58 protein-coding genes and 2 pseudogenes are annotated in these 55,400 nt (G+C 67.6%); 40 read left to right on the forward strand and 20 right to left on the reverse strand.

Features of this window, described 5'->3' with window-relative positions; genetic code table 11:
• Positions 1-472 precede the first annotated feature (472 nt).
• From WS95_RS34300 to WS95_RS27815, 4 genes are read right to left on the reverse strand one after another with little or no spacing between them, the layout of a single operon-like run.
• A complete protein-coding gene (locus WS95_RS34300) occupies positions 473-1,084 on the reverse strand; it encodes a C39 family peptidase (protein WP_080747850.1) in 612 nt (203 codons plus the stop codon).
• Between the two features lie 3 nt (positions 1,085-1,087).
• Positions 1,088-1,930, reverse strand: coding sequence for a hypothetical protein (locus tag WS95_RS27805; protein ID WP_155294509.1), 843 nt, complete (start codon positions 1,928-1,930; stop codon positions 1,088-1,090).
• The gene (locus WS95_RS27810; protein ID WP_034209215.1) at positions 1,848-2,648 is read right to left on the reverse strand and encodes an aspartate/glutamate racemase family protein; all 801 of its coding nucleotides are present in this window, start codon (positions 2,646-2,648) and stop codon (positions 1,848-1,850) included. Before WS95_RS27810 ends, WS95_RS27805 begins: the two co-directional genes overlap by 83 nt.
• Positions 2,649-2,661: 13 nt before the next feature.
• Entirely contained in the window at positions 2,662-3,735 is a 1,074-nt protein-coding gene (locus tag WS95_RS27815; protein ID WP_034209214.1) for a D-alanine--D-alanine ligase family protein, read from the reverse strand.
• A gap of 1,079 nt (positions 3,736-4,814) precedes the next feature.
• Here WS95_RS27815 and WS95_RS27820 point away from each other — a divergent pair.
• From WS95_RS27820 to WS95_RS27875, 12 genes and pseudogenes are all read left to right on the forward strand, one after another.
• Positions 4,815-5,951 carry a muconate/chloromuconate family cycloisomerase gene (locus WS95_RS27820; protein WP_059827244.1) on the forward strand — a complete coding sequence of 379 codons (1,137 nt, stop codon included), beginning with the start codon at positions 4,815-4,817 and terminating at the stop codon, positions 5,949-5,951.
• A 51-nt stretch (positions 5,952-6,002) separates the two neighbouring features.
• Positions 6,003-6,944 (forward strand): catechol 1,2-dioxygenase, encoded by a 942-nt coding sequence (gene catA / locus WS95_RS27825; RefSeq protein ID WP_034209212.1) that lies wholly within the window; start codon positions 6,003-6,005, stop codon positions 6,942-6,944.
• Positions 6,945-7,060: 116 nt separating this feature from the next.
• Positions 7,061-8,419, forward strand: coding sequence for a Rieske 2Fe-2S domain-containing protein (locus WS95_RS27830; protein WP_059827500.1), 1,359 nt, complete (start codon positions 7,061-7,063; stop codon positions 8,417-8,419).
• On the forward strand, positions 8,416-8,904 hold the full coding sequence (benB, locus tag WS95_RS27835; protein ID WP_059827245.1) for a benzoate 1,2-dioxygenase small subunit: 489 nt from the start codon (positions 8,416-8,418) through the stop codon (positions 8,902-8,904). Before WS95_RS27830 ends, benB begins: the two co-directional genes overlap by 4 nt.
• 39 nt (positions 8,905-8,943) lie before the next feature.
• The gene (gene benC / locus WS95_RS27840) at positions 8,944-9,966 is read left to right on the forward strand and encodes a benzoate 1,2-dioxygenase electron transfer component BenC (protein WP_059827248.1); all 1,023 of its coding nucleotides are present in this window, start codon (positions 8,944-8,946) and stop codon (positions 9,964-9,966) included.
• Entirely contained in the window at positions 9,963-10,739 is a 777-nt protein-coding gene (gene benD / locus WS95_RS27845; protein ID WP_059827249.1) for a benzoate diol dehydrogenase BenD, read from the forward strand. Before benC ends, benD begins: the two co-directional genes overlap by 4 nt.
• Positions 10,740-10,847: 108 nt before the next feature.
• Positions 10,848-11,246 (forward strand): RidA family protein, encoded by a 399-nt coding sequence (locus WS95_RS27850; protein WP_059779947.1) that lies wholly within the window; start codon positions 10,848-10,850, stop codon positions 11,244-11,246.
• Positions 11,247-11,310: 64 nt separating this feature from the next.
• A complete protein-coding gene (locus tag WS95_RS27855; RefSeq protein ID WP_059827251.1) occupies positions 11,311-12,447 on the forward strand; it encodes a porin in 1,137 nt (378 codons plus the stop codon).
• A gap of 130 nt (positions 12,448-12,577) precedes the next feature.
• Positions 12,578-14,425 carry a tannase/feruloyl esterase family alpha/beta hydrolase gene (locus tag WS95_RS27860; RefSeq protein ID WP_059827502.1) on the forward strand — a complete coding sequence of 616 codons (1,848 nt, stop codon included), beginning with the start codon at positions 12,578-12,580 and terminating at the stop codon, positions 14,423-14,425.
• A gap of 106 nt (positions 14,426-14,531) precedes the next feature.
• A pseudogene (locus WS95_RS27865) lies at positions 14,532-14,738 on the forward strand (TolC family protein); the annotation flags it as partial.
• Between the two features lie 151 nt (positions 14,739-14,889).
• Positions 14,890-15,186: a type II toxin-antitoxin system RelE/ParE family toxin gene (locus WS95_RS27870; protein ID WP_059779944.1), complete on the forward strand. Its 297-nt coding sequence runs from the start codon at positions 14,890-14,892 to the stop codon at positions 15,184-15,186.
• Between the two features lie 2 nt (positions 15,187-15,188).
• Positions 15,189-15,560, forward strand: coding sequence for an addiction module antidote protein (locus WS95_RS27875; RefSeq protein WP_059827256.1), 372 nt, complete (start codon positions 15,189-15,191; stop codon positions 15,558-15,560).
• A 96-nt stretch (positions 15,561-15,656) separates the two neighbouring features.
• Here the strand turns inward: WS95_RS27875 and WS95_RS27880 are convergent, their stop codons facing one another.
• The 4 genes from WS95_RS27880 to coxB are packed head-to-tail and all read right to left on the reverse strand — an operon-like array spanning position 15,657 to position 21,376.
• Entirely contained in the window at positions 15,657-17,276 is a 1,620-nt protein-coding gene (locus WS95_RS27880) for a c-type cytochrome (RefSeq protein ID WP_059827258.1), read from the reverse strand.
• A complete protein-coding gene (locus WS95_RS27885) occupies positions 17,267-17,668 on the reverse strand; it encodes a hypothetical protein (protein WP_034209204.1) in 402 nt (133 codons plus the stop codon). The genes WS95_RS27880 and WS95_RS27885 overlap by 10 nt, the downstream gene beginning before the upstream one ends.
• Positions 17,665-20,304, reverse strand: a complete 2,640-nt coding sequence (ctaD, locus tag WS95_RS27890) for a cytochrome c oxidase subunit I (protein ID WP_034209203.1) — start codon at positions 20,302-20,304, stop codon at positions 17,665-17,667. Before ctaD ends, WS95_RS27885 begins: the two co-directional genes overlap by 4 nt.
• 13 nt (positions 20,305-20,317) lie before the next feature.
• Positions 20,318-21,376 (reverse strand): cytochrome c oxidase subunit II, encoded by a 1,059-nt coding sequence (gene coxB / locus WS95_RS27895; protein ID WP_059779939.1) that lies wholly within the window; start codon positions 21,374-21,376, stop codon positions 20,318-20,320.
• A 303-nt stretch (positions 21,377-21,679) separates the two neighbouring features.
• Here coxB and WS95_RS27900 point away from each other — a divergent pair, with 303 nt between their 5' ends.
• Both WS95_RS27900 and WS95_RS27905 read left to right on the forward strand, forming a co-directional pair.
• A complete protein-coding gene (locus WS95_RS27900) occupies positions 21,680-22,663 on the forward strand; it encodes an SDR family oxidoreductase (RefSeq protein ID WP_059827506.1) in 984 nt (327 codons plus the stop codon).
• Positions 22,664-22,668: 5 nt separating this feature from the next.
• Complete coding sequence (locus tag WS95_RS27905; RefSeq protein WP_059827504.1) at positions 22,669-24,447, forward strand: glycoside hydrolase family 15 protein; 1,779 nt, start codon at positions 22,669-22,671, stop codon at positions 24,445-24,447.
• Positions 24,448-24,472: 25 nt separating this feature from the next.
• Here WS95_RS27905 and WS95_RS27910 read toward each other — a convergent pair whose 3' ends face one another.
• Positions 24,473-26,317: a thiamine pyrophosphate-requiring protein gene (locus tag WS95_RS27910; protein WP_059827260.1), complete on the reverse strand. Its 1,845-nt coding sequence runs from the start codon at positions 26,315-26,317 to the stop codon at positions 24,473-24,475.
• A 131-nt stretch (positions 26,318-26,448) separates the two neighbouring features.
• Between WS95_RS27910 and WS95_RS27915 the strand changes: the two genes are divergently transcribed.
• The 9 genes from WS95_RS27915 (at position 26,449) to WS95_RS27955 (ending at position 33,991) form a co-directional block, all read left to right on the forward strand.
• Entirely contained in the window at positions 26,449-27,549 is a 1,101-nt protein-coding gene (locus WS95_RS27915) for an enolase C-terminal domain-like protein (RefSeq protein ID WP_059779936.1), read from the forward strand.
• A gap of 18 nt (positions 27,550-27,567) precedes the next feature.
• A complete protein-coding gene (locus tag WS95_RS27920) occupies positions 27,568-28,419 on the forward strand; it encodes a hypothetical protein (protein ID WP_059779935.1) in 852 nt (283 codons plus the stop codon).
• Positions 28,416-29,081, forward strand: a complete 666-nt coding sequence (locus WS95_RS27925) for a gluconate 2-dehydrogenase subunit 3 family protein (protein WP_059779934.1) — start codon at positions 28,416-28,418, stop codon at positions 29,079-29,081. Before WS95_RS27920 ends, WS95_RS27925 begins: the two co-directional genes overlap by 4 nt.
• Positions 29,068-30,738 (forward strand): GMC family oxidoreductase, encoded by a 1,671-nt coding sequence (locus WS95_RS27930; protein ID WP_059779933.1) that lies wholly within the window; start codon positions 29,068-29,070, stop codon positions 30,736-30,738. Before WS95_RS27925 ends, WS95_RS27930 begins: the two co-directional genes overlap by 14 nt.
• Before the next feature lie 98 nt (positions 30,739-30,836).
• Entirely contained in the window at positions 30,837-31,220 is a 384-nt protein-coding gene (copM, locus tag WS95_RS27935; protein ID WP_059779932.1) for a CopM family metallochaperone, read from the forward strand.
• 111 nt (positions 31,221-31,331) lie between these two features.
• On the forward strand, positions 31,332-32,072 hold the full coding sequence (locus WS95_RS27940; RefSeq protein ID WP_059780002.1) for an FRG domain-containing protein: 741 nt from the start codon (positions 31,332-31,334) through the stop codon (positions 32,070-32,072).
• 160 nt (positions 32,073-32,232) lie between these two features.
• Entirely contained in the window at positions 32,233-32,736 is a 504-nt protein-coding gene (locus WS95_RS27945) for a low affinity iron permease family protein (RefSeq protein ID WP_059779931.1), read from the forward strand.
• A 181-nt stretch (positions 32,737-32,917) separates the two neighbouring features.
• Positions 32,918-33,397 carry a BON domain-containing protein gene (locus WS95_RS27950; protein WP_059779930.1) on the forward strand — a complete coding sequence of 160 codons (480 nt, stop codon included), beginning with the start codon at positions 32,918-32,920 and terminating at the stop codon, positions 33,395-33,397.
• A gap of 111 nt (positions 33,398-33,508) precedes the next feature.
• Positions 33,509-33,991, forward strand: a complete 483-nt coding sequence (locus WS95_RS27955) for a hypothetical protein (protein ID WP_059779929.1) — start codon at positions 33,509-33,511, stop codon at positions 33,989-33,991.
• Positions 33,992-34,001: 10 nt separating this feature from the next.
• Here WS95_RS27955 and WS95_RS27960 read toward each other — a convergent pair whose 3' ends face one another.
• On the reverse strand, positions 34,002-34,439 hold the full coding sequence (locus tag WS95_RS27960; RefSeq protein WP_059779928.1) for an NUDIX hydrolase: 438 nt from the start codon (positions 34,437-34,439) through the stop codon (positions 34,002-34,004).
• Positions 34,440-34,639: 200 nt separating this feature from the next.
• Complete coding sequence (locus WS95_RS27965; RefSeq protein ID WP_059779927.1) at positions 34,640-34,840, reverse strand: hypothetical protein; 201 nt, start codon at positions 34,838-34,840, stop codon at positions 34,640-34,642.
• Between the two features lie 159 nt (positions 34,841-34,999).
• Here WS95_RS27965 and WS95_RS27970 point away from each other — a divergent pair, with 159 nt between their 5' ends.
• The 3 genes from WS95_RS27970 (at position 35,000) to WS95_RS27980 (ending at position 39,705) form a co-directional block, all read left to right on the forward strand.
• Entirely contained in the window at positions 35,000-36,382 is a 1,383-nt protein-coding gene (locus WS95_RS27970; protein ID WP_059827262.1) for an HlyD family secretion protein, read from the forward strand.
• Between the two features lie 85 nt (positions 36,383-36,467).
• Entirely contained in the window at positions 36,468-38,060 is a 1,593-nt protein-coding gene (locus tag WS95_RS27975; RefSeq protein WP_034209189.1) for a DHA2 family efflux MFS transporter permease subunit, read from the forward strand.
• A 1-nt stretch (position 38,061) separates the two neighbouring features.
• The gene (locus tag WS95_RS27980) at positions 38,062-39,705 is read left to right on the forward strand and encodes an efflux transporter outer membrane subunit (protein ID WP_059827265.1); all 1,644 of its coding nucleotides are present in this window, start codon (positions 38,062-38,064) and stop codon (positions 39,703-39,705) included.
• Positions 39,706-39,772: 67 nt separating this feature from the next.
• Here WS95_RS27980 and WS95_RS27985 read toward each other — a convergent pair whose 3' ends face one another.
• A complete protein-coding gene (locus WS95_RS27985) occupies positions 39,773-40,483 on the reverse strand; it encodes a response regulator (protein WP_034209187.1) in 711 nt (236 codons plus the stop codon).
• A gap of 587 nt (positions 40,484-41,070) precedes the next feature.
• Here WS95_RS27985 and WS95_RS27990 point away from each other — a divergent pair.
• Positions 41,071-41,403: a hypothetical protein gene (locus WS95_RS27990; RefSeq protein ID WP_034209186.1), complete on the forward strand. Its 333-nt coding sequence runs from the start codon at positions 41,071-41,073 to the stop codon at positions 41,401-41,403.
• A 23-nt stretch (positions 41,404-41,426) separates the two neighbouring features.
• Positions 41,427-41,648: a hypothetical protein gene (locus tag WS95_RS27995; RefSeq protein ID WP_034209185.1), complete on the forward strand. Its 222-nt coding sequence runs from the start codon at positions 41,427-41,429 to the stop codon at positions 41,646-41,648.
• A 22-nt stretch (positions 41,649-41,670) separates the two neighbouring features.
• Here the strand turns inward: WS95_RS27995 and WS95_RS28000 are convergent, their stop codons facing one another.
• The 3 genes from WS95_RS28000 to WS95_RS28010 form a co-directional block, all read right to left on the reverse strand.
• Positions 41,671-42,237 (reverse strand): GNAT family N-acetyltransferase, encoded by a 567-nt coding sequence (locus WS95_RS28000; protein ID WP_059827267.1) that lies wholly within the window; start codon positions 42,235-42,237, stop codon positions 41,671-41,673.
• 335 nt (positions 42,238-42,572) lie between these two features.
• Positions 42,573-42,794 (reverse strand): hypothetical protein, encoded by a 222-nt coding sequence (locus WS95_RS28005; RefSeq protein ID WP_034209183.1) that lies wholly within the window; start codon positions 42,792-42,794, stop codon positions 42,573-42,575.
• A 64-nt stretch (positions 42,795-42,858) separates the two neighbouring features.
• Positions 42,859-43,167 carry an HPr family phosphocarrier protein gene (locus WS95_RS28010; protein ID WP_236872844.1) on the reverse strand — a complete coding sequence of 103 codons (309 nt, stop codon included), beginning with the start codon at positions 43,165-43,167 and terminating at the stop codon, positions 42,859-42,861.
• A 313-nt stretch (positions 43,168-43,480) separates the two neighbouring features.
• Here WS95_RS28010 and WS95_RS28015 point away from each other — a divergent pair, with 313 nt between their 5' ends.
• Together WS95_RS28015 and WS95_RS28020 are read left to right on the forward strand one after the other, a co-directional pair.
• Positions 43,481-43,834 carry a zinc ribbon domain-containing protein YjdM gene (locus WS95_RS28015; RefSeq protein ID WP_373557108.1) on the forward strand — a complete coding sequence of 118 codons (354 nt, stop codon included), beginning with the start codon at positions 43,481-43,483 and terminating at the stop codon, positions 43,832-43,834.
• Positions 43,835-43,901: 67 nt separating this feature from the next.
• Positions 43,902-44,738 (forward strand): hypothetical protein, encoded by an 837-nt coding sequence (locus WS95_RS28020; RefSeq protein ID WP_059827269.1) that lies wholly within the window; start codon positions 43,902-43,904, stop codon positions 44,736-44,738.
• A gap of 57 nt (positions 44,739-44,795) precedes the next feature.
• Here WS95_RS28020 and WS95_RS28025 read toward each other — a convergent pair whose 3' ends face one another.
• Both WS95_RS28025 and WS95_RS28030 read right to left on the reverse strand, forming a co-directional pair.
• Entirely contained in the window at positions 44,796-44,981 is a 186-nt protein-coding gene (locus WS95_RS28025) for a ribbon-helix-helix protein, CopG family (protein ID WP_006489181.1), read from the reverse strand.
• A gap of 89 nt (positions 44,982-45,070) precedes the next feature.
• Positions 45,071-45,829 (reverse strand): YoaK family protein, encoded by a 759-nt coding sequence (locus WS95_RS28030; RefSeq protein ID WP_059499325.1) that lies wholly within the window; start codon positions 45,827-45,829, stop codon positions 45,071-45,073.
• Between the two features lie 245 nt (positions 45,830-46,074).
• Here WS95_RS28030 and WS95_RS36060 point away from each other — a divergent pair, with 245 nt between their 5' ends.
• The 3 genes from WS95_RS36060 to WS95_RS35190 all read left to right on the forward strand — a co-directional run bounded on the left by WS95_RS36060 (position 46,075) and on the right by WS95_RS35190 (position 47,927).
• On the forward strand, positions 46,075-46,425 hold the full coding sequence (locus tag WS95_RS36060) for a hypothetical protein (RefSeq protein WP_034209179.1): 351 nt from the start codon (positions 46,075-46,077) through the stop codon (positions 46,423-46,425).
• Complete coding sequence (locus tag WS95_RS28040) at positions 46,422-46,634, forward strand: twin transmembrane helix small protein (RefSeq protein WP_006489184.1); 213 nt, start codon at positions 46,422-46,424, stop codon at positions 46,632-46,634. Before WS95_RS36060 ends, WS95_RS28040 begins: the two co-directional genes overlap by 4 nt.
• A gap of 903 nt (positions 46,635-47,537) precedes the next feature.
• Entirely contained in the window at positions 47,538-47,927 is a 390-nt protein-coding gene (locus tag WS95_RS35190) for a hypothetical protein (protein WP_156444597.1), read from the forward strand.
• 76 nt (positions 47,928-48,003) lie between these two features.
• Here WS95_RS35190 and WS95_RS28045 read toward each other — a convergent pair whose 3' ends face one another.
• The 3 genes and pseudogenes from WS95_RS28045 to WS95_RS35505 form a co-directional block, all read right to left on the reverse strand.
• Positions 48,004-49,308, reverse strand: a complete 1,305-nt coding sequence (locus WS95_RS28045) for a HipA domain-containing protein (protein ID WP_059827271.1) — start codon at positions 49,306-49,308, stop codon at positions 48,004-48,006.
• Positions 49,298-49,582: a helix-turn-helix domain-containing protein gene (locus WS95_RS28050; RefSeq protein WP_059827274.1), complete on the reverse strand. Its 285-nt coding sequence runs from the start codon at positions 49,580-49,582 to the stop codon at positions 49,298-49,300. Before WS95_RS28050 ends, WS95_RS28045 begins: the two co-directional genes overlap by 11 nt.
• A gap of 294 nt (positions 49,583-49,876) precedes the next feature.
• A pseudogene (locus WS95_RS35505) lies at positions 49,877-50,005 on the reverse strand (nitric oxide dioxygenase); the annotation flags it as partial.
• Between the two features lie 194 nt (positions 50,006-50,199).
• Here WS95_RS35505 and WS95_RS28055 point away from each other — a divergent pair.
• The 7 genes from WS95_RS28055 (at position 50,200) to WS95_RS28085 (ending at position 55,377) form a co-directional block, all read left to right on the forward strand.
• Complete coding sequence (locus WS95_RS28055; RefSeq protein WP_034209176.1) at positions 50,200-50,910, forward strand: MgtC/SapB family protein; 711 nt, start codon at positions 50,200-50,202, stop codon at positions 50,908-50,910.
• A 71-nt stretch (positions 50,911-50,981) separates the two neighbouring features.
• A complete protein-coding gene (locus WS95_RS28060) occupies positions 50,982-51,407 on the forward strand; it encodes a CBS domain-containing protein (RefSeq protein WP_034209175.1) in 426 nt (141 codons plus the stop codon).
• A gap of 26 nt (positions 51,408-51,433) precedes the next feature.
• Positions 51,434-51,703, forward strand: a complete 270-nt coding sequence (locus WS95_RS28065; RefSeq protein ID WP_179950239.1) for a DUF2934 domain-containing protein — start codon at positions 51,434-51,436, stop codon at positions 51,701-51,703.
• 122 nt (positions 51,704-51,825) lie between these two features.
• A complete protein-coding gene (locus tag WS95_RS28070) occupies positions 51,826-52,107 on the forward strand; it encodes a hypothetical protein (protein ID WP_059827276.1) in 282 nt (93 codons plus the stop codon).
• 58 nt (positions 52,108-52,165) lie between these two features.
• Positions 52,166-53,170: an SDR family oxidoreductase gene (locus tag WS95_RS28075; protein WP_034209172.1), complete on the forward strand. Its 1,005-nt coding sequence runs from the start codon at positions 52,166-52,168 to the stop codon at positions 53,168-53,170.
• Positions 53,171-53,370: 200 nt separating this feature from the next.
• A complete protein-coding gene (locus WS95_RS28080; protein WP_034209171.1) occupies positions 53,371-54,297 on the forward strand; it encodes a TauD/TfdA dioxygenase family protein in 927 nt (308 codons plus the stop codon).
• 48 nt (positions 54,298-54,345) lie between these two features.
• Complete coding sequence (locus tag WS95_RS28085) at positions 54,346-55,377, forward strand: ABC transporter substrate-binding protein (RefSeq protein WP_059794265.1); 1,032 nt, start codon at positions 54,346-54,348, stop codon at positions 55,375-55,377.
• Positions 55,378-55,400: the final 23 nt, after the last annotated feature.

The following is a 55,400-nucleotide window of genomic DNA, read 5'->3' on the forward strand; positions in this document are numbered from 1 at the left end:
GCTCCTGGCCTTCGCGCAGCGCATCCTGAATGCGCGCGGAGCGCATGTCGATGCCGTCCTTGAAGTACTGGCGGGCGGCTTCCTTTTAAGGGAGGAAGGCGGGGGGGGCGTTGCCGGCGTGTGCGGAGAACGCTTTGAGGGGGGGGGCGGGAGGGGGGGGAGGGGGGGGGGGGGGGGGGGGGGGAGAGGGGGGGGGGGGGGGGGTTTGCGGGGGGGGGGCGGGGGAAAGGGGGGGGGGGGGGGGCGGGGTCGGGGGGGGGGGGGTGGCCGGCCTGCGCGGGGGGGGAGGCGGGGGCGGAGAGGCGGGGCTATCCGGGTTTCTTCCCACGCGCGGAGGGCGCGTGGATTGGGGGGTGTTTGCGATTCTGTGTGCGGAAACTGAACAGTCGTTGCGCGATTTTTGCCGCATGCTGTCTGATGACACGACAGGTATGGCTGGTGCGGCGGGACGTGTGCTGTGTCTTTTTTGCGCTTATGGTGCAATCAGAATCCCTCTGTTTGCGAAATAGCGATCGAATGTACTACGCTCCATCGACACGTATTCCTGCGTGTTATGTTCAAAGCCTGACGGATTGTGAAACACCCACTCATCGGTCGCGGGATTGACTCCAAGCACCAGGACAAGATGCCCGCCACGCGTAGGAGGCTCAAACCCTGCATGCCGGATTCCCGGATGAACAGACGCCATGAACATATATCCGTCGCGCAAGCTGCATTCGATCATAGATGATTCCGTATGCTCGACGACACGACCATCGATCTGAAAGCGCTCGCGAATCCAGTTGACGAATGGTCGGTAGAGCAGGCGCTTTCCTTTGTCGCCAATCTCGGGTTGATAGACACCGAAGGTTACGGCCTCACGCACGAGTTCCAACAGCGGAATCACTCGCGCGGTGCGATGTGCCAGCAACATCTTCAAGCATGTGATGCCGCAAATGTGCGGGCTCCATTGAGCATACTCGGCTGGGCTGCTGGCGCCTGAGTTGCGCCAGAGCGGATCGTCCTCGGCGCGCAGTTCGCGCGACACGAATTGAGAGACCAAGGCCCTTGATTCCCATTGCGAAAAATACGGCACGTCAATCATTTTTCATCCCATGAACAGAAGTGCAACGCCTACGGCCGCCACTGCGCCGAACACGAGTTGCTCGCGAAGTTTGCCTTCGTCGTAGAGAATGGCTGAGACGCCCAATAGCAACGGGACACGCAGCGCAATCGCTAGGTAACCTAACGCGACGGGCAAGATCGTTTGTAATGAAAAATTGAAGAATAACTCGGGGAGCGCCCATATTGCCCCCACAAACAGGAGCGGGCGGACGCGAATGCCGAAAAGCGTGCGCCGGACGCACCATGCCGCAAGTACGTTTCCGAGACCGGTCCAGAACAAATAGGGAAGCCAGCCGGCTCGCGGGATGCCAATCTTGTCGCAGACAGCGAAACCAACGACTATCACGATCATCCACACAAACCGCCGCTTGTCTGCCACTTGCATCGAAGCGAGATGACCGAACATGGCAAAACCGACCCCAGCCGCAAACAATATCGAGATCGCTGCGATACCGCTTGGCGTGAGGTGGGTTCCAAATGCCCACGATTCGACGGCCGCGATGAAGCCGATAGCGATTGGGAACGTATAAGTCGTCGCGGACAAGCTCCGCCCGATGAGACGCTGCTGCATGCTCATCAGCACAGCGAGCAACGCGCCCTTGACTAGACCTGCGCCAACGCCGCCAAGATGTGAGTGCAGAACCGGCGCGCGGCCGGCTATAGCCAGAACCGACCACAATGCGACGCAGCTCACGACTGTGCCGAGGCCTACACACAGCGAGGTGGCATCGGGGTCAATGTCGTCAACGACCCGCTTGAACAGTAGCGTCCGAACGGTGACGAGCAGCAGAATTACCAGAAAAAATTCGGCCTGTACCAAGCTCAAGGTTGCTGTCCTCAATCGTGGATCGATGGCTCGATACGCCGAGTGCCGAATCGAGATGCACGTCGATGGAGTCGATGATCGCAATTCCGCCGTGGAAGGCGAAGTTCGGAAGGATGAGCGGGATTTCGGTGCATCCCAGAATTACGGCCTCGACGCCGGACAGCGCGAAGTTCTTCACGACCCCCATGAAGATATCGCGCGATACTTGGGAAAAAATACCGTGGCACAGTTCGCGATAGATGATGTTGTGAATAACGGCGCGGTCGCTTGCTTCAGGCGTCACCACTTTGACACCGGCCGATTCGAGTCGCTCTCGATAAAACTCGCGCTCCATTACGTACCGGGTTCCCAACAATCCGACACGCCTATAGCCGCAATTCAGAATGTGCGACCGCGTTGAGTCGATGATGTTGACGATGTCCAGATCGAAGCTGCGTTGAAGCCGGTCGCAGGTATTGCTCGTCGTATTCGAGCAAATCAGCAACTTTCGTGCTCCTGCATGCTGAATAACCTCCGCCGCCCGGGCGAGAATGCCGTACTCCCCGTCGACATCGTTTGCCTGCTGCCGTGCGAGGATCTCTTCGAAATTCAGACTTACCATGACGAGATCTGCAGAGACATGCGAGCCTCCCGATTGCTGTGCTCGCATGTTCAGCCGCCGATAGTATTCCATCGTCGATACCCAGCTTACACCGCCTATCAAGCCAATCCGTTCCATTCATGCCTCCACGTCAGTCGATTTGATAATCGACGAAGCTTTTCCGCGGCTTCTCAGAAAGAAGATTGCTGCGGAACTGCAAGATTGCTTCGGCGAGGGTGATATTGGATGCCCCGAGCATCTTTGGGAACAGGCTGTTACGCATCAGGCCTGGGATCGGATTGGCCTCGAGGAAGAAAACAGAATCATCTGAGGATGCAATGAAATCGAATCGACACATGTTTCTAAAACCGACGGATCGAAATATGTCGACTGATATCTTCTTCATAGCCCGAATGACTGTCGATTCATTCGTTACGACGATCTCGTTCGCTTTTCCGGTACGATGCTTTTGTTCGTGACCAAAAAATGCGCCATCCGTTTCGATGCGGACTGCAGGCAATGCGATGATGGAGTCATTCTTCTGGATGCATCCGATTGAATACTCAGTGCCTGAAATATATTTTTGGACGAGGGCATGTGTGTCATGTTGGAAAATTTGCTCTAGATTCTCGTTGATCGACGTTATATTGTCGAAGTCGACGATATAGCGATGCGTGAATAGGGATGCGCCAAGGGAATTTGGCTTGACGACGACGGCCATTCCGGAAAATCGATCCATGATGCGAGTGCCGGCTTCAAGGAGGTCGTGGTCCTGTAGCAAGAGCGTGTCAGGGATTTGTACCTCCGGATGCGTGCTGGCCACAAATTGATTCATGTGGTATTTGCTCATCGCCAGACTGGCTGCAAGAACGGGCCCGAAACTTCCAGGCACAGATGTTATTGCTGCCGCACCTTGAACATGGCCGTCTTCGCCGAAGTTTCCGTGCAGCAGGTTCAGGACAAATGTGCCAGCGTTCGCCATTCGTCCTAGAGCAGCCCAGTATGGCATGGGCTTGCAAGACCCCATGTAGTCGTCCAGAGAGAGATCAGGCTGGAACGGCGTGATGGTGACGCGGCCTTCGACATCTACGTAGTAGATGTCTTCTATCTCTATCAAATCACCTTGATGGATTTCCCTGGCAACGTGACGGAACGATTCTACCGATGCTCGATGTTCCGAAGACTTCCCGCCAAATACGATCGAAATACGTACACGACTCGACATTAGAGCCTCCGACGGTTTCAGTGGTATTGAAGGAATTCGACGGATCTCAGATCAAAAATCCGTCACGAAAGCAAGTTCACGGATTCTAACGGCAGCGGAGACGAAAAATTATTTTATTTTGGTCTAAAATTAACTTTAGAACATGATTATTATTTTTCTCGATGGATAGCCTGGCAGAATTGTCAGGGTCTAAAAAATGGATTGATGATGAAACATTTTTATATTGGACTATCTCCGAAGCGTTGATAAGGTCCAGGTTCAAGCGCATCACGTGCAGCCTGCTTTTGTCACGGGATCCCTACGGGGAACGCCTATAGCAGGAAGACATCGAGATTGCCCTGAACTGTCGCAATCGCCTCGTTCGTGCTACAGACGAAGAAAGGAGAGATAGTCCCTTTCGGGAAGTCTCTTGTGAGTCCGCTGCGGCCGAAGGAGAAGGTGACCTCTCGCTCGAAGATCGGCGCGCGGAGCACTGAGTGTTCTTTTGCAGGGAGTATCAGCGCATAGAGCGACCGCCTACAGGATCAATACCGCTCGTTTGCGAGGCGTTCGATTCGATGGCCGATTGGGGTTGGCCATTCAATTCGGCTGCTATCGGTCTACACGCTGACGTTCGGTAAGGGATTCCCAAGGACCGCTCCTTGCCGATAGTTGCCGTCAGCCTCTGATGAACGACGAGTATCGTCAACAACGTAGGTTTCTACCTACCCCCTTACTTCCCGTCGTTCGCAGAAACCGACGCCGAAGCCGAAAGCTGCAAGGCCAGCCCACCGTTTTCCCATCAGGAAAACCCTGATCGACCCAGGCCGGCCGCCGATTCCAGCCGATTTGCCCGCTGCAGAAAGCAACCGCGCCGCGCCCCCCGCCAAGCGATATCCCGCCCCCCAGCGACCCCGCTCCAGCAAGCCTTCCAGCCCGTATACCTAGCCAAATCAGGTATGGTGCAACGCAATATCCGCATCCTGACCGCGATTTCCATACCCACCAGGTATCAAAAATCCCGCCTAAAAGTATTGGACGCTCCATTTCCCCGCCGCGTATAAATCCGTCCCATGAACTCCCCCCACGCAGCGTGCCCCATGTCCTCCGCCACTATCGAACGCATCGAAACCCGTCTCGTCGATCTGCCGACGATCCGCCCGCACAAGCTGTCGGTGGCCACGATGCACGGCCAGACGCTGATGCTCGTGAAGGTGTTCTGCAGCGACGGCGCGATCGGTATCGGCGAAGGCACGACGATCGCCGGGATGGCCTACGGCCCGGAAAGCCCGGAAGCGATGAAGCTCGCGATCGACGCGTACCTCGCGCCGGCGATCGTCGGCAAGAACGCGACGCGCGTCCAGACGCTGATGGCGTTCGTCGGCAAGCTCGCGAAGGTCAACCACTTCGCGAAGAACGCGCTCGAAACCGCGCTGCTCGACGCGCACGGCAAGCGGCTCGGCGTGCCGGTCAGCGAACTGCTCGGCGGGCGTCGCCGCGATCGCCTGCCGGTCGCCTGGACGCTCGCGTCGGGCGACACGTCCACCGACATCGCCGAAGCAGAACGGATGCTCGACCTGCGCCGCCACAACGTATTCAAGCTGAAGATCGGCGCGAAAGCGCCGGAAACGGATATCCGCCACGTGGCCGAGATCAAGAAGGCGCTCGGCGAGCGCGCGTCGGTGCGCGTCGACGTGAACATGGCGTGGAGCGAGACGCAGGCCGCCCGCGCGATTCCGGCGCTGGCCGATGCGGGTTGCGAGCTGGTCGAGCAGCCGGTGGCGTCTGCGGCGGCGCTGGCGCGCCTGATGCGCCGCTTCCCCGTCGCGCTGATGGCCGATGAAATCCTGCAAGGCCCCGACAGCGCATTCGACATCGCGAAGCATCACGGCGCGGACGTATTTGCAATCAAGATCGAACAGAGCGGCGGCCTCTTCGCCGCACAGCGCGTGGCCGCGATCGCGGACGCGGCCGGCATCGAGCTGTACGGCGGCACGATGCTCGAAGGGGCGTTCGGCACGGTGGCGTCCGCGCACCTGTTCGCGAGTGTCGCGAACCTCCAGTGGGGCACCGAACTGTTCGGGCCGCTGCTGATCACCGAAGAAATCCTGACGCAGCCGCTGGATTACAGCGACTTCGAACTGACCGTGCCGGACGGCCCCGGTCTCGGCATCGCGCTCGACGAGGACAAGGTCAGGCGCTTCACCCGCGACGGGCTGACGAAAGTCGTGCGGTAACCGAGTCAGGCAAAGACCGTCATTCCCCCAAATACACGTGGAGACAGCATCATGAGCGTCAAAGTTTTCGATACCCGGGAAGTGCAGGACCTGCTGAAGGCCGCGTCGAACGCGGGCGCGAACGGCACGAAGGGCGACGCGCGCACGCAGCAGATCGTGCTGCGCCTGCTCGGCGACCTGTTCAAGGCGATCGACGATCTCGACATCTCGCCCGACGAAGTGTGGGCCGGCGTGAACTACCTGAACAAGCTTGGTCAGGATGGCGAAGCAGCGCTGCTCGCGGCCGGCCTCGGTCTCGAGAAATATCTCGACATCCGGATGGACGCCGAGGACGAAGCGATCGGGCTGCACGGCGGCACGCCGCGCACGATCGAAGGGCCGCTGTACGTGGCCGGCGCACCGGTGCGCGAAGGCGTCGCGAAGATCGACCTCGATGCCGACGACGGCGCGGGCCCGCTCGTGATTCACGGCACGGTCACGGGCCTGGATGGCAAGCCGATGGCCGGCGCGCTGGTCGAGTGCTGGCACGCGAACTCGCATGGCTTCTACTCGCACTTCGACCCGACCGGCGCGCAGAGCGATTTCAACCTGCGCGGCGCGGTGAGGACGGGTGCGGACGGCAAATACGAATTCCGCACGCTGATGCCGGTCGGCTACGGCTGCCCGCCGCAGGGCGCGACGCAGCAACTGCTCGACCGCCTCGGCCGCCACGGCAACCGCCCGGCGCACGTGCACTTCTTCGTGACGAGCGACGACCACCGCAAGCTGACGACGCAGTTCAACATCGACGGCGATCCGCTGATCTGGGACGACTTCGCGTATGCGACGCGCGAGGAGCTGATTCCGCCCGTGGTCGCCAGGACCGGCGGCACGGCGCTCGGCATGAAGGCCGATGCGTACCAGGACATCGAGTTCAACTTCGTGCTGACGCCGCTGGTGCAGGGCCGGGACAACCAGATCGTCGAACGCCCGCGCGCTTCCGCAGCGGCATAACTGCCGGCGGCACGGCGGCGCGCGTGCGCCGCCGCTGTCGGCCGGTCCCCCGAGATTCAACCGATACCGATGCGAGCGTGCTTGCAGGACGCGGCACGCGCATGGAAGGAGCCATCATGTCCGCCACGATCGACCACACCGACACACTGGATCACCTGCTCGAAACCGCCGTGCAGGATGACAAGGAGGCCGGCATCTTCCGCTGCCGCCGCGACATCTTCACGAACGCGGAACTGTACGAACTCGAGATGAAGCACATCTTCGAGGGCAACTGGGTATATCTGGCGCACGAAAGCCAGATTCCGGACAACAACGATTACTACACGACGTGGATCGGCCGCCAGCCGATCGTCATCACGCGCGACAAGACCGGCGAGCTGCATGCGGTCATCAATGCGTGTGCGCACAAGGGCGCGATGCTGTGCCGCCGCAAGCACGGCAACAAGGGCAGCTTCACGTGCCCGTTCCACGGCTGGACCTTCTCGAACACCGGCAAGCTGCTGAAGGTGAAGGACGAGAAGACGACCGAGTATCCGGTGCAGTTCAACACGCACGGCTCGCACGACCTGAAGCAGGTCGCGCGCTTCGCGAACTATCGCGGCTTCCTGTTCGGCAGCCTCAATGCGGACGTCCTGCCGCTCGAGGATTACCTCGGCGAGGCGCGTGTGATCATCGACCAGATCGTCGACCAGGCGCCGAACGGGCTCGAAGTGCTGCGCGGCAACTCGTCCTACATCTACGAAGGCAACTGGAAGATGCAGATGGAGAACGGCTGCGACGGCTATCACGTCAGCACCGTGCATTGGAACTATGCGGCGACGATGGGCCGCCGCAAGGAGGACGGCACCAAGGCGGTCGATGCGAACAGCTGGAGCAAATCGGTCGCGGGCGTGTACGGCTTCGACCACGGCCACATCCTGCTGTGGACCCAGACGATGAACCCGGAAGTGCGGCCCGTGTACCGGCATCGCGACGAAATCCGTGCGCGCGTCGGCGACGTGCAGGCCGATTTCATCGTGAACCAGACGCGCAACCTGTGCGTGTACCCGAACGTGTTCCTGATGGACCAGTTCAGCACGCAGATTCGCGTGGTGCGGCCGCTCGGCGTCGACAGGACCGAGGTCACGATCTTCTGCTTCGCGCCGAAGGGCGAGAGTGAAGCGGATCGCACGACGCGGATTCGCCAGTACGAGGATTTCTTCAACGTGACCGGCATGGGCACGGCCGACGATCTCGAGGAGTTCCGCGCGTGCCAGGCCGGCTATGCGGGCATCACGGCGATGTGGAACGACCTGTCGCGCGGCGCGCCGCTGTGGATCGACGGGCCGGACGAGAACGCGAGAAGGATGGGGCTGAACCCGCGTATTTCCGGCGAGCGCAGCGAGGACGAAGGGCTGTTCGTGTGCCAGCACGAACACTGGGTGAACGTGATGCGCGATGCGCTGAAGAAGGAACGCGGGGAGGTGGCGGCATGAGCTTCGATTACCGGACGATTTGCGCGGCGCTGTATCGCGAAGCGCGCCTGCTCGACGATCGCGCGTGGGACGAATGGCTGACCTGCTACGCCGAGGACGTCACGTACTGGATGCCCGCGTGGGACGACGACGATCGTCCGACCGACGATCCGACCAGCCAGATTTCGCTGATGTACTACGCGGATCGCGGCGGCCTCGAGGATCGCGTGTTCCGGATCAAGACCGAGCGCAGCGGCGCGTCGACGCCCGAGCCGCGCACCAGCCACAACGTGACGAACGTCGAGGTGCTGGCCGAACGCGACGACGAGGTGGACGTGCGCTACAACTTTCACACGCTGAACCACCGTTACCGCGTGACCGATCACTTCTTCGGCACGATGTTCGTCACGTTGCGCAAGGTGGACGACGCGCTGCTGATCTCCAACAAGAAGATCGTGCTGAAGAACGACTACATCCGGCAGGTGCTCGACGTGTACCACGTCTGACACCGATCGTTTCGACAGGAAGGAAAGGGAGGCGACGTCATGTCCACCTACAAGATTGCACTGAATTTCGAGGACGGGGTCACCCGCTTCATCGACTGCAAGGCCGGCGAGAAGGTGCTCGACGCGGCCTTTCGCGCGAAGATCAACCTGCCGATGGATTGTTCCGACGGCGTGTGCGGCACCTGCAAGTGCCGCGCCGAAAGCGGCCGCTACGACCTCGGCGACGATTACATCGACGACGCGCTCACCGAGGACGAAAAGGACGGCGGCCTCGTGCTGACGTGCCAGATGGTGCCGCAAAGCGATTGCGTGATCGCGGTGCCGACGTCGTCGGTCGCCTGCAAGACCGGGCAGAGCAGCTTTGCGGCGACGGTCGCGAAGATCGAGCAGCACAACGATGCGGCCGTCGTGCTCGAACTCGATGTCGGCGCGAGCGCGCCGGTGTTTCTCCCGGGCCAGTACGTGAACATCGGCGTGCCGGGCAGCGGCCAGCACCGCTCGTATTCGTTCTCGTCCGCGCCGGGCGACGCGAAGGTCGGTTTCCTGATCAAGAAGATTCCCGGCGGTGTGATGAGCACATGGCTCGAATCGGCGCGGCCGGGCGACACGCTCGAGCTGCACGGGCCGCTCGGCAGCTTCTATCTGCGCGACGTCGCGCGGCCGCTGCTGTTCCTCGCCGGCGGAACGGGCCTCGCGCCGTTCCTGTCGATGCTCGACGTGCTCGCGCGAAGCGGCTCGCAGCAGAAGGTGCATCTGATCTACGGCGTCACGCGCGATCTCGATCTCGTGTTGGTCGACGCGCTCGAGGCGGTGGCGGCGAAGCTGCCGAACTTCAGCTTCGCGACGGTCGTCGCGGACGCCGCGTCGAACCATCCGCGCAAGGGCTGGGTCACGCAGCACATCCCGGCCGACGCGCTGAACGACGGCGACGTCGACGTTTATCTGTGCGGGCCGCCGCTCATGGTCGATGCGGTGCGCCAGTATTTCGACGACGCAGGCGTGAAGCCGAACAGCTTCCACTACGAGAAGTTCACCCCCAACGTCACGGCAAAGGCGGCATGACCATGCAACGATTCTCCGGCAAGGTCGTCGTCGTTACCGGCGCGGCGCAGGGCATCGGTCGCGGCGTCGCACTGCGCGCGGCGGCCGAGGGCGGCAAGGTGCTGTTCGTCGATCGCGCGGATTTCGTGGCCGAGGTGGCCGCGCAGGCGTCGGGCGGCGATGCGGCCGGCTTCGTCGCGGATCTCGAGACGTACGACGGCGCGCATGCGGCGATGGCGTACGCGGTGCAGGCTTTCGGCGGCATCGACATCCTGATCAACGGCGTCGGCGGCGCGATCCGCATGCGGCCGTTCGCCGAGTTCGAGCCCGCGCAGATCGACGCGGAAATCCGCCGCTCGCTGATGCCGACGCTTTATGCGTGCCATGCGGTGCTGCCGCATCTGATCGCGCGCGGCGGCGGCACGATCGTCAACATCTCGTCGAACGCGACGCGCGGCATTCGCCGCGTGCCGTACTCGGCCGCGAAGGGCGGCGTGAACGCATTGACGTCGGCGCTCGCGATGGAATACGCGGAACACGGCATCCGCGTCGTCGCCACCGCGCCGGGCGGCACCAGTGCGCCGCCGCGCCGCGTGCCGCGCAATGCGGCCGGCGACACCGAGCAGGAACAGGCGTGGATGGCCGAGGCCGTGCGGCAGGTGACCGAATCGACGTACTTCAAGCGCTACGGCACGCTCGACGAACAGATCGCGCCGATCCTGTTCCTCGCGTCGGACGAGGCGAGCTACATCACGGGTACGGTGCTGCCGGTCGCGGGCGGTGACACCGGTTGAAGCGCGCGCCTGCCGAGCTGCTTGCCTCACGGGGCAGGTGCCGCGGCCTGGCGCACGACGACCATGACATAACAGGCCGGCGCGGCAAGCCCGGCCATGGAGACACTCATGAGCAAACGCGAAGCGATCATCCCGGCCGGCATGGAGGCCGTATACGAAAAAATCGGCTATGCGCCGGCGATCAAGGTCGGCGATACCGTTTACGTATCCGGCCAGATCGGCCGCGACGCGGCGATGCAGTTGGTCGAGGGCCGCGAAGCCCAGATCGTGCAGGCCTTCGAGAACCTCAAGCGCGTACTGGACGCCTGCGGCGCGTCGTTCGACGACGTGGTCGATCTCACGACGTTTCATACCGACATGCGCGACCTGCCGTTGTTCATGCAGGTACGCGACCGCTATTTCCATGCGCATCCGCGGCCGGCATGGACCGCGACCGGCGCGCACATGCTCGGCGGCTCGCCCGGCTATATCGTCGAGATCAAGGCGGTGGCGGTGCTGCGGCCCTAGTCGCGGCGGCGCATCGCCCGTCCGGCCATAAACAGAATCGACCATCAAAAGGTTTGGAGACAGCATGAGACTTCGGCATCTCGTCGGCGGAGCTTTGTTCGGAATCGCAACGACCGGTTTCGCGCAAGGCAGCGTGACGTTGTACGGCATCCTCGATACGGGCGTCGAATACGTGTCGCACGCGAATGCGCAGGGCAAGGGCATCGTGCGGATGCCGTCGATTACCGGCGAGCTGCCGTCGCGCTGGGGGCTGCGTGGTGCGGAGGATCTCGGCGGCGGCTACAAGGCCGTGTTCGCGCTCGAAAGCGGCTTCAACGTCGGCAACGGCACGATGGGGCAGGGCGGCCGTCTGTTCGGCCGGCAAAGCTGGGTGGGGATCGAAAGCCCGTACGGCACGCTGTCGTTCGGCCGTCAGTACACGATGACGTACTACGCGGTGCTCGACGCGGATCTGCTCGGCCCGAACATCTACGGGCTCCCGTCGCTCGACGCGTACATTCCGAACGGGCGCGCGGACAACGCGGTCGCATGGCGCGGCAAGTTCGGCGGCTTCACGGCCGGAGCGATGTATTCGTTCGGTCGCGATTCGGCCGGCACCGGCAACTCGCCGGGGCAAGGCACCTGCGCGGGCCAGACGCCCGGCGACACGACCGCGTGCCGCCTGTGGTCCGCGATGCTGAAATACGACTCGACCGCGTTCGGGATCGCGGCATCGTACGAGGAGCAGCGCGGCGGCAGCGCGACCGCGGCCGCGAATTTCTTCGACGGCGTGAAGCCGGTCCCGCTCGCGTCGAACGGCGACCGCGACGACCGCGCGCAGGTCAACGGCTACGTGAACGCATTCGGCATGAAGCTCGGCGGCGGCTGGATCGGCCGTTGGGCCGACGCCGGCGCGTCGGGCGGTCCGAACCTGCACTCGAACATCTACTACCTCACCGCGAGCTACTACGTGACGCCGGCGTTCGTCGCCGATGGCGGCGTCTATCACGTGAACGTGTCCGGCCAGGATGCGCGCGCGACGCTCGGCGCGCTGCGCGGCACCTATTTCCTGTCGAAACGAACCGCCGTGTACCTGCAGGGTGCGTACCTCGCCAACAGCGCGCACGCGGCATTCACGGTCAGCGCCGGCGGGGGCGGCACGACGCCCGCGCCGGGGCAAAACCAGGTCGGCGTGATGGCCGGAATCCGGCACATGTTCTGACCGGACGTGTCGGGCGACGCATGAGCGGCCCGGCATGCGATGCAATGCGATGCCCGCGGTTTTCGTGCGGGTATCGGCTTTCCCTGTACGCAAATCGATCGAGAGAGAACGGAGGGATGCAATGGTGTCGATGCTCAACGGTAGAACCCGTCGCGGTGGATGGTGTTTCGGCATGGCTGTCGCGGCGTCCGCAGTCGGCATGCTGATGGTGTCCGGTTGCAACGACGACGAGGTCCGGGATGCCGGAGGCGGCACGGCCGACGCCGCGTTGACCTGCGATCAGACGATGAAGGCGCGATTCGCGCCGGATGCGAACACGACGGTGATCGCGGTGAAGTCGTTCAAGGCGGGCGATCCGCTGGCGCTCGATGCGTCCGCCGTCACCTCCGCGACGCCCGTCGCCGGCAACGATCTGTGTCTCGTCAAGCTGAACGTCGGCCCCGGCAACGCGGGCCCGTCGGGCGCGCCGTCGACGTCGGCCGGCATCGGGATGGAAATCTGGCTGCCCGCGCCGTCGAACTGGAATCGCAGGATTCACAACCTCGGCGGCGGCGGGTGGCAGGGCGGTGCGTACGGCGACCCGACGAAGATCGCCAGCGCGGGCGGCACGCCGAGCGCCGCGACGATCGCGGCGTCCGAGGGCGCGGTGGTCGGCACGACGGATACCGGGCACACGATCCAGAACGGCTCGTTCGCGATGAATCCCGACGGCACGATCAACACGACGCTGTGGACGGACTTCGCGCAGCGCAGCCTGCACGAGCTGGCGCTGAAGACCAAGGCGCTGGCCGCCGCCTATTACGCGGCGCCGCAGAAGTATGCGTACTGGGACGGCTGCTCGACCGGCGGCCGGCAGGGCTACAACGAAGCGCAGAACAACCCGTCCGACTACGACGGCTACCTGACCGGCGCCCCCGCGTTCAACTGGTCGAAGTTCATCACCGGCGAACTGTATCCGCAGGTCGTCGCGCAAACCGATCTCGGCGGCGCGACGTTGACCGATGCACAACAGGCGTTGCTGTCGGGCGCGGCCGTCAGCGCATGCGATGCGGTCGCCGGCCAGCACCTCGGCTACCTGATGGATCCCGCGCAATGCCGCTACGATCCGACGCAGGATGCGAGCGTGCTGTGCGCGGGCGTGACGGTCGGCACCGTCACCGGAACGAATACGACTGCCGCGTGCGTGACGGCCGCGCAGGCGAGCGCGATGAACAAGACCTGGTACGGGATGACGCGCGACGGCTCGGTGCCGAGCCCGGCGCTCGACACCGGCACGGCGACGTCGCTCGCCGGCAACCAGATGTGGTTCGGGCTGATGCGCGGCACGGGCACCGGCGCGCTGGCCGGCGCGACCCCGTTCAGCATCTCGACCGACCTCGTCGCGCTGGAGCTGCAGGATCCGACGATCGCCGGCGCCGGCTTCGCGAACGCGACCGGCAACGGCGCGAACCAGTGGAAGCGCCTCGGCTATGCGGGTCTTGCGCATGCGTACGATCAGGGTATCGCGCTGCAGCCGTCGTTCGGCAACATCAATACGGACAACCCGGACCTGTCGGGGCTCGTGCGGGCCGGTGCGAAGGTCCTGCACTATCACGGTCTTGCCGATCCGCTGATCACGCCGTCGGGCAGCATCAACTACTACGAACGCGTCGCGAGCCGGATGGGCGGCATACCGGCGGTGCAGCAGTTCGACCGGCTGTTCCTCGTGCCAGGCATGGGGCACTGCAGCGGCTACGGGGGAGTGAACGGCACGGCCGGCCCCGCGCAGACGGCGAATACGGTGCCGCTGCCGCATGCGGACCGTCAGGATCTGTACGCGCGGCTGGTCGACTGGGTCGAGCACGGGCAGGCGCCGGCCCGCATCGACCTCACATCGGCGGACGGCAGTGCGAGCCAGCCCGTGTGCATGTATCCGACGAAGGCCACGTACAACGGCTCGGGGTCGATCAGGGACGCGGCGAACTACTCGTGCAAGTGACGGACGGGGGTGCCGCGGTGTGTCGCGGTTGCAGGTGCGTGTCGATGCGGGCGGGCGGCGCAGGCCGCCCGCGCCGCGTCAAGCGAGCCGGAATTTCTTGCGCAGGCTCGAATCGGCGCGGACCGCATCGTTTGCGGCTTACCAGAAAGGGGGCAGCCCGATCGAAGTGTTGCAGGCCGACGAAAGCCAGCTGCGCGCATCGGACGAACGCGTGCAGGCGCGAACCGAAGCGGCGCGCGCGGCGGTCGCCGCGTTCAAGGCGCTCGGCAGCGGATGGGAGTCGCCGCAAGCGCAGGCCGTTGCGAGCCGGTAGCGGTGGCATCGAAACCTGGTCGGTCGGGCCGGACAAGCGTCGAATGATCGCGGGTCGTGACGCCTTGTGCTGGGCGCGTTCACACTGCCAACGGATAGGGGGAGCAACGCAGAAAGTAGCGGCGATGTCCCCTATGGGTTACAATCGCTTCATGTTCAAAGTCCTGACCACTCCCCAATTTGACAAATGGCTCGATGGTCTTCGCGACCCGGTCGGCAGCGCCGCGATCAGCCTTCGCATCGAGCGGGCGAAGCTCGGCAATCTTGGCCAGTGGCGTGCGATCGGCGACGGCGTCAACGAAATGAAGATCGATGTAGGGCCGGGGTACCGGGCCTACTTCGTGCGACGCGGAAAGATAATCGTCGTGGTGTTGTGTGGCGGGGACAAGTCGACGCAGAAGAAGGACATCAAGACGGCGAAGCAAATCGCCGCCGAACTGGAGGATTGAAGATGAAAATCAGCGAACTGGCCGAATTCGACGGCGCAAAGTACCTGAAGGACGAGGAAGCGATTCGTCACTACCTGGCGCAGGCGTTCGAAGATGGGGATCCTCGACTGATCCAGGTCGCGCTCGGAAACGTCGCGAAGGCGCGTGGCATGACGGCGCTGGCGCGCGAGTCCGGTGTGAAGCGTGAAGCGCTCTACCGTGCGCTGTCGGAAGGTGGGAACGCGGAGTTTGCAACGATCATGAAGGTGGTCGCCGCGTTGGGATTGCATCTGACCGTTGCGCCGACCACGCAGACCGCCGAAGCGGCAGCCGCGCCTGAACCGACCTCGCGCACGCGCTCGCGTTCGCCTGCACGGGCGGCGGCCCACGGGTGATGTCGTCAGGGCCGGGCGGGAATTTTCGCGCAGGGCCTGCCCGTATCGATCCGGCCGGCATCGCGCGAGAAGCCCTGCGCGCAGCGCAGCTCGACGCTACCGCTTGATTGCCCCCCGCAACCGCCTCACATCCCGCTCCGACACCGGCGCAGCCCGATTCCCCCACGCACCGCGCACGTAGCTGACCACCGCGGCGATCTCGCTGCTCGTCAGCGCGCCGCGCATCGCCGGCATCCGCTGCACCGGCCCTGGCTTCCCGGGCGTGGGCCGCGCACCTTCGACCACGATCCGGATCGTGCTGGTCGGATCGGCTGCGAGCACGATCGAACTGCCCGCGAGCGCCGGCCCGCGATCGGGGACGCCTTGACCTTCGGCCCCGTGGCAACGCGCACAGAACCCCGCATACACGCCGGCCCCCGGCGCCTGCTGGCCGCTTTCCGGACGAGGGCCGGCCACGGTCAGCCGCGGCACGCCGACCGCGAGCGGATTCGTCGCCGCAGTCGGTTGCGCCGGCAACGACTTCAGGTACACCGCGATCGCATGGCGGTCGGCATCGGTCAGCAACGCGGTGCTTTCGCCGACGACCGGCGCCATCGCGCCGAACACCGCGCCGCGCGCCGCATGGCCGCTGCGCAGGAACGCGGCGATGTCGTCGGCCGACCAGCGGCCGAGGCCGTCCGGGTCCGCGCCGGTCAGGTTCGGCGCGAACCAGTGATCGTTGATGCCGCCGGTGAGGAACGCGGGGCTGCGCTCGTCGTAGCCGCGTTCGTTGTAGGCCGGCCCGCGCGGCGTATGGCACGCGCCGCAATGGCCGAGCCCCTGCACGAGATAGGCGCCGCGATTCCACTCCGCCGATCGAGACGGCTGCGGCGCGAACCGGTCGCGGTTCGCGAATGCGAGGCTCCACAGTCCGAGCGCCCAGCGCTGGTTGAACGGAAACGGCAAGTGTGTGAGTTTCGCCGCGTTCGGGGAGGGCGCGACGCCGCGCATGAAATACGCATACAACGCGCGCACGTCGTCGTCGCTCAGGTGCGCGAGCGACGGGTAGGGCATCGCCGGATACAGCCGGCTGCCGTCCGCGCGCACGCCGCGTCGCAACGCATCGTCGAACTGGCGCAGCGTGTAGTGGCCGATTCCGTGCGTCGGGTCCGGCGTGATGTTCGGCGCGTAGATCGGCCCGAACGGCGAATTCACCGGCTGGCCGCCCGCGTACGGCGTATGGTCGGCCGCGTCGTGGCATGCGGCGCAATCGCCGGCGAGCGCGAGGTAGCGGCCCCGCGCGAGCGTCGCGGCATCGGCGCTCGCGGCAGCCGCGGCGATCGCCGGGCGGCGGGCGGTCGAAGCGGATGCCGCATGCGGCGGCTGGGCGGCCGCGCCAGATGCGCCAGATGCGCCAGATGCGCCAGATGCGCCAGATGCGCCGGAATCCGCCGCCCCCGCCTCCCGCGACCGGGAAAGGCGTGGATCGTTTCGCACACGAGCGGACATCGACGCGCCGGCATCGGCCGCCGCCGTGCGAATCCGCACGAACCGCCAGCCCGACGCGGGTTCAGGCGCTTGCGCCGCCGACGCGGTGTCGGCCGCATCGGCGGGTGCGGCGGTGTTGTCGTCATGCTGCATGTCGCATCCGCCGAGCGCGACGCATACCGCGAACGCGACCCCTGCGCGGCGGCCCGGAGCCCGGAACGGGAACGAAGCGAACGAGATCAGCGCCATGGGCTGCAAGGCCCCACGAAAGCGGTGACGATCCCCGTAAACACCAGACCGATCACGAAGCCGAGCGCGGCGAGCATCCCGCAGCGCGCGAGAAAGCGCGTACTGTCGTCGCGCGTCGCGGCGGGCGCTTCGGCATCGTGCCGGCGCCGCCACGCGCGCGCGAGCCACGTCGCGCAGGCCGCGGCCAGCGCGAACGCGCCCGCCGCGATCAGCGCGAGCCACACGCCGACGTGCGCCCAGCGCGGCGCGGCCTGCGCGACGCCGAGCGGATAGCACGCGGTGGACGCGAGCGTCTCCGACACGAGCATCTGCGCGAACCACAGCGCGGGCGCGCCGACGAGGCCGGCCGCGATCGCGAGCAGCGGTGTCCACGCGCGGCGTGTGTCGTTCATCCGGTACTCCTCAGCCAGAACGGCGATACGTACAGCGCGGTGAAGATGAACAGCCACACGATGTCGACGAAGTGCCAGTAGAGCCCGCCGACCGTCAGCGCGACGCGTCGCTCGCGGCTGAAGAAACCGGCGGCCGTCCACCCGGCGAGCAGCGCGAGGATCGCGAGGCCGGCCACGACGTGCGCGAGGTGGAACCCGGTGATCGTGAAGTAGAGGCTGCCGTACAGATGCGCGGTCGGGCCGTACGGATGGTCGCGCCATTCGTGCCACTGGACCAGCGCGAACGCGGCGCCGAGCACCAGCGCGACGACGAGCATCGCCACCGCGCGCGCCTGCCTGTCGGCGCGCACCGCGCGTTCCGCGAGCCACACGAACACGCTGCTCGACAGCAGCACGACCGTGTTGGCGGCTGCGAGCCCGATCTTCGGCATCCCTTCCGGCGGCCACGGTGCGGACCATTGCGACTGCAGGTAGAAATAGCAGAACAGCAGGTAGCCGAACAGCCCGGCCTCGGTCACGATCAGCGTGAGCACGCCCCACCAGCCGCCCGCGCGCTCGCCGCAACTGCCGACCGGCAGCGGCTCGATGTACGCGGCCGGCGCGCCGGCCGGCGCCGTCGCCGACGGCGGCTCGTCCGGATGCGGCCCGGCGGCCGCGGCGGGCGCCTGCGTGTCGGCGCGGGCCGGCAGGCGCGCGCGCTGCCCGAGCGTGCGGCGCGGCCACAGCCACGCGGCGGTGGCGATCGCGCACCCGGCGACGGCCGCGCAGACGAGGGTCGGCGAGCGCGCGAGCATCGCCGCGAACACGGCGGTCGCCAGCAGCGCGAGCACGAACGGCACGCAACTGTCTTCGGGCATCTTCAGGATCGCGCTGGGTGCCGCGGCGAGCGGCGTGACCGCGAGCGCCTCGCGCCCGTCCGCGAGCCGGTAGCCGACCCGCAGGCTGGTGCGCGCCGGATCGTCGCGCGTTTCCCACAGCGGATGCCGCGACGCGACGAGCGGCAGCACCGCGAAGTTGTACACGGGCGTCGGCGACGCGACCGACCATTCGAGGCCGGCGCCGCCCCACGGGTTGTCGCCGGCGCGCGCGCCGCGCCGCGCGCTCACCAGCGCATTGACGACGAACATCACGATGCCGATCCCGAACACGAACGAGCCGATCGTCGTCAGCAGGTTCGACGTATCCCAGCCCATTCCGGACGGATAGGTATAGATGCGGCGCGGCATCCCGAGCAGCCCCGACACGTGCATCGGGAAGAAGCCGAGATTGAAGCCGACCAGCACGACCCAGAAGGTCCAGCGGCCGAACCGCTCGTTCATCATCCGCCCGGTGAACTTCGGGAACCAGTACGCGACGCCGCCGAGCACCGGAAACACGTTGATGCCGAGCAGCACGTAATGCAGGTGCGCGACGACGAAGTACGTATCGGTGAGCTGCCAGTCGAGCGGCACGGCCGCGGTCATCACGCCCGACACGCCGCCGATCACGAACATCAGCACGAAGCCCGCGAAATACAGGAACGGCGTGCGGAACACGGGGCGGCCGGTCCAGATCGTCGCGATCCACGCGAACACCGCGACCGCGCTCGGAATCGAGATCAGCATGCTCGCGGCGCCGAAGAACGCGAGCGCGAGCGGCGCGATGCCCGTCGCGAACATGTGGTGGACCCACACCTCGAAGCCGATCAGCATCGTCGCGACGGTCGACACCGCGACGGCCTCGTACGCGACGAGCGGCCGCCGGCAGAAGGTCGGCAGCGCGTCGGACACGATTCCCATCGCCGGCAGCACGACCACGTAGACCCACGGATGCGCGAACATCCAGAACAGGTGCTGCCACAACAGCGGCCGGCCGCCGTGCGCGACGTCGAAGAAGTGCGTGCCCGCATTGCGGTCGAGCCACAGCAGCAGGAACGCGAGGCTCACCGACGGCACCGCGACCAGGTTCGCGACCGACGCGGTCAGCGTGCCCCACACGATGATCGGCAGCCGGTCGATCGACATGCCGTGCGCGCGCATCCGCAGCAGCGTGACGACGAAGTTCGCGGCGCCGCCCGTCGTCGAGATGCCGAGCAGGATCATCCCGAGCGCGTAGATGTCGATGTTCGCGCCGGCGCTGTAGTCGAGCGACGTGAGCGGCACGTAGTTGAACCAGCCGCCGTCCGGCACCGCGCCGAGCGGAAAGCTCGCGTACAGGAACAGCCCGGCGAACAGGAACGCCCAGTACGAGAACGCGTTGAGCCGCGGAAACGCCATGTCGCGCGAGCCGAGCATCAGCGGCCACAGGTAGTTCGCGAAACCGGACAGTACCGGCAGCGCGTACAGGAAGATCATCGTGACGCCGTGCATCGTGAACAGCGAATCGTATTGCGCGGGCGTGAGCAGCGTCGCGTTCGGCCGCGCGAGCTGGATGCGCATCACGAGCGCCTCGACGCCGCCGAGCAGCAGGAACGCGAACGCGGTGACGATGTAGCGCAGCCCGATGCGTTTGTGATCGACGGTGCCGAGCCAGCCGCGCCAGCCGGGTTCCGATTCCCACTGCTCGGCCAGCGCGCGCTCGTGCGCGGAACCGGGCGGCGCTTCGCCGAGATCGGGTACGCGGCTGAGCGGGGTGGGCGTGTCGCGGGCGATGGCCATCGGCATCCTCGGTTCAGTGCAGCGTCGCGAGATACGCGGCGAGATCGTCGGCGTCGCGCGGCGCGAGCGCGATCGACGGCATCAGCGATTGCGGCTTGAGCTGCTGCGCATGCGCGATCCAGCGGCGCAGGTCGTCGGGCGTGTTGTCGAGCGTGCCGGCCGCGAGCAGCCGGCGCGTGCCGACGTGCGTGAGATCGGGGCCCGCGTCGCCCGTTGCGTCGGTGCCGCGCACCGCGTGGCAGCCCGCGCAGCGCGCGGCGAACACGCGTTGGCCGCGGCGCTCGGCGCCGGCCGCGGGCGCCTGCGCCGGTTGGCGTTGCGCGGCGAGCCACGCACGAAACGCGGCCGGCGGCTCGGCCACGACTTCGAACGCCATGTGCGCATGCTGCGCGCCGCAGTATTGCGAGCACTGCCCGCGATAGACGCCCGGCCGGTCGGCCTGCAGCCACTGGCGATTGGTCTGGCCGGGAATCGTCTGGGTCTTGCCGGCGAGTTGCGGCACCCAGAACGCATGGATCACGTCGGCGCTCTTCAGTTCGATCGCGACCGGCTCGCCCACCGGAATATGGATTTCGTTCGCGGTGACGAAGGCCGGGCCGTCGGCATCGTCGGGATAACGAACGGCCCACCACCAGTCGTGCGCGGTTACCGCGATCGTCAGCGCGGGCGGGCGCGGCGGCGTCGCGATCGCGCCGAGCACGCGCAGCATGTAGACGAGCGCGCCGAACAGCAGCAGGATCGAGATCGCCGAGCCCACGGTCACGATCGTCAGCCCGCTGCCGTGGCCGCCGCCCGCCCGCGCGCGACGGCGAAACAGCGCGATCAGCAGCAGCACGGCGATCGCGACGCAGACGAACAGGCACAGCGCGAGCAGCGCCCAGCCGAGCACGAAGACCGGCTGCGCGGCGGGGCCGGCCGCGTGCACGACGTAGGCGAGCGGCAGCGGCGCGGTCGGATTATTGCCGGGCGCCGCAGGCTCGGCGGCCGCGCGCGCGACGAGCGGCGCGACCGCCCACGCGAACGGTGCGATGCATGCGATACGACGCGTTTTTCTGGACAACGGAACGAGCAACGCGACTCCTTGCCGATGGCGGCGGCATGACCAAAGCCGTTCGCGGCGGAGCAAGTTCCGTGCGTACGCGGCTCGCACGCAGGCGGCTGCGGCAACGCGCAATGGCGCACGCAACGCGCCGGTGCGTTACAGCCGGTTTGTAAATCGGGCGGCCGTTCACGGCGCGCGCCGGCGCGGTACGGTCCGCATGGGTCCGCATCGCCGGCGGCATGTCGTTTGCTGCGCCGATCGCGTTCCGGCACGCTGCGGCGCAAAAGCTGCGTCGGCATGCCGGCCCTCATCGGAAAACGGGAGGAACCGACCGTGAAGACCGTCGCGATCACCGGCGCGAGCGCCGGCGTCGGCCGCGCGACCGCCCACGCGTTCGCGCGGCGCGGCGCGAACGTCGCGCTGCTCGCTCGCGACCCGGACGCACTGCACGACACCGCGTGCGAGGTGCGGGCGTACGGCGTCCGGGCGCTGCCGATCGCCGTCGACGTCAGCGATGCGGCCGCGCTCGACGCGGCCGCCGAGCGGATCGAACGCGAGCTCGGGCCGCTCGACGTGTGGGTCAACAACGCGATGGTCACCGTGTTCGCGCCGTTCGACGCAATTCCGCCGGAAGACTATGCGCGCGTGACGGCCGTGACTTACCTCGGCTGCGTATACGGCACGCGGGCCGCGCTTGCGCGAATGGGGCCGCGCAACCGCGGCACGATCGTGCAGGTCGGCTCCGCGCTCGCGTACCGGTCGATTCCGCTGCAAGCGCCGTACTGCGGCGCGAAACACGCGATCCGCGGCTTTACCGACGCGCTGCGCTGCGAGCTGCTGCATGCGCACAGCCGTGTGCGCGTGACGATGGTGCAATTACCCGCGATCGACACGCCGCAGTTCGACTGGGCCGAATCCGCGCTGCCGCACGCACCGCGTCCGGTCGCGCCGGTCTATGCGCCGGAGGTGGCGGCCGATGCGATCGTGCATGCCGCGCGGCATCCGTGCCGCGAACGCTGGGTCGGCTGGTCGTCGCTCGCGGCGATCGTTGCGAACGGTATCGCGCCCGGCTGGTTCGACCGCTATCTCGCACGCACGGCGGTGCGCGGCCAGCAGCGCGCCGCGCCTGCCGGCCCGCGCCCGTCGAACCTGTGGACGAGCGTGCCCGGCGGCCATGCGACGCGCGGCGCGTTCACCGACGAAGCGTGCCGCACCGGCGTCGAGGCCGGGCTCGGCGCGTCGCGTGCGCTCGCGTTCGGCGCAGCGGTCGCCGTGCTCGCGACCGCGGTTGCCGTCGCGCGTAAGCGGAACCGGTGAGCGCGATGCGGATCGAGGATTACGCGCTCGTCGGCGACGGCCGCAGCGCGGCGCTCGTCGCCCGCGACGGCAGCATCGACTGGCTGTGCTTGCCGGACTTCGATTCGCCGCCGTGCTTCGCCGCGCTCGTCGGCACGCCGGACAACGGCCGGTTCCGGATCGCGCCGGGCGAGCCGGATGCGCGCGTGACGCGGCGCTATCTGCCGGGCACCGCGATACTCGAGACGACGTTCGACACGCCGTCCGGCTGCATCGCGATCACCGACTGGATGAGCTGGAACGCACGCGATCCGTGCCTGATCCGCAGCGTGTGCGGCGTGCGCGGGACGGTCGACGTCGACGTCGATCTCGGCGTGCGCTTCGACTACGGCGGCGCGCTGCCGTGGTGCCGGCGTTTCGGCCGGCGCTGGAGGATGATGACGGGCGGCGACGCGATGTGGCTCGACACGGATGCGCGGCTCGACGTGCAGAGCGACCGGCTCGTCGGCACGCGCCGGATCTCGGCGGGCGAGCGGACGGATTTCTGCATCAGTTACGCGCGTTCGTTCGACCCGGCGCCGGCCGTGCCCGACGCGTATGCGTCGCTGCGCGACACGCAGGCATTCTGGCGCGTCTGGTCGAATTGCAACGCGGCCGACGGCCCGTATCGCGACGCGGTCGAACGTGCGCTGATCACGATCAAACTGCTGTCGAGCCTGCGCACCGGCGGCATCGTCGCGGCGCCGACCAGTTCGTTGCCCGAGCGCTTCGGCGGCGCGCGCAACTGGGACTACCGGTTCTGCTGGCTGCGCGACGCGAGCTTCACGCTGCGCGCGCTGGTGCGCTGCGGTTATCGCGACGAAGCCGCGCGCTGGCGCGACTGGCTCGTGCGGGCGATCGCCGATCATCCGTCGCAACTGCAGGTGCTGTATGCGGCCGATGGCGGGCGGCGCGCGTCCGAATGGGAGGCCGCGCATCTGGCCGGCTACGAAGGCGCGCGGCCGGTGCGTTTCGGCAACGCGGCGGCCGACCAGTTGCAGCTCGACGTGTACGGCGAGGTGCTCGGCGCGCTGTATCAGGCGCGCCGGCACGGGCTGCCGCCCGACGACGACGCGTGGACGCTCGAGCGGCGCCTGCTCGAACATCTCGCGACGATCTGGCGCGAGCCGGACGAAGGCATCTGGGAGGTGCGCAGCGGGCGGCACCCGTTCACGTCGTCGAAGGTGATGGTGTGGGCCGCGGTCGAAAGCGCATACCGCTCCGCGCGCGCGTTCGGCCACCACGCGCCGCTCGACGTGTGGCGACGCTGGGCCGACGCGGTGCGCGCGGAGGTGCTCGAGCGCGGCTACCACGCGCAGCTCGGCCGCTTCGTCGACCGTTTCGACGGCGACGGCATCGACGTCAGCCTGCTGCTGATTCCGCTCACCGGGATGCTCGACGCGACCGACCCGCGCGTGGTCGCGACGGTCGCCGCGATCGAGCGCGAACTGGTCGACGACGGCTTGCCGTTCCGCTATCGCCCGCCGCGTTTCGCGGACGGCTGCGAGGGCGACGAAGGCGCGTTTCTCGCGGCCGGCTTCTGGCTCGTGCAGGTGTACCGGCTGCAGCGGCGCGACGACGACGCGCACGCGCTGTTCGAGCGGCTGCTCGGCTTGCGCAACGACGTCGGGCTGCTGTCCGAGGAGTACGACGTGAACGCGCGGCGCCTATGCGGAAATTTTCCGTTCACGCTCGCGCAGGTCGGGCTCGTGAATGCGGCGCTCGCGCTGCACGGCGACGGGCGGGACGACGTCGACATCGACTAGCCGCGTCGTCCCGCGCTTGCCTGCCTTACGATTCGCCTTTCCCTCCGTGGCTGCCCTTGCCGGCCTTGCCGCCGTGTTCGCCGTTGCCGGGCAGCACGGCCGACAGCACCTGCCGCGCGGTCTCGACGATCACGTTGGCTTCGCGCGCGTCGCCTTTCACCAGCATTTCGGCGAAATGCTTCGCCTGCTGCAGCGTCACGTGCGGCGGCAGCGGCGGCACCTCGGGGTCGCTCTTCACTTCGAGCACGACCGGCCGGTCGGACGCGAGCGCCTCGTCCCACGCGGCGCCGAGCTGCTCGGGATCGTCGACGTAGATGCCCTTGAGGCCGAGCAGCGTCGCGAAGCGGTAGTACGGCACGTTCGGGATCTGCTGCGACGCGTCGAACTTCGGGTCGCCCTCCATCACGCGCTGCTCCCACGTGACCTGGTTCAGGTCCTCGTTGTTCAGCACCATGCAGATCCAGCGCGGGTCGGGCCACTGGCGCCAGTATTTGGCGACCGTGATCAGCTCGGCCATGTTGTTCATCTGCATCGCGCCGTCGCCGACCATCGCGATCACCGGGCGCACCGGATGCGCGAATTTCGCGGCGATCGCGTAGGGCACCGCGGCGCCCATCGACGCGAGCCCGCCGGACAGCGAGCCCATCATCCCGCGCCGCATCGTCAGGTCGCGTGCATACCAGTTTGCGCAGGAGCCCGAATCGCTCGTCAGGATCACGTCGTCGGGCAGGCGCGGCGACAGCTCGGTAAACGCGCGCTGCGGATTGACGCCACGCCCCGCGCTGGCTTTCGCGGCCGCGCGGGCCGCGAGCGTCTCGTGCCAGTCGTGGTTCCATTTCGCGATCCGGTCGCGCCATGCGGTATCGCGCCGCTCGTTCAACAGCGGCAGCAGCGCGCGCAGCGTCTCGGCGCTGTCGCCGACCAGATTGACTTCCATCGGGTAGCGCAGGCTCAGCATGTCGGCCTTCAGGTCGATCTGCACGCCGCGCGCCTGGCCCTCCTTCGGCAGGAATTCCGAATACGGAAAACCGGAGCCGACGATCAGCAGCGTGTCGCATTCGGTCATCAGCTCGTAGCTCGGCTTGGTGCCGAGCAGCCCGATCGAGCCGGTCACCCACGGCAGGTCGTCCGGCAGCGCGGCCTTGCCGAGCAGCGCTTTCGCGGCGCCCGCGCCAAGCCGGTCGGCCACCGCGATGACCTCGTCGGTCGCGTGCAGCGCGCCGGCGCCGACCAGCAGCGCGACTTTCGACCCCGCGTTGAGCACGTCGGCCGCACGCCGCAGGTCGTCCGCATACGGCACGACTTTCGGCGCCGTATAGCCGACCCCCGAATGCACGGTGCCGTGCGCGCGTTTCGGCGGCGCATAGTCGAGCTCCTGCAGGTCGTTCGGCAGCACGAGCGCGGTGACCGTGCGCGCGCCGAGCGCGGTGCGCACCGCGCGATCGACCAGATGGCGCACCTGGCCGGGCACCGTCGCAAGCTGAACGAATGCGCCCGCAACGTCCTTGTAAAGCGCCGGCAGATCCACTTCCTGCTGATAGTGGCCGCCGAGCGACGCGCGCGCCTGCTGGCCGACGATCGCGAGCACCGGCATGTGGTCGAGCCGCGCGTCGTACAGGCCGGTCACGAGGTGGGCGGCGCCGGGCCCCGACGTCGCGACGCATACGCCGAGCTCGCCTGTAAATTTTGCATGCGCGGACGCCATGAAGGCCGCCATCTCCTCGTGGCGCGCCTGGATGAATTCGATCTTGCCGTCGGCGCGGTTCAGCGCGCCGAAAAAGCCGTTGATGCCGTCGCCCGGGTAGCCGTAGATGCGGCGCACGCCCCACTCGTAGAGCCGCTCGACGATGAAATCCGCCACTGTCGCCATGCCGTTTCTCCTTGGTTCGGGATGAGTCGATGCGAGGCAGCCGCGCAAGGCACGTGCCGCGTCGCGTGCGTCGGGCACAGCGGTTGCACGGGTTCTCCGCAAGCAAAAAGCAAGCAGACCGGAGCGCAAAGATGGCCCTTTCCACCGCGCCGGCGATCGACGCCGTGCGCGCTCGCGCGTACCGCGTGCCGACCGACCGGCCCGAAGCCGACGGCACCTATGCATGGACCGCGACGACGGTCGTCGTCGTCGAGATCGACGCGGGGCCCGTGACGGGGCTCGGCTATACGTACACCGATGCGAGCGCCGTGCCGCTCGTCACGTCGCTGCTGGCCGGCGTGCTGCGCAACCGGCCGGCGGTGGACATCCCGGCCGCCGTCGACGCGCTGTGGCGCGCGGTGCGCAACGTCGGCCGCAGCGGGATCGCGGCGACCGCGATATCGGCGCTCGACGCCGCGCTGTGGGACGCGAAGGCGAAGCTCGCCGACGTGCCGCTCGCGCTGCTGCTGGGCCGCCTGCGCGAACGCGTGCCGGTGTACGGCAGCGGCGGGTTCACGACTTACGATGCGCCGACGCTCGCCGCGCAGCTCGACGGATGGCGCGCCGAGCGCGTGCACGCATGCAAGATCAAGATCGGCGTGCAGGATGCGCGCGATCCGGCGCGCGTGCATGCGGCGCGCGATGCGCTCGGGCCTGACGTCGACCTGTTCGTCGATGCGAACGGCGCGTACGCGCCGCGCACGGCGCTCGCGTTCGCGCAGGCGGCCGCCGATTGCGACGTTCGGTGGTTCGAGGAGCCCGTCAGCAGCGACGACGTCGCCGGGCTGCGATTCGTGCGCGAGCACGTCGGCGCGCGCATCGACGTCGCGGCCGGCGAGTACGCGTATACGCCCGACGATTTTCGGCGCTTGCTGGAAGGGCGGGCGGTCGACGTGCTGCAGGCCGACGCGACGCGCTGCGGCGGCGTCAGCGGTTTTCTCGCGGCCGCCGCGCTCGCCGATGCGCACCACGTCGACCTGTCCGCGCATTGCGCGCCCGCGCTGCACCGGCACATCGGTTGCGCGGCGCCGCGCCTGCGCCACGTCGAATGGTTTCACGATCATGTCCGCCTCGAGCGGATGCTGTTCGACGGCGCGCCGACGCTCGTCGACGGCGCACTGGAAATCGACGCGACGCGCGCCGGGCTCGGCCTCGAATTGCGCACCGCCGACCTGCTGGATTTCGCGCTTTAACCCCGACGAGGAGGAACGATGCGACACCGCCGACATCGCGCCGCCGAGCGCGACAGATTGCTGGCCGACGCCGCGCGGCTGCTGAATCGCAGCGCGTTGCTGCTGGCCGGCTCGGTGCTCGCCGACAGCGGCGTCGAACACTATCGCGGCACCTTTCACAATCGCGCGATGCTCGCGCCGCTCGCGATGTCGACGCTGTCGGTGATCGCGAGCGTGCACGGCCACGCGGACGATACGCCCATGCGTCACCGGCTGCGCGACGCGGTGCACGTCGCATCGGCCGCGGTCGGCGTCGCCGGTTCCGCGTTCCACCTGTACAACGTGACGAAGCGGCCGGGCGGTTTCAGTTGGCACAACCTGTTCTATGGCGCACCGCTCGGCGCGCCGTTCGCGCTGCTGCTGTCGGGCGCGCTGGGCGCGGCGGGCGAGCGGTTGCGCGAGAGCCCTGCCGATGCGCCGCGGCTCGCGGGGCTGCCGGCCGGGCGCGCGCTTGCCGGGCTGGTCGCGGCGGGGCTCGTCGGCACGCTCGGCGAAGTCGGGTTGCTGCATTTTCGCGGCGCGTTCCAGCATCGCGCGATGTTCGCGCCGCTCGTCGTGCCGCCGCTCGCCGCGCTGGCGACTGCCCGGCTCGCGCTGTCGCGCCCGCGCGCCGACCGGTGGCTCTGCCGCGGGTGGCTGCGCGCGACGGCCGTGCTCGGGTTCGTCGGCGTCGCGTTTCATGCGCGCGGCGTCGCGCGGCAGATGGGCGGCTGGCGCAACTGGTCGCAGAACCTGCTGTCGGGGCCGCCGCTGCCGGCGCCGCCGAGCTTCACCGCGCTCGCGATCGCGGGGCTGGCCGCGACCGCGCTCGCCGAACAGGAGGCGCCATGAACGATGCGAACCGCAAGCCGGTCGCGCTGCCGCGCTATCCGGGCTATGACGTGCTCGCCAAGCGCGACACGCCGTCGTGGAACGATGCGACGCGACGCGCGATCGATGCGCGCCTGCGCGTCGCGGCGAATGCGCCGCGTCATCTGGATGCCGAACGATTCGCGACGCTCGGTGCGTTGTGCGCGCGCATCGTGCCGCAGCAGCCGGGCGGGGCCGGCGCGATTCCGACCGCCGCGTTGGTCGATGCGCGGCTCGCGGCCGACGACGGCGACGGCTATCGCGATGCGCGTCTTCCGCCGCTGCGCGCCGCGTGGCAGACGGGTCTCGCCGCGCTCGACGCAATGGCGCGGCACGCGCACGGCTGCCCGTTCGCGGCGCTCGCCGCGCGCGACGCCGACGCGTTGCTGCACGCGGTGCAGAAAGGCGACGTCGATCGACAGGTGGAACCGGCTTGGGCCGGCATGGACCCGCGCACGTTCTTCGCGAAGCGCGTGCTGATGGATATCTGCGGCGCGTATTACGGCCATCCGTTCGCGTGGAACGAGATCGGCTTCGGCGGCCCCGCGAGCCCGCGCGGCTACGTGCGGATGGACTTCAACCGGCGCGACCCGTGGGAAGCGGAAATGCGCGTGGAGGAGGGCGATCGCGATGGCCGCCGATGAACCGCTGTCCATCCCGTCGCCGCGCGGCCGCGACGGCCGTGCGCCCGATCCGTTGCGGGTCGGCGGCTGGTCGCCGATGCGGATGTTCCGCGACGACGACGCGGTCGACTTCGTGATCGTCGGCACCGGCGCCGGCGGCGGCACGCTCGCGTGCAAGCTCGCCGAATACGGCTTCTCGGTCGTCGCGCTCGACGCGGGCGCATGGTGGCGGCCGCTCGAGGAATTCGCGTCCGACGAGACGCATCAGCACAAGCTGTTCTGGACCGACGAGCGGATCTGCGACGGCGCCGATCCGCTCACGCTCGGTACCAACAACAGCGGTCGCGCGGTCGGCGGCAGCACCGTGCATTTCGCGATGGTGTCGCTGCGGTTCCGGCCCGAGTGGTTTCGTTCGCGCACCGCACTCGGCTACGGCGTCGACTGGCCGCTCGACTGGCGCGAGATGTGGCGCTACTACCGCGAGGTCGAACAGGCGTTGAAGATCAGCGGGCCGGTGAACTACCCGTGGGGGCCGCCGCGCCCGCGCTATCCGTATCGTCCGCACGAACTGAACGCGGCCGCGCTCGTGCTGGCGCGCGGCGCCGAGGCACTGGGCATCGACTGGACGCCGACGCCGCTCGCGACGCTGTCCGCGCCGCGCGGCCGCGCGCATCCGTGCGTGTATCGCGGCTTCTGCATCGCCGGCTGCGCGACCAACGCGAAACAGAGTGCGCTCGTCACGTGGATTCCGCGGGCGGTCGCGGCCGGCGCCGAAGTGCGCGATCTCGCGATGGCGCTGCGGATCGAGGCCGACGGCGATCGCGTGACCGGCGTGCACTACGCGCGCGACGGCCGCACGCGGTTCCAGCGCGCGCGCAACGTCGTCGTCGCCGGTTATGCGATCGAGACGCCGCGCCTGCTGCTGCTGTCCGCGAACGGACGGCATCCGCAGGGGCTCGCCAACCGCTCGGGGCTCGTCGGCCGCTACCTGATGGCGCAGCTCAACCAGGCGTCGTGGGGGACGATGGACGACGAAGTGCGCTGGTACAAGGGGCCGCCGTCGCTGTCGATCACCGAGCACTGGAACTACGCGGACGAAGGCAAGGATTTCTTCGGCGGCTATTGCTGGATGAGCCAGGGCCCGCTGCCGATCGAATGGGCGCGCAAGGTCGCCGCGCGCGGGCTGTGGGGCGACGCGCTGAAGCGCGAGATGGCGCGCTACAACTTCCAGGCCGGCTTGAAGATCGTCGGCGAGACGCTGCCGCGCGCGGACAACCGCGTGACGCTCGCCGACGAACGCGACGCGTTCGGGCTGCCGGTCGCGCGCGTGACCTATTCGTACGACGACAACGATCGCCGGATGATCCGCCATGCGCTCGCGCAGATGGAGCGTTCGCTGGAGGCGGCCGGCGCGCGCGACATCTGGCACGAGGAGGACGACACGTGCCATCTCGCCGGCACCGTGCGGATGGGCGACGACCCGGCGACGAGCGTCGTCGATGCCGATTGCCGCAGCTGGGACATTCCGAATCTGTGGGTGTGCGACGGCTCGGTGTTTCCGACGGTGGGCGGCGTGAATCCGTCGCTGACGATCCAGGCGATCGCCTGCCGCACCGCCGACCGCATCCGGGCGCTGGTCGCACGCGGCGATGCGCATGCGCGCGGGCGATGGCGGTGAATCGCGCGGCGCGGCTCCGGCGGCGACCGATACGGCGTGTGCTTGCGCGCGAGGATGCCGCAAGCGAACCATTCACTTTCTTGTCGAGGAATCGTCTCATGCCAGCATTCAACCGTTCATTCCCGCGCCGTTGCGCCGCCTGCGCACTGCTCGCGGCGTGCGCGTCGACGCTGCCCGCGGCCGGGCAGTTGCGCCCCGCCAATCCCGTCAGCGTGCCCGACACGTCCACGCAGGCGTTCAAGCGCGCCGACCGAAAAATGATGGAAGCGATGGAGAGCGCACCGTACACGGGCGACGCCGACCGCGATTTCGTCGCGCACATGGCGCCGCATCACCAGGGCGCGATCGACATGGCGCAGGTCGAGCTCAAATACGGCAAGGACCCGACGCTGCGGCAACTCGCGAGCCGGATCGTCGCCGCGCAGCGCGACGAGATCGCGTTGATGGAGCGCTGGCAGAAGGAGCACGGCAAGACGCCGTGAGCCGCGATGCGATACGGCGATACGCAGCCGGCCGTACCGGTCGCGACGCCGTCGGACACGAGCCGCCGCGACGGCCGCGAATACGGGCAAAAGCGACAGGAGGCGCGAGACATGGACGGTGAGCACGAGGCGGCAGACCGCTCGGTCGACAGCGTGGCCGACTACATGGCCGTGATCGGTGCGCAGCGCCGGACGATGGCGCTGCGACTCTTTCGCGGCCAGTGCAACGCCGGCTGGCCGCTCGTGCCGGGCATCGCGCGGCAGCGCGCGTCGCCCGACGTCGAAGCGCGGATGCTCGACGAATTCACGCGGCGCGCGCTGCCGCATCTCGAACCCGGGCAGAGCCTCGATGCGTGCGACTGGCTGGCGCTCGCGCAGCAGCACGGGATGCGCACGCGCCTGCTCGACTGGTCCGGCAACGCACTGGCCGCGCTGTGGTTCGCGGTCCGGCGCGCGGGCGAATCGGGCGGAGACGGCGTGGTGTGGTGCCTGTCGCACGACGCCGACGACATCGCGACCGCCGCCGAACGGCGCGCCCCGCTGCAGGTCACGCGCACCAAGGTGTTCCGGCCGCGCCACGTGATGCCGAGGATCACCGCGCAGGACGGCTGGTTCACGATTCATAGTTACGACGCCGGCGCCGAGCGTTTCGTGCCGCTCGACGCGCACGCGGACCTCGCCGGCCGTCTCGTGCGCATCGTCGTGCCGGGCGCCCGGTTCGCGACGATCCGGCAGGAGCTTGCCGGCGTCGGCGTGAGCGTCGCGACGATCTTTCCGGATCTCGACGGCATCGCGCAGCTGACCGACACGCGCTATTTCCCGGACGACGAGGATACGCACGCGCCGCGGTGAAGACGCGGCCGCATGGGCGTGCGGGCCGGGCACGCGCGATGCTCGTCTCGACGGCGCGCGGCCGGGGCCGACCCGGCGGCCCACGCTTGCGTCCGCTTCGCGGCGGGCGCGACGCGCTTCATGCCCATTCAAACAAACCATCGAATCGGAGGAGGCTTTCATGCGCGAACCCAACGAACCACCGAGCGACCGTCGCGATACGGCGTGCGAGCCCGGCGCGAGTTCGAGGCCGGCCGGGCACGCCGTCACCCGCGCGTTCGAACGTTTTGCGTCGAGCGTGACCACGTGGGCCGGTTCGCCGGTGGCGTTCGGCAGCGCGGTCGCCATCACCGTGCTGTGGCTCGCGAGCGGGCCGGTGTTTCATTACTCCGATGCGTGGCAGCTCGTCATCAATACCGGCACCACGATCATCACGTTCCTGATGGTGTTCCTGCTGCAGCGCAACCAGAACCGCGACAGCGTGGCGTTGCACCTCAAGCTCGACGAGTTGCTCGCGGTCACGCGCGCGGCGAGCGACCGGCTGATCGGGATCGAGGATGCGTCGGAGGAGGAGTTGCGCGCGCTCGCGCAGACCTACGTCGACATGGCGCAGCGCGCGGCCGAGCGCGGCGAGGACGAGCCGGGCGGCAAGCGCGCGGAAACGGCCGGCACGCCCGAGCCCTGAGCTTCCGATTCTCCGATTTTCAGGTCGAGCGATGCGCGGCCCGATGATTTTTCAAACGCTTGTCGTTTCCGGCGGCGCATCGCGACGCGACGGCTTGCACGCGACGCTCGCACCGGGGAACGGCACGTGCTGCATGCCGAAACGAAGCCCGGCTGTCCCGGGTATTGCCTACGGTGCCTCCATGAACTCCAGAACCCCTTCGAATCCGTTGTTGAATCTTGCGGTGGCCGTTGCGTGCGGGGCGGCCGCGATGTACTTCCTCGATCCTTCGTCCGGCCGGCGGCGACGCGCTTATCTGCGCGACAAGGCGGTTGCGGGCCGGCATGGCGTGGTCGATTATGCGAATACGCAGGCGAAGCGGGCGGCCGACCATGCGCGCGGCGCGATCGCCGGCCTGCGGGCGGACTGGCTCGCGGGCGATGCGAGCGACGTGCAGGTCGCCGAGCGCGTGCGTGCCGCGCTCGGCCGGCTCGTCGGTCGCCCGCGCGACATCGACGTGAGCGTCGAGCGCGGCAACGTGTGCCTGACCGGGCAGGTCGAGGAGTCCGAACGGCAGGCATTGATCGACGGCGTCGCCGCACTGCATGGCGTGCATCACGTCGAGGACGCGATGGGCGCGCGCAGCGAATACAAGGCGCCGCCCGGCGGTCATGCGCACTGACGTGGCCGCGGCTGCCCGCACCGGCGGGCCGGCGAACGAATACGACACGCATTCGGCGCACGCACGGCTGCCGGCACGACGGCGGCCTGGCGCCCCAACCGGAGCAAGCCCATGACCGAACGCCAGCCCCCCGACACGACGCCTCCGCATCCGGAGCCCGGCGCGCATGACGCGCTCGAACACCTGCTCGGCAGCCTGCATCGGCACGGCTTCCTGCGCTTCGCGAACGAGGTGGTCAGCGCGAACGCGCGGCTGGCCGACACGTTCGTCGACGCGCTCGACAAGCCCGGCATGCAGAGCGGCATGCAGAATCTCGCGATGCTCGTGACGGCGCTGTCGCGCATTCCGCCGGAACAGTTCGGCCGCGCTGCGTTTGCGGCAGCCGACGCACTGCGTCACGTCGGCGCATGGCAGCCGGCGCAGCACGCGCACGTCGCGCCCGGCGTGCGCGGCATCTACCGGCTACTGCACGACGAGGCGCTGTGGGATGCGCTGACGCCGCTGCTGGAAGGGCTGAAGGTCTTCGCGCAAGGGCTCGCGCGCGATCCGCAGTCGCCGGTCGCCGGGCTCGGCAAGTCGACGAAAGACGCGTGACCGGCGCCGGTTACCAACCGCACGCGGCGTCCAGGTCCGCGAACTGGCGAATGATGCGCTGCGTCGGCGCGCTCGCCGGCCAGTGCGGCACCGCGTCGATTCGGACCCAGCGGCACAGCGCGATTTCCCGGCCCGGGCACGCGTGGGCGCCGCGCGGCAGGTTCGCGACGAATACGTGATGGCGTTTCACGCTTCCGTCCACGTAGAAGAAATACGCGAGTTCGAGATCGACGAGCCCCGTTTCCTCCCGAAGTTCGCGATGCGCGGCGTCGAGCGCCGATTCGCCCCGGCGAATCACGCCGCCCGGCAGCGTCCAGCGCGACGACGGTCCGCGCGCGACCAGCAGCACGCGCCGGTTGCGATGGCAGACGATCGTTGCACGTTCCTTCGCCAGCGGCGCGAGCGGCACCGCGCGCAGAGGGAAATCGGACGGGTCGGGGAGCGTCATGAAGGGCGGGCGACGGGTGATTGAAAGATCCATGGGCCGGTGTCGCAACATGCGTTCCTGCGTCGCCGCCGCGCTGGCCGTCGCATGAGCGTTGCGGGGAAGCCTGCCGGACCGCCTGTCCGCGATTTTTCAACGGCTTGTCATTTCTGCCGCCGCCTGTCGCGGCCGCCCGGGCGGCGCTTCCATGCGACGCGCGGCGGTCACGAATCGCCGTGTTCGCCCGATGGCGTGCGAGGCGGCGGCGTTCCGCCTTCCGGCTCGGCCGGCTTGCCTTCGGCCGGGTCGCGTGCGCTGCGCGGCGGCGGCGTGGCCGTGCCGCGGCGCTTGCCTTCGGGGCCGGGCGTGCTGTCGCCGCGATCTTCGTCGCGCGTGTCGGTATCGAGCGAGGTCGAGCGTGTCATGGTTCGCGAATCCTGTCGGGGCCGTCGAAGCGTACCCGTCGCGCATCGGGCGTGCCGGGTTCGGGCGAAGTACGTCGCCGGGTCCGCTGTTTGCTTGACCGCGCGCTTGAGGTCGGCGCGGGCAATGACGCTCGCGGCCGCCGCCTGGAGCCCCGTTTCATGCCCGATGCGATCCTGTGCCCGTTATCCGTTCGCGAGCGACTCGGCGTCGCGCTCCGGCGCGCGTCGACGCCCGGACGACGCGGCGCCGGTGCGCCGGACGCGTTCGCGCCGGCGTTGCCCGATGCCGTGCCGTCGACGTCGCTGCCCGCCCGCAGGCCGACCGCCGTCATGCGTGCGGGCGACAGCCAGCCTGGCGGCGGCGGTTCGGGCGCCGCGCCGGACGGCAGCAGCGAGCGCCCGACCGACGCACCGGGCGGCGGTGGCGGCGACCACCGTCCGCACGACGATCGCGGCGGCCGCACCGGCGGCGACGGAGAAGGCGGCAACGGCGACGGCGAACGCAAGCGCCCCGGCAAAAAGCCGCTGATCATCCTCGGCGCGGTGGTGTTCGTGCTGCTCGTCGCCGGGTTCGTCTGGTGGTTCGCGACGCGCAACCAGGTCAGCACCGACGATGCGTATACCGACGGCAACGCGATCGCGGTCGCGCCGCACGTGTCCGGCTACGTGACGCGGCTGGCGGTCGACGACAACACGTTCGTGCGGCGCGGCGACGTGCTCGTCGAGATCGATCCGCGCGACTACCGCGCGCAGGTCGATGCGGCGCAGGCGCAGCTCGGTCTCGCGCAGGCGCAGCTCGACGCGGCGGGCGTGCAACTCGATATCGCGCGCGTGCAGTATCCGGCCCAGTACCGGCAGGCGCGCGCGCAGATCGAATCCGCGGAAGCCGCGTACCGGCAGGCGCTCGCCGCGCAGGCGCGGCAGCGCGCGGTCGATGCGCGCGCGACGTCGCAGCAGGCGATCGACGCCGCCGACGCGCAGCGCGCGACCGCCGACGCGAACGTCGCGATGGCCCAGGCGCAGGCGCGTACCGCGAGCCTCGTGCCGCAGCAGATCCGGCAGGCCGAGACGGCCGTCGAGGAGCGCCGCCAGCAGGTGCTGCAGGCGCGCGCGCAGCTCGAGACGGCCAACCTGAACCTGTCGTACTGCGAAATGCGCGCGCCGTCCGACGGCTGGGTTACGCGACGCAACGTGCAACTGGGCTCGTTCCTGCAACCGGGCACGTCGATCTTCTCGATCGTCACGCCGCGCGTGTGGATCACCGCCAATTTCAAGGAGTCGCAGCTCGAGCGGATGCGCATCGGCGACCGCGTCGACGTGTCGGTCGACGCGTATCCGGATCTCGATCTGCACGGCCACGTCGACAGCATCCAGCTCGGCAGCGGGTCGCGCTTCTCCGCGTTTCCAACCGAGAACGCGACCGGCAACTTCGTGAAGATCGTGCAGCGCGTGCCGGTGAAGATCGTGCTCGACGGTCCGCTGCCGACCCGTCCGCCGCTCGGTCTCGGCCTGTCGGTCGTGCCGACCGTCCATCTGAAATGACCGGCCGCCGTACCGCGGCCGGTTCCGACCGGAGCGATCCGATGCCCGATACCCGCATGCCGTTCCCGCCTGACGAGGCCCGCCGATGAACCGGCCGCCCGATCGCAGCGGCGCATCCGATGGCACGTGGCGTCCCGCCGCGAACCCGTGGCTCATCGCGATCGTCGTCACGCTCGCCGCGTTCATGGAAATCCTCGACACGACGATCGTCAACGTTGCGCTGCCGCACATCGCCGGCACGATGTCGGCGAGCTACGACGAGGCGACCTGGACGCTCACGTCGTATCTCGTCGCGAACGGCATCGTGCTGCCGATCTCGGGCTTCCTCGGGCGCATGCTCGGCCGCAAGCGTTACTTCCTGCTGTGCATCGCCGCGTTTACCGTGTGCTCGTTCCTGTGCGGCGTCGCGACCAACCTCGGCGAACTGATCGTGTTCCGCGTGTTGCAGGGGCTGTTCGGCGGCGGGCTGCAGCCGAACCAGCAGTCGATCATCCTCGATACGTTTCCGCCCGAGCAGCGCAACCGCGCGTTCTCGATCTCGGCGATCGCGATCGTCGTCGCGCCGGTGCTCGGGCCGACGCTCGGCGGCTGGATCACCGACCATTTCTCGTGGCGCTGGGTGTTCCTGCTCAACGTGCCGATCGGCGCGTTGACGGTGCTCGCGGTGATGCAGCTCGTCGAGGATCCGCCGTGGCGGCGCGGCGCCGAGCGCGGGATCTCCATCGACTACATCGGCATCGGGCTGATCGCGATCGGGCTCGGTTGCCTGCAGGTGATGCTCGATCGCGGCGAGGACGAGGACTGGTTCGGCTCGAACTTCATCCGCGTGTTTGCGGTGCTGTCCGCACTCGGGTTGATCGGCGCGACGCTGTGGCTGCTGCGCACGAAGAAACCGGTGGTCGACCTGTCATGCCTGCGCGACCGCAATTTCGCGCTCGGCTGCGTGACGATCGCGACGTTCGCGGCCGTGCTGTACGGCAGCGCGGTGATCGTGCCGCAGCTCGCGCAGCAGCGTCTCGGCTACACGGCGACGCTCGCGGGGCTCGTGCTGTCGCCCGGCGCGCTGCTGATCACGCTCGAGATTCCGCTCGTGAGCCGGCTGATGCCGCACGTGCAGACGCGCTATCTCGTCGGGTTCGGTTTCGTGCTGCTGTGCGCGTCGCTGATCTATTCGCGCACGCTGGTGCCCGACATCGACTACACGCACCTCATGATGATCCGGTGTGCGCAGTCGCTCGCGATCGGCTTCATGTTCGTGCCGATCACGACGCTCGCGTACCTGACCGTGCCGCAGCGGCTCAACGACGACGCGTCCGCGCTGTTCACGATGTTCCGCAACGTCGCGGGCTCGATCGGCATCTCGGTGTCGACCGCCTTGATCCGCGAACGTACGCAGGCGCGCATGGCCCATCTGTCCACGCACATGTCGACGCTGTCGCAGAACTTCCAGGACGCGCTGCAGGAGAACGCGCGCGCGATCGCCGCGCTGACGGGCGCGCCGCCGTCGGCCGCGCTGCAGACGGCGAACGGGCGGCTGTACGAGACGTTCATCGCGCAGGCGACGATCCTCGCGTATATCGACGTGTTCGCGATCCTCGCGGTGTTCTGCGCGTTCAGCATCCCGCTGACGTTCCTGTTCACGCCGGCGAAGGCCGCGGGCGGCGCGGGAGGGCATTGACATGCACATGCATCGGGATCACCGCAACCGCCGCCTGATTCGCGCTATCGCGTGTCGCGCGGCGGCGATATTCATCGGATGCGCCGGTGTCGCCAGCTGCACCGTCGGGCCCGACTACCAGCCGCCGCACGCGGACGTCCCGGACACCTGGCATGCGATGCAGGCGGACGGCCGGGCGGCGGCCCCCGCATCCGGCGCGGCCGCACGGTCTTCGCCGACGATCGACGCCGACCCCGATCCGCGCTGGTGGCGCGCATTCGGCGATCCGCTGCTCGACCGGCTCGTCGAGCGCGCCGCGCACGACAACCTCGACGTGCAGGCCGCCGTGCTGCGCATCGCACAGGCGCGCGCGCAGGTGCGCGCCGCCGCCGCGCAGGGTTTACCGGACGTGCGTGCGACCGCGAGCTACCAGCGCGAACAGCTCGGCCTGAAAGGCATCGTCGAGGAACAGGGCATCGACCAGCGCGTCGATCGCCTCGGTGCGCCGGGCTCGCCGCTCGACCGGTTCGGGCCGGGAACCGGCGCGAGCGTGCAGCAAGGCGCGCGCGGCGCGCTCGATGCCCTCGAAGCGCCGGTCAACCTGTGGCAGGCCGGGTTCGACGCGTCGTGGGAACTGGACCTGTTCGGGCGCGTGCGCCGCTCGGTCGAAGCGGCCGGCGCCCAGACGAGCGCGGTGGTCGCGAGCCGCGACGACGCGCTGCTGTCGCTCGAGGCCGAGGTCGCGCAGACCTATCTGCAACTGCGCGGCGCGCAAGCGCAGCGCGCGCTCGCCGACGACCTGCAACGCGCGCAGCGCGAATTGCTCGACCTGACGCGCGAGCAGGCCGCGCATGGTCTCGCGAGCGATCTCGACGTGCGCAGCGCCGACGCGCGGCTCGCGCAGATCCGCGCGCAACTGCCGCAGTTCGACCAGCAGATCGTGCTGCTGCGCAACGGTCTCGCGTATCTGGTCGGCGGCGCGCCGGGCGCGCTCGACGACTGGCTCGCCGCCCCGCGCGCGTTGCCGGACGTGCCGCCGACCGTACCCGTCGGCCTGCCGTCGACGCTCGCGCGCCGGCGCCCCGACATCCGCCGCGCGGAAGCCGAGCTGCATGCGGCCACCGCCGACGTCGGCGTCGCGGTCGCGCAGTTCTATCCGGACATTTCGCTGACGGGGCAGGTCGGCCTGCGTGCGTCGCATGTGCGCGAGCTCGCGCACTGGTCGCATCTGTTCTATGCGTTCGGGCCGGCCGTGTCGCTGCCGATCTTTTCCGGCGGCGCGCTCGTGTCGAACCTGCGGCTGTCGCAGGCGCGCCAGGCCGAGGCGGCGCTGACCTATCGGCAGACCGTGCTCGTCGCGCTGCGCGACGTCGACAATGCGCTGGCCGTGTACCGCACCGACCAGGCGCGCGCGGCCGCGCTCGACGATGCGGTGAAGGCCGAACAGGGCGCGCTGGACCTCGCGCGCGATCGCTACCGGAAGGGGTTGTCGCCGTTTCTCGACGTGCTGGACGCCGAGCGGCAATGGTCGGAGGGCCGGCAGCAGGCCGAGCAGGGTGCGCTGCAGACGACGACCGATCTCGTCGCGCTGTACAAGGCGCTCGGCGGCGGATGGCAGGCCGGCCCGGGCACGAATGCGGATGCCGGCGCGGCTCGCCCGCAATAGCCGCGAGCGCGCGCCGGACATCGCGGGCCGCGTTTGCACGATGCCGTCCGTCGGTCCACGCACGGCCTCAATCCCACGCGTGCTTGCTGAACTGATAGCCCTTGGAGCGGATGGTCTTGATCCGTTTCGGTTCGTTCGCATCGTCGCGCAGCTTGCGGCGCAGCTTCGAGATGCGGCCGTCGATCGAACGATCGAGGCCGTCGAACGCGATGCCGCGCAGCAGCAGCGTCAGGTCCTCCCGGCTGACCACCTCGCCCGCGCGGCACACGAGGGCCCACAGCAGATCGAATTCGGTCGACGTCAAACGCGGCATGCTGCCGTCGGGAAGATGGACGCGGCGATCGGCCCGGTCGATCGAGAACTTGCCGAACACGTATCGCTGCGGCGAATCCGGCACGGGGTCGCCCGCCGGCACGCGCGTGCGCCGCAACTGCGCCTTGATCCGCGCGAGCAGCAGGCGCGGCTCGACCGGCTTGCGGAGAAAATCGTCCGCACCGAGTTCCAGGCCGAGCAATTCGTCGAACGGTTCGTCGCGGCCCGTCACCATGATCACGATGCCGTCGTAATGTACGCGTGCCTCGCGGCAGATCTCGAAGCCGTCCTTGCCCGGCAGGTTGACGTCGAGCAGCACCAGGTCGGGGCGGCTCGCGACGATCGCCGGCACCGCGCCGGCGCCGTCGTACAGCGTGTCCACCTGGTAATGATGCTGGCGCAGATAGTCGGCGATCAGCGCGGACAGCGGGACGTCGTCTTCGACGAGCAGGATTCGGATCGGCATCGGTAAACGAAGGGGCAAAACGGGAAGGTGGCGAGCGGTCAGGCCCAGTCCGAGCGCGTCGTAGCCGAAGCGACGTGGATGATACTGCGCAACATTCCGGCGGTATGTGACGAAATCTGAATCGTTCGGTGAACTGAGCTATGGGCCAATCGCTGCCGGAAGGGGGAACGCGCGGGGCGGCCGGCGCCGGGCCGCGTGCGAGATTGAAACGGGCGGATGCGAGATCCGGCGCGGCGCGCGCGGCGATGCGCGAGCGGGCATCCTTCAGACGAAAACGTTTGCGCCAATCCGGCGTCGCGAATCGCGTCCGCACTGGCGGAACCCAAGCCAGGCAAGGTTAGTCGACATATCATTACAAAATATTACCGACGTGGGCGCGTCCCGTTCCTACAATTCCCGAACCTGACTCACTCGCCTCGCATACTGCGGTGGCGTCCGTTTCCCGGCCGCATCGACTGCCTGCTTCGACGACACGTCGAGTCATGCTGCGCGCGTGCGGGGCCGGAGGCGCGCGGGTCGGATCGACGCCGCACCGGCTCCCGGCGAGCGGGCAAGCGGACAGTGCGAATTATTCACGGGGAGGCGAAATGACGCCGTTGCAAGTCGTCCTGAGTCTCGAGTCGCTCACGCATGCGATCGAAGCAGCGGTGGCGCGTGCCGACTGGAGCGAGGCCGTCCGGGCTGCCGAGAGGCGTTCGGCGTTCATCGTTGCGCTCGCACCCGATCAACCGGACGAGGTCGTGTCGGCGCTGCTGAAACTGCAGGAGATCGACGTCCGGATCTCCACCGTCGCGCGCGACACGCTGGAGGCGCTCATCGCGGAAGGCTGGACGGCGTTGCACGCGGCCCGCGCGGCAACGAGCGCGCTGAGAGTGCGGCCGCGGTCGCTCGACACCGGTGCCGCGGCAACGCGACACTGAGATTCGTTTCTTTCGGTGGTGGCATGAAATTCAGAAAACGCGCCGGGCAGGTCGAGGCAACGCGCTGGTTCGCCGACGGCGACCATGAACGAGTAGAGCGCCGTCACGGCAGGTGGGCGGTCGCGACGCCGGAAGGCTGGCGCTCGGTGAAGCCGGGCGACTGGATCCTGCGTGACGAATGCGGCAACTGCTGGCCGATGGACGACGGCCTGTTCATGCATTGCTACGAACCGGTCGCCGATTGACCCGGCCGCCGGCTCGCCGCGCTTAGCGGCTCCTGCGCGAAAACATCAACGAATCGGCATCGTTGAAGCGGATGCGCTGCGGCTCGCCGTAACCGGCTTTCTCCGCGACCCGAATCGATGCGACGTTGGTCGGTGCGATCAGGCACACGCTGCGCTCGAACCGCTGCTGCGCGTCGAGCCATTCGAGCGCGGCAGCGAGCGCCTCGGTCGCGTAGCCGTTGCCTTGCGCCCACGTCGCCAGCGCCCAGCCGGCTTCCGGCACGCCGCGAATCGGCGGCTCGATGTTCCGGTGGAAATCCGCGAAGCCGAGATCGCCGACATAGCGGCCCGACGCCTTTTCGCGGATCGCCCAGTAGCCATAGCCGAGCAGCGGCCACAGCCCGCGATACGCGAGCATGCGCATCCACGAGTCGCGCGGCTTGGAAGGCTCGCCGTTGAAGATGTGCGCGACGACGCCGGGTTCCGCCCACATCGCGGCGAGCGCGTCGAAGTCGCCGAGCGGATGGCCTTCGAGAATCAGGCGCGGCGTATCGAGAACGGGCGGGGACGAAACGGGGGGTACGGCGCTGAATGTCATCGGGCGTTCCATGAGGAAGGGGCGGCGACGCAGCGCGCCGCGCTTGGGCCTCGTACGATACCGCGTAAACGGCGATGTGGACGCAAATCCCCACCTGCATCGGTGCATGCGACCGCATCGCGCGGATGGCCGGGTCCGGCGCTGCCCGCACCAACCGGCCCGAGTGACGACGTCGCGGTCCGGCGCGTCCGCGGGGCGCTCGACGAATGCGGGCCGTTCGCCGCCCGATGGCGAATCCCCGTCGCGCATACCGACTGCGGCGAGCGGTCGGCCCGCTTCCCGACGGCGGCGCATCGATGCGCGCGCGTTGCGCACAACGCGGCATCGCGTCCGTGCCGAACGGCAGGTTACTTGCGGCTCTTCAGGAAATTGCGACCCTGCGCGGTGATCGACGCGCCTGAGCGTCCGTTCGCCGCATGGCTGACGAAGCCCGCGCCGACGAGTTCCTGTTCGATCGACCAGCCGAGCGCCGGCGCGTCGCGGCCGTAACGAACATCCGCGAGGCGTTCGAGCGCCCAGATCGCGGAGGCCGACAGGTTGGGGGTGTTGGACGTCAGGTTGTCGTTCATCGCTTCCTCTGGAAATGGCGTTTCGGTGGACGGCGCGCGGCCGCTGGATCGGCTGCGCCGGGCGTCAGCTTGCCTGGAGCAACGGCAGCAGCGCGTGCAGCGCCGCTTCCTCGTCGGGGCCGGTGGCGAGCACCTGGGCCGACGTGCCGCCGTGAACCTGGAGCGCCGCAATCGCGCCGCTGTCTTTTGCGTTGCTGCCGTGCCCGTTCGCGATCAACTGGATGTCGCTCTCGAAGCGGCGTGCCGCGGCGACGGCCGCGTCGCGCGCGGCGCGCCCCCGATTGCGGTTCCAGGCGGGGCCGATTTCAACGTACACGACGGTTGGCACGATGCTGGAAGCCTCCGGGCGGGTGGGCGCGGCAGCGCGCGACATGCACGGTTGCGCACGTGCTGCGGGACCTCGGGCGGCCGGCATCGACGATTTCCCGCAGGGTCGCGGGGCGCCGGCCGGGCGGATTGCATGCGCCATTCGGTGCGAACTTGCCGACATCCGCTGCAAAGGTGCATTCAAATTCGCGGATTGTCGAAAGTGGACGATTATAATGCATCGGCCTGATCATGTGAATTGCATTATAATGCCGTGTGCGCCGATGCCGGCTCGCGGTCCTGCCGCGGGCGCGTCGCCGCACCTCCGGGCGCGCAACCTGCTCGTCCGGCATCCTCGATCGACCCGAACGCCTCCCCGAATGGAAACCGCAATGAACGCCCCCGCCTGCCCGCAATGCGCGATGGAAAACACCTACCCCGACGGCGCGCTGACCGTGTGCGCGGACTGCGGCCATGAATGGTCGGCCGACGCCGGCGCCGAGGCCGGCGACGAACCGGCAGGCGACGTCGTCAAGGACGCGAACGGCAACGTGCTGTCGGACGGCGATTCGGTCGTGCTGATCAAGGATCTGCGCGTGAAGGGTTCGTCGATCACGCTGAAGATGGGCACCAAGGTCAAGAGCATCCGGCTCGTCGGCGGCGATCACGAAGTCGACTGCAAGACCGACATGGGCGGTTTCATGCTGAAGGCGTGCTACCTGAAGAAGGTCTGAGCGCGCGGTTCAGGCGACCGTCGCATCTGCGTTTTCATCCGCCGAGTTTTCAGCCGAGTACCCGCGCATGGCCGAGGATCGAACTTCCTACGACGCGTTCGTCAGGTTCCTGGCGACGCCGCTGAACGACGGCCGGCCCTTCGTGCTGGAGACGCAGCACGCGCTCTCGCTGCACTTCGATCATTTCGGCACCCAAAGCTTCATGTCGCTGCGCGATCCGGTGCAGCTGACGCTCGGTTATACGCGCGTGATGATGGGTTTCCTGCTGCTGCAGGCCGATCCCGCACACATCTGCATGCTCGGGCTCGGCGGCGGTTCGCTCGCGAAGTACTGCTATCGCCACCTGCCCGGCACCGCGATCGACGCGGTCGAGATCAATCCTGACGTGATCGCGCTGCGCAACGTGTTCAGGATTCCTGCCGACGATGCGCGCTTGCGCGTGATATGCGCGGATGGCGCGGATCATCTGGAACGGGCGGACGTCCGCACGGACGTGATCCTGCACGATGCGTTCGTCGCCGACGGTATGCGCGGCCGCTGTGCGGGCCGCACCTTCCTCGAGGCGTGCCGCGCGCGCCTGAGCGAATCCGGGGTGCTCGCGATCAATTTCATGGACGACGATCCGGCATTGCCGCAGCACCTCGAGCAACTGCGATCGGTATTCGGTTCGTCGTATGCGCTGGCGCCGTGCGGCGACGACAACAACTTCGTTGCATTCGCATGGAAGGACGGCAGCCGGCTGCCGTCGTTGCGTATCCTGCTGGAGCGGGCGCTTGCCTGCCCGCAGGCCGGCGAACTGAAGCTGGCGGCCACCGCGAGGCGCATGAAGCACGGCGAGGGCATCGATCCGCGCCGGCTGGTCTGGCGCGCGCAGTCGCACGAACGCTGGGAGATCGGCGCGTAACGGTCGTTGCGGATACCTGGGGGCACCGAGCGGCGGCGCGTGCCTTTGCGGCCGCGCTTATTTCACGCGCTTGCCGATCGCGCTCCGGGTCTTGTACGTGACGCCGTGCCGGTCGAGATATTCGCGGATCAACTGCCGCACGACTTGCGACGGCGTAAGATCCTGCTCCGCGCAGAGCATCTCGAAGGCTTCCTTCTTCGCGGGATCGATCAGGACGGTCAGGCGGGCGGTTTTCGTTTCCATGACGGGGCGAGGGTGGTCGGTATGTTAATCAAATTATAATCGATCCGCTTTCGGCGTTGCCGTGCGCAAGCGCCGCCCGTGGCGCACGGTCAGCGTCTGCTGCGCAGCAGCGCGAGCAGATCGTCGATCACCGGCACGATCGCGAGCGTGACGAGCATCGCCGCGAGCGGCACGGTCGATACGTAGCCCACGTGCTTGAAACCGATGGCGCCGGCGAGGCCGCCGACGAAGAACGACGCGAGCATCGTCGCGTGAATCCTCAGTTTCGAACGGTTGGCGATCACCGCGTGCGCGTCGACGTCGATGGCCGAGCGGTTCCAGTAGAACAGCTTCCCGAGCTCGATGCCGAGATCGGTCACGATGCCCGTCACGTGCGTCGTGCGGATTTCCGCGCCCGACAGCTTCGTGATCGTCGCGTTCTGCAGCCCCATGATGAAGCACAGCAGCGTCACGGTCACCGGCACGAAGAAGGTTTCCCACAGCGCGAGGTGGCTGCCGAGCAGCCCGAACAGCAACAGCAGCGCGGCTTCGACCAGCAGCGGCAGCATGAACTGGCTGTGCAGCCCGCGGCGGCGCCCCCAGTTGACGAGGATCGCCGAGCAACTGGCGCCGATCAGGAACGACCCGAGCGAACTGATGCCGGCGAGCGCGAACCGTACGTCGCCGAGGGCCGTCTGGTCGGCGATTGCCGACACGATGCCGCTCATGTGCGACGTGTACTGCTTGACCGCGAGAAAGCCGCCGGCATTGGCCGCGCCGGCGACGAACGCGAGCGAAAACCCGAGCTGGCGGTTCGCGGTCGCGCTGCGGTGTTTTCCCGTCAGGTTTCGGAAGTACTGCGCTGGCATAAGGGCTTCGCTCGATCGTCGCGGATGCGCGGGTACAGGTGGAAAACCGGCGTGGGCAGCGTGGCGCGCACGCCGCCCGCGCCGGATGCCGGGCCGTCTATTCATGTGATGAACATGATAATTCCATTATCATACTCTGTTGGCTGGATGGTGCTTTCAGTACAATGATGCGAGGCGCCGCCGGCTGGCCGTTTCGCCGCAGCGCAGCGCGGCGCGCGCTTGCGATCACTTCTGCTCACCGCTTCATGACCCCGATCAAGTTCATCCTTCGCTACACGGCGATTCCGTTCACGGCCATCGTCGCCGTGGTGATCTGGACCGTCATACCATCGTCGAAAGAGATCGATGCGAGACAATACGCGGCGCTGTCGCGCGCGTACGCGAGTTTCCCGCTGCCGTTCCGGCGCGAGATCTCCGACACGATGGCGCACGGCACGATCAACGACCGGCGCTACCAGGCACTCGTGCGCGATTCGCTCGGCAACGGCGTCGCGCTGGACTGGCCGGCGTCGGGCGTCGGCGGCGTCGCCGACGAGCGGCACAAACTGGCCGAACTGATTCGGGCCGATTCGGAACTTCAAAGGCAACGGCAATGAAAACCCTGCTGGTCTCTGTGGCATTCGCGATGATCATCGCGAGCCTGATCTTCGCGCTGTACTTCATGAATCACGATCGCGGCAAGTCCAAGCGGATGGCGTGGTCGCTCGCCGCGCGCGTCGGGTTGTCGGTCACGCTGTTTCTGTCGCTGCTGATCGCGTACAAGCTCGGCTGGATCGAGCCGACCGGCTTGCCGATCGGGCGGTGAACCGGTGGACGCCTCGTCGCAAGCGGGGCGTTTTCGCAAATGCAGGTTTGATGGGTTAATGAAGCTATTGTGATAAGAATACTTATCCCGATAGATGTAGTGCAGATACCTCCGTGACATGGGAGCTTGGCGACCCAAGGACCATCTGTGACAGATCGGCCGCGGCGATGATCAAAATCGACCAGAGCCCGACCGAAAGCGAGGTGAAGCGCTCGCGGACGATTACCGCGCCAGAACCCGGCACCGCCGCGACCGTGGTCGCCGAACCGGGATAGATGGTCGATCCGTCCATCAACCGGCAAGCATCGTGCCATCGGATGTGCATCGGCACGCGTATCGAGTGTCTGCCGGATGCGCGAGCAATCCGCCAGGCATCCAACTGAGACGTGATCCCCCCACTAAATGCAAATACGAATCATTTGCATTTAGTGGGGGCAGGGATAGAATTGCCGGGCTGATCCTTATCGCAGGATCAGCACCGCCAATTTTTAGTTCAATCAAGCGAGGTGACATGTAATGTTCGCAGAGCTTACTAAAGAAGAAATCGCAGCTGTTTCCGGGGCGGCAGGAGAGGGAGCGCTGGTCGGTTCCGCTGTCGGATGGCTCGCTGGCCGAGTCGGTGGTGCAGAAGCAGGCGGCGCACTAGGGGCATGTATAGGATCAGTTGTTCCTGGTGTGGGTACTGTTGGAGGTGCAGTTATCGGAGCCGGCTTGGGTGCGATATATGGCCCGGGAGCAGGAGCGGCATTGGGCGGCTATATTGGCGGAAATATCCCGGATGGCATGTGGAAAGCCATCACGGGTAAAAACGGCCCCTAATATGACTTGAGGAAGGCGAAGCGGATATATGGATATATCCGCTTCCGTCTCTTTCATTATCAAATTGTTGAGGCCGCGTTGATCATGATGAATAGTCCTGAGAGTGGCATTGTCAAGATAATAAAAATCAATGCTGTTGCGTGTGTATTTGGTATAATTTTGATTGCCGTGTCAAAGCCGAATCTGGTTGCAAATTGCATTGCATATGGACTATCTGGTGCGGTTTGCGTTTACCTCGTCAGCAGATATGTCATAGAGTCGATTAACTTCCTGTCTGAGAAGAAAATCTTTGCCTCCTCTTCGTTTTATACCGGGGCTGGAATATTGACCGCGTCAATGTCGACATTTGGGGTGGTCGGAACAGTCTTATTCGGGAAAATTTCAGGGTTGGCGTATATTTCGTTTGTTGTTATTGGTGGGGAGCTTGGCGAGTATAGGAAGATAATCGTCAGGGAAAGGTGCGGTAAATTGTGAATTAAAATTTCATGCCTTCGCTGATGTGTCGAAAGATTCGTTCAGCGAGGTGGGCCGGCCATCCGCGCATCGCCGTTTACCCGTGCGGGGTCCGCAGCACGCGCCCCATCTCCGCGATCGGCATGGCAACGATCGAATTCAGCAACCGCATTTCCCCGGCGTCCGGATGCGCGACGTTCCGCACGTCATCGAGCGTCTGCTCGACGTGACGATCGAGCGGTTCGAGAAAACGCTGCAGTTCAGTGGCGGCCGCTTTCTCCCTGAGCCCGAGCGCCTGACCGAACGCGATCAGCGCCTCCACGTCGATATCGGCGAACCGCGTCGCATGCCCGAGCGGCATCGTCAGCTCGCAGTGCGGCCAGTGATCGCCGCGATGGTCGGGGCGGTGCGTCGGCGTGTGATACGCGACCGTGCTGACGATGTCGTAGAACGGCGCGAGCCGGTAGCCGCGCGCATCGACGAAGAACGACAGGTTCTTCAGGTGCGCGTCGGCGTTGCCGACCACCACGTTGAACACGGTCCAGCGGAACACCGACAGGCGTGTCAGCGCGCGCGTGCTGGTGCGGTCGATCGCGCGGGCAAGCTCCTGCGCATTGGCCCGCTGGTATTTGAAACCGCGGTCGTAGTTCAGCAGTTGCATCGCGTCGATCGTATGCACGCGGCCGGCCGGCTCGGATGCGACGTCGCGGTCGAACCGGTCGATCACGTAGCACGCGGACGGCGCGCGCAGGAAATGAACGTCGGGCACGTCGAGCCCCATCTTCTTCGCGAGCCGCATGCAGAAGAACTCGTTGATCGCCGAATGCGGATAGCCGGCCGCGCGCATGTCGGGTTTGAGCAGGTGCATCGACGGCTCGCTGCCGACCGGCTCGAACAGCGCGTAGTCGGGCGCATCGCCGCGCAGCACCAGCAGCAGCTTCTGCTGCGCGCCGGCCGCCGACATGCGCTTGGGCGCGGTGGCCGTCAGCGCGCGCTCGGGCATCGCCTGAATCCGGCGCTCGAGTTCGTCGAGCGGCAGCGGTTGCAGGCCGCCGGCCGCTTCGTGCTCGCCGTCGGCCAGCAGCGTCAGCGCGCCGGCCGATTCGCGGCCGAAGTACGCGAGCAGGCCCCATGCGTCCGCCGCATCGACCTTTGCCTCGCGCGCGAGCGACGTGCGCATGCCTTCCTCCGGCAGCAGGTTGTCGAAGAACCACTGGACCGGGCGATCGGTCGACGTGTCGGTGAAGACGCCGGCGCGAAGCGGGAACGCCGGCGACAGCGGATACGCGGCGGGCGATGCGAGCCAGTTCGCGTCGTACGCGAACGACCAGATGCCTTTGTCGTCGGTCAGCGTGCCCATGCGCACGCCGTTCGCGGACGCGATCAGCGTTCTAGCCGCCATGGCTGCTCCTGCGGCGTTGCGCGGCCTTCAGCGCGGCGGCTTCGGAAATCTCGATCGACGATTCGGCATACAGCCGCACACCCAGTTCGCCGAGCAGCAGCATGACCTTGCCGATTTGCGCGGTCGGCTTGCCGGCTTCCACCTGGCTGATGAATTTCGGCGACAGCCCGGTCGCGTTCGCGAGTTCGTCCCGCGTGAATCCCTGCTGGATCCGCGTCGCGCGAATGAGGTGGGCGAGCGCGCCGATCGTGTCGACGGGCTGGGACTCCGACATGACGTTCTCCGTGCTTCGTATCTGATCGGGAACAGTATTGCATAACTCGCGGGCTCGGGCATCACTTCGTATTCGTACGGGAACGAACTGGGAATCGCGATGCTTGGGACGTCGTTTCGTATCCGATCGGGAACCGAATGTCGTGAAATGATTGGAGAGAGGATGTTCGTATCTGATCGGATACGGAGAAGAAGGCGCGCGTGCTCGACCGGCCATGCCGGCGAGGAAGTCCGGAAGATGGCTGCGGGAGGCAGCGAGTCCGCCGGCGTCCGCGCGACGAGCGGCGGACCACGATCATTCGGCGAACAGATCCGGCCCGAACACCGCGTAGTGAATCCGTGCCTCGTGGATGCCGAGGTTCTTCGGCGCGTCGTGCTGCATCCGCATGAACGGTATCGGGTCGCCGCTGTAGTCATCGGCATCGACGTCGCGCGATCAAGGCTGACGGCGGCCGTTCGCCACGCTGGCGCGGTACTCGCGCAACGCCCCTTTCTACAATTCCGTCCGACTCGCTACACGCGCCGCCATACCCCGAACGCGGGTCCGGTCCTTGCTCGGTCGAGCGTCGTCGGCGGCGTTCGCGCACCGACACACGACGATTTGCATGGGAGGCGCGCATGGAACCGATGCCGGTCGTACTGCAGTGGCACGACGTTCTCGTCAGGATCCTGCTGGCGCTCGTCGCGGGCGGGCTGATCGGCGTCGATCGCAGCGAATCCGGCAAGACGGCCGGGCTGCGCACGACGATCCTCGTCTGTCTCGCCGCGTGCCTGTCGATGCTGCAGGTCAATGCGCTGTTGCTGCAAGCGGGCAAACCGGAGGGCGCGTTCTCGGTGCTCGACCTGATGCGGTTGCCGCTCGGCATCCTGACCGGGATGGGCTTCATCGGCGGCGGCGCGATCCTTCATCGCGACGGCCTCGTGTCCGGCGTCACGACCGCCGCGACGCTGTGGTTCGTGACGGTCATCGGGCTGTGCATCGGCGGCGGCCAGTTGTCGCTCGGTGCGCTCGGGCTGGTGCTGGCGCTGCTGGTCGTCTGGCCGCTGCGGTTGGTCGAGCAGCGCTTGCGGCGCGTCAGGACCGCGCTGGTCACGGTCGAATATCCGCTGGGGTCGGTTGCGCGCGCCCAACTGGGCGAGCAACTGTGCGCCGCGGGTTTCACGTGCCGGACCAAGCGTTTTAGCGAAACGACCGCATGCGCGGTGCGCGAGGAGGAAATGTTCGTGCAGTGGCGCGAAGCGCCCGACGCCGACGCGATGCTGAAGCAACTGATGCGGATCGTCGAATCGGCCGGCCTGACGTCGGTGCGCTGCTCGACGGAGGACTGACCCGCGCGACGGCCGGAACGCGCGATGCTCGTGCAGGAGGCCGCCGTGGGCGGCTTTCCAAGGAGCGAAACATGACACGTGTATCGGAAGTGATGACACGCGACGCCGCGACCATCGGCCCGACACAGAGCCTGCGCGATGCGGCCAGACTGATGGACGACCTGAACGTCGGGGCGCTGCCCGTGTGCGACGGCACACGGCTGATCGGCATGCTGACGGACCGCGACATCGTCGTGCGCGCGGTGTCGATGGGCGTGCCGCCGGACGAGGCGGTCGAGGGCGTCGTCAGCGGACCCGCGAACTGGTGTTACGAGGACGACGACGTTTCGGCGGTGCAAAAGAAGATGGAAGACGCGCAGATTCGCCGCGTGCCGGTGGTCGACCGACAGAAGCGGCTGGTCGGCATCGTCGCGCTGGGCGATCTGGCGACGGCCGCGGACGGCGCGATGTCGTCGACGCTCGGTGCGGTGTCGGCGCCGTCGCGCCCGGATCGGTGATCGCCATGGCAGACACGGAGAACGGCATGAACGAAGACAGGGAAACGCGGATCCGCGAGCGGGCGTACCGGCTGTGGCAGGCGGACGGCGCGCCGGACGGCAGCGCCGACGAATACTGGCGGCGGGCCGAGCAGCAACTCGATGCGGAAGGCGGCAGCGTGGACGGGCGCGCCGGGCAGACGGAGGATTTGCCGGCCGATCAGTCCGCGAAGCGCCGCATCCCCGGCGAGCCGCTGCAGGACGTCGACGCGGTGCCGACTGGCGAGGTTGCGCACGAAAGGCGGCGCCGGCGGTGAAACGTGTCCGGCCGCGATCCGGCGACGGCCGTACCGGGACGAGCATGCGGGACACGCACGATGGCGGATCCCGTGCGCCCCGCGCGCGGTCGGCCCGACACCATCCGAACAGGGAGAGAGTCATGACCCAGGAAACTCGACGCAAGAACCCCGCGTCGCCCGACCCGGCACGCGAAGCGGCCGACGCGCCGGACCGGCGCAAGCCGACACCCGGCCGCGCATCGTCCGTGCGCTCCGGCCATGCGCCCGGCGGCGGCGAGCTGGACACGATGCCGGACGATCAGGCGCGCAAGGTCGTGCCGGACGATCCGCGCCAGACCGAAGTGCGCGATCCGGCCGGCAAGCCGTGGCCGGACGAGCACGACGCACCCGACGGTTTGGGCAACCGGCCGCGACCGCTGTAGCGGCGCCGCCGCCCGAATCGCGACGTTCCGTTTCGCCATCCACGCACCGGAGTCCATCATGTCATCAGACGAAGTTTCCGAATCCCGTCGCAAATGGGTGCAGGGCACGACGGCCGGACTGGTCGCCAGCGTCGCCCTGCCGACGATCGCGCAAACGGGCGGCCCGCCCGACGTCGGCGATACGGCGCCGCGCGATCCGCGCACGCTCTATCCGCATGCGCCGTTTCCGCAGCAGCACCAGCCGTGGCCGGGCCTCGCGGGCCGCATGACGCCGCGTCCCGATCACGGCGAGCGCAGCTATCGCGGCAGCGGCCGGCTCGACGGCCGCAAGGCGCTGATCACCGGCGGCGACTCGGGTATCGGCCGCGCGGTGGCGATCGCCTGTGCGCGGGAAGGCGCGGACGTCGCGATCGTCTATCTGCCCGACGAAGAGCCCGATGCGCGCGAAGTCGTGGACCTGATCCGCAGCGCGGGACGCAAGGCGGTGCCACTGCCGGTCGACATCCGCAGCGAAGGCGCGTGCAACGGGCTCGTCGAGCGGGCGGTTGCCGCGCTCGGCGGGCTCGACATCCTCGTGAACAACGCGGCTCGCCAGCAGAGCCACGAATCGATCCTCGACATCAGCACGGAGCAGTTCGACTGGACGCTGCGCACCAACCTTTACGCGATGTTCTGGATCACGCGGGCCGCGATTGCGCACATGCCGCCCGGTTCGGCGATCGTCAATACGACGTCGGTCAATGCGTACGACCCGTCCGCGAACCTGCTGGACTACGCGATGACGAAAGCGGCGATCGCGAACTTCACGAAGGGGCTCGCGAAGCAGATGATCAAGCGCGGCATCCGCGTGAACGGCGTCGCGCCGGGGCCGTTCTGGACGCCGTTGCAGGTCAGCGGCGGACAGACGACGCACAACGTGGAGACGTTCGGCGAGCAGGTGCCGATGGGGCGGCCGGGGCAACCGGCCGAGATCGCGTCGATCTATGTCGAGCTGCTGTCGTCGCGCGCGAGCTATGTGACCGGGCAGATCTATGGTGCGTCGGGCGGCGCTGGACAACCTTAGTTGGCTGGCGGCGTAGCGCAGCGCTGCGCGGCCGGACCCTCCCGCCATCGATGGCGATCGCCGATTTCGCCCGAATCGGCGCCGTATGCGCGAGCAGCGATCTTTATCACCGCAGCAGATAAACGTATCCGAATCGCTTCGTTGACGCCCGCCGGCACGCCCTCGTAGATTCGCGTTTTGACCGAATCAGGAGCCGTGCCGTGACGACTACCGCCATCCGCGACGCCGCAACGCTGTCCACCGGGCATCCCGCCGCGCGGCCGGACGGCTTGGCGCAGCACTTCGACATCGTGCCGTTCGATGCGCCGCTCGGCGCCGAAGTGATCGGCCTCGACCTGTCGAAACCGCTCGATGCCGACGATTTCGCGCGCATCCATCGTGCGCATCTCGATCACCACGTGCTGGTATTTCGCGATCAGCGCATCACGCCGGACGAGCACATCGCGTTCAGCCGCCGCTTCGGTCCGCTGCAGATTCACGTGCTGCACCAGTTCGCGCTGGCCGGCCACCCGGAAGTGCTGATCGTGTCGAACATCGTCGAGAACGGCAAACCGATCGGGCTCGGCGACGCCGGCCATTTCTGGCATTCCGACCTGTCGTACAAGGAAAAGCCGAGCCTCGGCTCGCTGCTGCACGCGCAGGAGCTGCCGGCGGAAGGCGGCGACACGCTGTTCGCGAACATGCATCTCGCATGGGACACGCTGCCGGCCCATCTGCGCCGCGCGGTCGAAGGGCGGCGCGCGGAGCATACGTATCTCGCGCGCTATGCGGAATTGCAGGCGCGCAGCCCGTGGCGGCCCAACCTGTCGCCCGAGCAGATCGCGCAGGTCGCGGCGGTCGTTCATCCGGTCGTGCGCACGCATCCGGAAACCGGCCGCAAGGCGCTGTTCGTCAGCGAGCATTTCACGACGCGTATCGTCGGGCTGCCCGACGACGAAAGCCGCGCGCTGCTCGACGAATTGTTCGCGCACAGCGTGCGCGCCGAACACCTGTATCGGCACGCATGGCGCGATCACGACCTGGTGTTCTGGGACAACCGTTCGCTGATGCATCTCGCCGCCGGCACGCCCGACCACCTGCGCCGCAAGCTGTACCGCACGACGATCGAAGGCGACGCGCCTTTCTGAGCCGCGCGCCGCGTCGTTCATTTCCGCCCCTTCCTGAACGGAGTTCCGATGTCGTTTTCGTTTTTGCCGGCGCGCCGCGCGCTGGCAGCCACGCTCACCGCCGCGCTCGCTTTCGCGGGCGCGGCGATCCCGCAAGCCGCGCACGCGGAGGGCCGCATCCGCATCGCCGAGCAGTTCGGCGTCGTCTACCTGATGCTGAACGTCGCGCGCGACCAGCAGCTGATCGAGAAGGAAGGGCGCAAGGCCGGCCTCGACATCAAGGTCGACTGGGTGCGGCTGTCGGGCGGCGCGGCCGTGAACGACGCGCTGTTGTCCGGCGCGGTGGACGTCGCGGGCGCGGGCGTCGGCCCGCTCCTGACCGTGTGGGACCGCACGCGCGGCCGGCAGAACGTGAAGGGCGTCGCGTCGCTCGGCAATTTTCCGTACTACCTCGTGAGCAGCAACCCGAACGTGAAGACGATCGCCGACCTGAGCGCGAAGGACCGGATCGCGGTGCCGGCGGTCGGCGTGTCGGTGCAGTCGCGCGTGCTGCAGTACGCGGCCGCGAAGCAGTGGGGCGACAAGCAGTTCGACAAGCTCGACGCACTCACGCAGGCGATTCCCCATCCCGACGCGACGGCCGCGATTCTCGCGAACAGCAACGTGATCACCGGTCACTTCGGCAATCCGCCGTTCCAGGAGCAGGAGCTCGCCGGCAACCCGAACGCGCATATCGTGCTGAATTCGTATGACGTGCTCGGCGGCCCGAGCTCCGCGACGGTGCTGTACGCGACCGAGAAATTCCGCGACGACAACCCGAAGACCTACCGCGCGTTCGTCGCCGCACTGGCCGATGCCGCCCGACAGATCGCGGCCGATCCGGAGCGGGCGGCCGATACCTATATTCGCGTGAACGCGTCGAAGATCGATCGCGCGCTGCTGCTGAAGATCCTGCGCAATCCGCAGGTGCAGTTCAAGACCGCACCGCAGAATACGCTGCCGCTCGCGCAGTTCATGCATCGCACCGGTGCGATCCGCAACGAACCGAAGTCGTGGCGCGACTACTTCTTCGACGATCCCGCGACGGCCGGCGGCAGTTGAGCGGCGCCGATGCTGCGACGCCG

The organism is Burkholderia sp. MSMB1826 (assembly GCF_001526325.1).
Taxonomy (GTDB): Bacteria; Pseudomonadota; Gammaproteobacteria; order Burkholderiales; family Burkholderiaceae; genus Burkholderia.

Coding starts and splice junctions, on each gene's coding strand:
- WS95_RS34300 (WP_080747850.1), bottom strand. CDS start 1,084: ATGATTGACGTGCCGTATTTTTCGCAATGGGAATCAAGGGCCTTGGTC.
- WS95_RS27810 (WP_034209215.1), bottom strand. CDS start 2,648: ATGGAACGGATTGGCTTGATAGGCGGTGTAAGCTGGGTATCGACGATG.
- WS95_RS27815 (WP_034209214.1), bottom strand. CDS start 3,735: ATGTCGAGTCGTGTACGTATTTCGATCGTATTTGGCGGGAAGTCTTCG.
- WS95_RS27820 (WP_059827244.1), top strand. CDS start 4,815: ATGTCCTCCGCCACTATCGAACGCATCGAAACCCGTCTCGTCGATCTG.
- catA (WP_034209212.1), top strand. CDS start 6,003: ATGAGCGTCAAAGTTTTCGATACCCGGGAAGTGCAGGACCTGCTGAAG.
- WS95_RS27830 (WP_059827500.1), top strand. CDS start 7,061: ATGTCCGCCACGATCGACCACACCGACACACTGGATCACCTGCTCGAA.
- benB (WP_059827245.1), top strand. CDS start 8,416: ATGAGCTTCGATTACCGGACGATTTGCGCGGCGCTGTATCGCGAAGCG.
- benC (WP_059827248.1), top strand. CDS start 8,944: ATGTCCACCTACAAGATTGCACTGAATTTCGAGGACGGGGTCACCCGC.
- benD (WP_059827249.1), top strand. CDS start 9,963: ATGACCATGCAACGATTCTCCGGCAAGGTCGTCGTCGTTACCGGCGCG.
- WS95_RS27850 (WP_059779947.1), top strand. CDS start 10,848: ATGAGCAAACGCGAAGCGATCATCCCGGCCGGCATGGAGGCCGTATAC.
- WS95_RS27855 (WP_059827251.1), top strand. CDS start 11,311: ATGAGACTTCGGCATCTCGTCGGCGGAGCTTTGTTCGGAATCGCAACG.
- WS95_RS27860 (WP_059827502.1), top strand. CDS start 12,578: ATGCTCAACGGTAGAACCCGTCGCGGTGGATGGTGTTTCGGCATGGCT.
- WS95_RS27870 (WP_059779944.1), top strand. CDS start 14,890: ATGTTCAAAGTCCTGACCACTCCCCAATTTGACAAATGGCTCGATGGT.
- WS95_RS27875 (WP_059827256.1), top strand. CDS start 15,189: ATGAAAATCAGCGAACTGGCCGAATTCGACGGCGCAAAGTACCTGAAG.
- WS95_RS27880 (WP_059827258.1), bottom strand. CDS start 17,276: ATGGCGCTGATCTCGTTCGCTTCGTTCCCGTTCCGGGCTCCGGGCCGC.
- WS95_RS27885 (WP_034209204.1), bottom strand. CDS start 17,668: ATGAACGACACACGCCGCGCGTGGACACCGCTGCTCGCGATCGCGGCC.
- ctaD (WP_034209203.1), bottom strand. CDS start 20,304: ATGGCCATCGCCCGCGACACGCCCACCCCGCTCAGCCGCGTACCCGAT.
- WS95_RS27905 (WP_059827504.1), top strand. CDS start 22,669: ATGCGGATCGAGGATTACGCGCTCGTCGGCGACGGCCGCAGCGCGGCG.
- WS95_RS27910 (WP_059827260.1), bottom strand. CDS start 26,317: ATGGCGACAGTGGCGGATTTCATCGTCGAGCGGCTCTACGAGTGGGGC.
- WS95_RS27915 (WP_059779936.1), top strand. CDS start 26,449: ATGGCCCTTTCCACCGCGCCGGCGATCGACGCCGTGCGCGCTCGCGCG.
- WS95_RS27920 (WP_059779935.1), top strand. CDS start 27,568: ATGCGACACCGCCGACATCGCGCCGCCGAGCGCGACAGATTGCTGGCC.
- WS95_RS27925 (WP_059779934.1), top strand. CDS start 28,416: ATGAACGATGCGAACCGCAAGCCGGTCGCGCTGCCGCGCTATCCGGGC.
- WS95_RS27930 (WP_059779933.1), top strand. CDS start 29,068: ATGGCCGCCGATGAACCGCTGTCCATCCCGTCGCCGCGCGGCCGCGAC.
- copM (WP_059779932.1), top strand. CDS start 30,837: ATGCCAGCATTCAACCGTTCATTCCCGCGCCGTTGCGCCGCCTGCGCA.
- WS95_RS27940 (WP_059780002.1), top strand. CDS start 31,332: ATGGACGGTGAGCACGAGGCGGCAGACCGCTCGGTCGACAGCGTGGCC.
- WS95_RS27945 (WP_059779931.1), top strand. CDS start 32,233: ATGCGCGAACCCAACGAACCACCGAGCGACCGTCGCGATACGGCGTGC.
- WS95_RS27950 (WP_059779930.1), top strand. CDS start 32,918: ATGAACTCCAGAACCCCTTCGAATCCGTTGTTGAATCTTGCGGTGGCC.
- WS95_RS27955 (WP_059779929.1), top strand. CDS start 33,509: ATGACCGAACGCCAGCCCCCCGACACGACGCCTCCGCATCCGGAGCCC.
- WS95_RS27960 (WP_059779928.1), bottom strand. CDS start 34,439: ATGACGCTCCCCGACCCGTCCGATTTCCCTCTGCGCGCGGTGCCGCTC.
- WS95_RS27965 (WP_059779927.1), bottom strand. CDS start 34,840: ATGACACGCTCGACCTCGCTCGATACCGACACGCGCGACGAAGATCGC.
- WS95_RS27970 (WP_059827262.1), top strand. CDS start 35,000: ATGCCCGATGCGATCCTGTGCCCGTTATCCGTTCGCGAGCGACTCGGC.
- WS95_RS27975 (WP_034209189.1), top strand. CDS start 36,468: ATGAACCGGCCGCCCGATCGCAGCGGCGCATCCGATGGCACGTGGCGT.
- WS95_RS27980 (WP_059827265.1), top strand. CDS start 38,062: ATGCACATGCATCGGGATCACCGCAACCGCCGCCTGATTCGCGCTATC.
- WS95_RS27985 (WP_034209187.1), bottom strand. CDS start 40,483: ATGCCGATCCGAATCCTGCTCGTCGAAGACGACGTCCCGCTGTCCGCG.
- WS95_RS27990 (WP_034209186.1), top strand. CDS start 41,071: ATGACGCCGTTGCAAGTCGTCCTGAGTCTCGAGTCGCTCACGCATGCG.
- WS95_RS27995 (WP_034209185.1), top strand. CDS start 41,427: ATGAAATTCAGAAAACGCGCCGGGCAGGTCGAGGCAACGCGCTGGTTC.
- WS95_RS28000 (WP_059827267.1), bottom strand. CDS start 42,237: ATGGAACGCCCGATGACATTCAGCGCCGTACCCCCCGTTTCGTCCCCG.
- WS95_RS28005 (WP_034209183.1), bottom strand. CDS start 42,794: ATGAACGACAACCTGACGTCCAACACCCCCAACCTGTCGGCCTCCGCG.
- WS95_RS28010 (WP_236872844.1), bottom strand. CDS start 43,167: ATGTCGCGCGCTGCCGCGCCCACCCGCCCGGAGGCTTCCAGCATCGTG.
- WS95_RS28015 (WP_373557108.1), top strand. CDS start 43,481: ATGGAAACCGCAATGAACGCCCCCGCCTGCCCGCAATGCGCGATGGAA.
- WS95_RS28020 (WP_059827269.1), top strand. CDS start 43,902: ATGGCCGAGGATCGAACTTCCTACGACGCGTTCGTCAGGTTCCTGGCG.
- WS95_RS28025 (WP_006489181.1), bottom strand. CDS start 44,981: ATGGAAACGAAAACCGCCCGCCTGACCGTCCTGATCGATCCCGCGAAG.
- WS95_RS28030 (WP_059499325.1), bottom strand. CDS start 45,829: ATGCCAGCGCAGTACTTCCGAAACCTGACGGGAAAACACCGCAGCGCG.
- WS95_RS36060 (WP_034209179.1), top strand. CDS start 46,075: ATGACCCCGATCAAGTTCATCCTTCGCTACACGGCGATTCCGTTCACG.
- WS95_RS28040 (WP_006489184.1), top strand. CDS start 46,422: ATGAAAACCCTGCTGGTCTCTGTGGCATTCGCGATGATCATCGCGAGC.
- WS95_RS35190 (WP_156444597.1), top strand. CDS start 47,538: ATGATGAATAGTCCTGAGAGTGGCATTGTCAAGATAATAAAAATCAAT.
- WS95_RS28045 (WP_059827271.1), bottom strand. CDS start 49,308: ATGGCGGCTAGAACGCTGATCGCGTCCGCGAACGGCGTGCGCATGGGC.
- WS95_RS28050 (WP_059827274.1), bottom strand. CDS start 49,582: ATGTCGGAGTCCCAGCCCGTCGACACGATCGGCGCGCTCGCCCACCTC.
- WS95_RS28055 (WP_034209176.1), top strand. CDS start 50,200: ATGGAACCGATGCCGGTCGTACTGCAGTGGCACGACGTTCTCGTCAGG.
- WS95_RS28060 (WP_034209175.1), top strand. CDS start 50,982: ATGACACGTGTATCGGAAGTGATGACACGCGACGCCGCGACCATCGGC.
- WS95_RS28065 (WP_179950239.1), top strand. CDS start 51,434: ATGAACGAAGACAGGGAAACGCGGATCCGCGAGCGGGCGTACCGGCTG.
- WS95_RS28070 (WP_059827276.1), top strand. CDS start 51,826: ATGACCCAGGAAACTCGACGCAAGAACCCCGCGTCGCCCGACCCGGCA.
- WS95_RS28075 (WP_034209172.1), top strand. CDS start 52,166: ATGTCATCAGACGAAGTTTCCGAATCCCGTCGCAAATGGGTGCAGGGC.
- WS95_RS28085 (WP_059794265.1), top strand. CDS start 54,346: ATGTCGTTTTCGTTTTTGCCGGCGCGCCGCGCGCTGGCAGCCACGCTC.